This is a genomic window from Achromobacter aloeverae (assembly GCF_004121055.1).
Classification (GTDB): Bacteria; Pseudomonadota; Gammaproteobacteria; order Burkholderiales; family Burkholderiaceae_B; genus Bordetella_C; species Bordetella_C aloeverae.
Window position 1 is genome coordinate 56,125 of record NZ_PYAL01000009.1, and the last position, 56,680, is coordinate 112,804.

Here is a 56,680-nt window from a genome sequence, read left to right on the forward strand (position 1 = left end):
ACGCCGAAGGAGGCCTAGACGTCCGCTGGAAAATCTCGCTGATTGAAGGTCACGATCACACTGGCACTACAGCGGATGGCCGCAGCCAGAACATGGCGGTCGTCGGGATCGGGCAGGGTCAGGCCCTCAATGAGCTCCTCATATCCGTATACCAGGCTATCTGGGATCGCGCGGTCCATCAGGTCCGAAGTGCGATCTACTTGCGCGCGTGTTAGATCGGACCTCTTGAGTAGTAGATTGTGCTTCCACTCCTTATGGATATCCTGACTCCATCGGGCACGGAATCGTCCCGACAGCCCGAGCCACATCAAAAAATCGCGCAGTGGCGCGGGATAGAGAACGCAAGCATCGAAAACGGCTGTGAAGGGAGAGTGCCTCATTCGTATCCCATGCCCGATTCCTGAGCTTGGCGGGCGAGTTCGGCCATGGCCTCTTCGCTAGCATGGCCGCGAGCATCCTTGTACTGCATCAAATCGGCGAACCTTATCCGTCGATGCTTTCCCGTTCGATGAAACGGCAGCACGCCCTCCTCCAATAGCTTGACGAGGTGAGGACGGGAGACGTTGAGCATGTCGGCAGCTTCTTGGGTCGTCAACTCTGCATGGATGGGGACGACTTTTACGGCATTGCCATCGGCTAACTCGGCCAGGATATCGACGAGCAGACGCAGCGCGGAGGTAGGCAACTCCACCTGATGGGCTTGGTTTCGGTCATCGAAGATCTGGATGTGTTGCGTTTCGAAGCGCGTTGCCAAGTAGGCCGCCAATGCGCGTTGACCTTGCACGGCTGCCTGAACTTCCCGTTCGGCAGGTAGCGCCATCTTGGTTTGGGCAGTGGCGGTCATGGCAGGTTCCTAAGCGGTGAAGCAATCTTAAGAACCGGAATATTCGAAATAAACGAAAAACGCAATAAACGAAAAAATGCCCGATGCTCCTAGCCGAGCGAGTGGAATGAAAAAGGGGATCTCTTGTGAAGATCCCCTTTTTTCCACGCCGGCGTCACCGGCGTTGGAGACATCGGCCGCGCCGGCGTCGGCGATGCACCCGTGATGCTTCGACGCAGGCCTAGCGCTTGAGCTTGGCGAACGCATCCGCCATGGCGCTATTCATCAGGCCACCCCCACCGCCGCCGCGGCTGTCCTGGTTGCCGCGGCCGCCACCCGGGCGTCCCGCGCCCCGGCTGCCGCCTTCTGCGCCCGCCGAACGCCGCGCGGGCTGCGCGGTGTCGTTCAGGCGCATGGTCAGCGCCACGCGCTTGCGCTGCACGTCGACTTCCAGCACCTTGACCTGCACCGTCTGGCCCACGCGCACCACGTCGCGCGGGTCCTTGACGAATTTCTCGGACAGGGCGGAGATGTGCACCAGGCCGTCCTGGTGCACGCCGATGTCCACGAAAGCGCCGAAGTTGGCGACGTTGGTCACCACGCCTTCGAGAATCATGCCTTCGTGCAGGTCGTTCAGCGTTTCCACGCCCTCCTTGAACGTCGCGGTCTTGAATTCCGGGCGCGGGTCGCGGCCCGGCTTTTCCAGTTCGGCGAAGATGTCGCGCACGGTCGGCAGGCCGAATCGCTCATCGGTGAAGTCCGACGGCGACACGCCCTTGAGCGCCTCGCGCTGCCCCATGACCTGCCGCATCTCGGCCTTGATGCGGGCGAGGATGCGTTCGACCACGGGATAGGCTTCCGGGTGCACGGAGGACGCATCCAGCGGGTTCTCGCCGCCCTGGATGCGCAGGAAGCCGGCGGCCTGCTCGAAGGCCTTGTCGCCGAAGCGCGGCACCTTGCGCAAGGCATCGCGCGAAGGGAAGGCGCCGTTCTCGTCGCGCCAGGCGACGATGTTCTTGGCGAGCAGGGAGTTCAGGCCCGAGACCCGCGTCAGCAGCGGCGCCGACGCCGTGTTCACGTCCACGCCCACCGCGTTCACGCAATCCTCGATGACCGCGTCCAGCGAACGCGCCAGCTCGCGCTGGTTGACGTCGTGCTGGTACTGGCCCACGCCGATGGCCTTGGGCTCGATCTTCACCAGTTCCGCCAGCGGATCCTGCAGGCGGCGCGCGATGGAGACCGCGCCACGCAGGCTGACGTCCAGGTCGGGAAATTCCAGGGCCGCGAGCTCCGACGCCGAATACACCGATGCGCCGGCCTCGGACACGACCACGCGGGTCAGGGCCAGGTCGGGGTAGGCGGCCGACAGGTCCGCCACCAGCTTCTCGGTTTCGCGCGAGGCAGTGCCGTTGCCGATGGCGACCAGTTCGATCTTGTGCTTGGCGGCGAGGGCGGCCAGCACCTTGATCGAGCCTTCACGGTCGCGGCGCGGCTCGAAGGGATAGACCGTGGCGGTGTCCACCACCTTGCCGGTGGGGTCGATGACCGCCACCTTCACGCCCGTGCGGATGCCGGGGTCCAGGCCCAGCACCGTCTTGGGCCCGGCCGGCGCGGCCAGCAGCAAGTCCTTCAGGTTGGCCGAGAACACGCGGATGGCCTCCGCTTCCGCCTCTTCGCGCAGGCGGCCGACCAGTTCGCTTTCGAAGGTGGTGAGCAGCTTGACGCGCCACGTCCAGCGGCACACCTCGCCCAGCCAGCGGTTGCGCGGCGTGGCGTCCAGGCCGAACAGGTTGTTGCCCAGCTTCAAATGGGCGGCGACGCGCGCCACGCACGGGTGCGGCGTCTGCGCTTCCAGCTCGGCTTCCAGGCCCAGGCGCAGTTCCAGTACGCCTTGCTGGCGGCCGCGCAGCAGCGCCAGCACGCGGTGCGAGGGCAGGGTGCGCAGCGGCTCGTTGAAGTCGAACCAGTCGCGGAAATTGGCGCCTTCGGCTTCCTTGCCATCCGCCATCTTGGAGTACAGCAGGCCCGTATTCCAGAGATGGTCGCGCAGGTCGGCCAGCAGGTTCGCGTCCTCGGCGTAGCGTTCGGCGAGGATGTCGCGCGCGCCGTCCAACGCCGCCTTGGCGTCGTTGATGGAGGCTTCGGGATTGAGGTATTGCGCGGCCAGCACGGCGGGATCGCAGGCCGCATCGGCCAGGATGGCGTCGGCCAGCGGCTCCAGGCCCGCTTCGCGGGCGATCTGGGCGCGGGTGCGGCGCTTGGGCTTGTAGGGCGCGTAAAGGTCTTCCAGGCGCTGCTTGGTGTCGGCGGCGCGGATTTCCGTTTCCAGTTCGGGCGTGAGCTTGCCTTGCTGGCCCACCGATTCCAGGATGGCGGCGCGGCGCTCTTCCAGCTCGCGCAGGTAGCCCAGGCGGACTTCCAGGTTGCGCAGGACGGTATCGTCCAGGCCGCCGGTGGCTTCCTTGCGGTAACGCGCGATGAAAGGCACGGTTGCGCCATCGTCGAGCAATTCAACGGCGGCGGCGATCTGCGCGGCGCGCGCACCGAGTTCTTCAGCCAGCTGAGCAATGATGCGGGCCTGGTCGACGCCGGCTTGGCCGGCGCTCGTGGTAGCGGAAGTTTCGGACATCTCGATACAACGACAAAATGGAAAAAGAAAACCGTCCCGGGCGGGCTTGCCACCCGGGACGCCCCGTGGGCAAGAGGCGGATTGTGCCATACGGCCACCGGGGGACGCCTCCCGCCGAGGCGGATTTCGTCCCTTTTTACCGCGAGATACACGCCGGAACGTTATCATTACGGTTGGCGGCCACGGATACGCGTGGCCGTTTCCATTCCTACCTTGCCTTCCTATGCTGGACCTGGACATCACCGATTTCTTCGCCGCCGACGGCCCGCTGGCGCGCGCCCTGCCGGGCTATCGCATGCGCGAGTCGCAGGTGTCGCTGGCGCAGGCCATCGAGCGCGCCATCGCCGGCCGCGACACCCTCGTGGCGGAGGCGGGCACCGGCATCGGAAAAACGTGGGCCTACCTGGTGCCGGCCTTCCTGGGCGGCGGCAAGGTGCTGGTTTCCACCGGCACGCGCACCCTGCAGGACCAGTTGTTCTCCCGCGACCTGCCGCGCGTGCGCGCCGCGCTGTCCGTGCCCATCACGGCCGCCTTGCTCAAGGGGCGCGGCAACTACCTGTGCCACTACCACCTGGACCGCCTGTCCGGCGACGAGCGCGCCCTGAAGTCGCGCGCCGAGGTCAGCCAGCTGCGCCATATCCAGAAGTTCGCGGTGCACACCAAGACCGGCGACCGCGCCGACCTGGCGCAGGTGCCGGAAGATGCCGATATCTGGTCGCGCGTGACGTCGACCCGCGAAAACTGCCTGGGCCAGGAGTGCCCGCGCATACGCGACTGCTTCGTGGTCAAGGCAAGGCGCCAGGCCCAGGAGGCCGACGTGGTGGTGGTCAACCACGCCCTCTTCATGGCCGACCTGGTGTTGCGCGAAGAGGGGGTGACGGACCTGCTGCCCGAAGCCGATACGGTGATCTTCGACGAGGCGCACCAACTGCCCGACACCGCCACCCGGTTTCTCGGCAGCAGCGTGTCCACCCATCAGTTCCTCGATTTCGGCCGCGCCGCCGAGGCCGCCGGCCTGGCCTATGCGCGCGAAGCCACCAATTGGAGCGAGGCCGGCCGCCAGGTCGAGCACGCCGCGCGCGAGCTGCGCCTGGCCTGCGCCGCCATCGAACGCATGCCCGGACGCAAGGCCACGTTCGAGGCCATGCCCGATGCCGAGGACTTCGATGCCGCGCTGGCGGTCCTGTCGAACACCATCAAGTCCGTGACGCAGGGCTTGACGCAGGTCGCGGAAAAGCATCCGGACCTGATGGCCGCGGCGCGCCTGGGCGCGGACTTGCTGGTGCGCCTGAAACGCTGGTCGACGCCCGCGCGTCCCGGCAGCGCGGGTTTGGCTGACGGCGACGACGCGGAGGTGCTGGCGGCCTGGGCCGCCTCGCAGGACGCGGTGGCGGCGCTGGACGGCGTCATTGAAATGTCCCAGGGCGCCGAGGAGGCGTTGGCGGCGGAGTTGCTGGAGGGCTCCTCCAGGTCGACGTCCGCCGCCCGCGGCGACGCGTCCGCGCCGCCGCCGGCCCCGGCCAAGCTGGAATGGACCGGCCCGGCGGTGCGCTGGGTCGAGCACGGCCTGCACCATGTGCGGCTGCATTCCGCTCCGCTGTCGGTGGCGCAGGCATTTTCGCGTTTCCGCAAGCCGGGCCAGGCCTGGATCCTGACGTCCGCCACGCTGTCGGTGCATGGCGATTTCGGCCATTTCACGCGGCAACTGGGTCTCAGGGACGCGCAGACGGGGCATTGGGAGTCGCCTTTCGACTACGGCACGCAAGGGCTGCTGTTCGTGCCCAAGGGGCTGCCCGAGCCGCAGGCGCCCAACTATGCCGAGCGCTTCGTCGAGACCTTGATGCCTTTGCTGCACGCCAGCCCGGGCGGCGCGCTGGTGTTGTGCACGACGCTGCGCGCGGTGGATCGCTTCGCCGGCCTGCTGGCGGACGAGTTCGACCGCGCCGGCGTGGAGTGGCCGCTGCTGCGCCAGGGCGAGGGCACGCGGCGGGACCTGCTGGAACGCTTCCGCACGCTGACCCACCCGGTGCTGGTGGGCAGCGCCAGTTTCTGGGAAGGCATCGACCTGCCGGGCGATATCCTGACGCTGGTCGCCATCGACAAGCTGCCATTCGCACCGCCCGACGATCCGGTGATCGAGGCGCGCTTGCGCGAATGCCGCGAGCGCGGCGGCAATCCTTTCGCCGAGTACCAATTGCCTGAAGCCGCGATTGCCCTGAAGCAGGGCGCGGGGCGCCTGATACGCACGATGTCGGACTGGGGCGTGCTGATGGTGGGCGACGTACGCCTGGTCGAGAAAAGCTACGGCAAGCGGCTGTGGCGCGGCCTGCCGCCCTTTGCCCGCACGCGCGAGCTGGACGAGGCGCTGGGCTTCCTGGCGCGCAAGACCGACGCGGCGTCCGACGCGGCGTCCGATGGCGCGGACGCCTAGGCCCCCTGGCTACGGACCCAAGGGAAAAGACGGGGGCCGCAACCGCGGCCCCCGTCTTTTCCTCGAATTCTCCTAGATCGAAGTGGCTTCGATCAGACAGATATCAGAACCAGCTCCAGGGATCCCACCACGACTGGTCCACCTTGAAGCCTTCCTTGGGGAACTTGCTGTTCGGATAGTTCTTGTCCATCACCCGCTGGGCATCGTTCTTCAGGTCCGGCATGTTCAACTTGTCGTAGGACAGGACCATGACGTACAGCGCTTCCTCGGTCGCCGGGGCGCCTTCGAAATCGGTGATCACGGTCTGCGCCCGGTTGGCCGCCGCGACGTAGGCGCCACGCTCGTAGTAGTAGCGCGCCACGTGCACTTCGTTCATGGCGATGGCGTTGACCAGCCACGCCATGCGCTGCTTGGCGTCGGGGGTGTACTTGCTGTCCGGGAAGCGGTTGACCAGCTCCGTGAAGGCGTCATACGACGCACGCAGGCCCTTGGGGTCGCGCTCGCTGGGGTCCTGGCCGGTGATGTTGGTCATGAACGCGCTGGCCGGCGTGAAATTGATCAGCCCCTTCAGGTAGAGCACGTAATCCGTGCCCGGGTGGTTGGGGTAGAGCTGCTGGAAGCGGTCGATGGCAGCGAGCGCCTGCTCGTTCTCGCCGTCCTTCCAGTTGATGTAGGCGACATCGATCAGGGCTTGCTGGGCGTAGACGCCGAAGGGATAGCGGCTTTCCACCGCGGTCATACGTTCACGCGCATCCTTCCAGTTGCCCGCCGACATTTCCTGCTTGCCGTCGGCATACAGTTGCTCGGCGCTCCAGCCGGCGGTTTTGTCGAGTTTTGCGGTGGTCGTGCCGCAAGCGGCAAGGACCAGCGTGAAGAGCAAGACGAAGAAGGTACGCGCGACCGACCCGAATCGGGAGGCGTGGGTTGGATGGGCGGGAACGCGGAGAATCACGACGGTTGTTTCCTTGGTGTTAGCATGGCTGCGGTCGATTATATGATTTGTCTCCATGTCCGATATAGCCGCGAGCGCGGAATTCCCGTCCGATGACGAACCGCACACCTTGCGCCTCCCCCTGAACGCCCCCACCGACCGTCTCGATAAAGTCCTGGCCGGCCTGTTGACGGACCATTCACGCAGCCGCCTGCAGGGCTGGATCGAGGGCGGCCACGTGCTGGTCAATGGCGCGCCGGCCAAGGTGCGCCAGGCCGTCGGGCCGGGCGATATCCTGACGATCTGGGAGCAGCCAGCCCCTGAAAGCCTTGCTTACACCCCTGAACCGGTCGATTTCGGGGTGGTCGAGGCCAGCCCGGACTGGATCGTCGTGGACAAGCCGGCCGGCCTGGTCACCCACCCGGGCGCCGGCAACTGGACCGGCACGCTGCTCAACGGGCTGCTGTACCGTTATCCCGAGCTGGCCACGGTGGCGCGCGCCGGCATCGTGCACCGCCTGGACAAGGACACCTCGGGCCTGATGGTGGTGGCCCGGACGGAGCGGGCCCAGACCCATCTGGTGCGCCAGCTTCAGGCGCGCAGCATGGGGCGGGAATACCTGGCCCTGGCGCACGGGCAACTGGACGCCGGCGGGACGGTGGACCGGGAAATCGGCCGTGACCCCCGCGTACCGGTCAGGATGACCGTGGACCGTCCCGTGGCGCCCAAGCAGGCCATTACCCATTACGAGCCGCGCCGGTGGGGGCTGGCCGACGGCGCCCCCGCCACCCTGGTGACCTGTCGCCTGGAAACCGGGCGCACCCACCAGATTCGCGTCCACCTGGCCAGCCTGGGACACCCCCTGTTGGGCGACGTGCTCTATGGCGGCCGCTGCGTGGCCGGCGCCGCGCGGCAGATGCTGCATGCCCGCGCCCTGCATTTCGACGACCCGGGCGGCGGCGGGGAGCGCGCCTTCGAGGCCCAGCCGCCGGCGGACATGCAGGCCGTCCTCGATGCCGTGCAATGGCGGTGAGCGGGGCGACCCGCGCAACATCTTGACGTCCCTCACAGGTAGCTTCCATGCCACAGCAAGTCTCCGTTTCCGATACGCCCGTCCTGCCCGTGGTCTCCGGCCCATCCTGGCCCGGTCTGCGCTATTTCTGCACGACGCGCGGCGGCGGCGTGGGGCGCGCGCCGCACGATACGCTGAACCTGGGGCTGCGCGCGGGCGATGACCCGGAGTCGGTGCGGGAGAACCGTCGCCGCCTGCGCGCCATGCTGCCCGCCGAGCCCTTGTGGCTGCGGCAGGTCCATGGCAGCGAGGTCATCGACGCGGATACCCACCGTCCCGACGCCGCCGGCGACGATCCCGCCGCCGACAGCGCCGTCACCGCGCAAGCCGGCCGGGTGCTGGCCGTGATGGCGGCGGATTGCCTGCCGGTCATGCTGGTGGACAGGGATGCCACCGTGCTGGGCGCCGCGCACGCGGGCTGGCGCGGCCTGTCTGGCGGCGTGCTGGAAAACGTGCTGGCGGCCCTGCGGCGCAAGAATCCCGCGGCGACGCAATGGCGGGCCTGGGTGGGGCCCGGCATCGGCCCGGCGGCTTTCGAAGTGGGCGAGGACGTGCTGCGCGCATTCACCGCCGGCGACGATGGGCAGGCCGCCGCGCTGTTTCGCCCGTATCCGGGCCGTCCCGGCAAATGGCTGGCCGACCTGGCCGGCCTGGCGGCCCTGCGCCTGCGCCGCGCCGGCGTGCAGGACGTACATGTCAGCGGCCTGTGCACCTACACCGACCGCGACCGCTTCTTTTCCTATCGCCGCGACGGCGCCACCGGCCGCATGGCCATGCTGGCATGGCTGCAACCCGGCATTGCGGCGCAATACCCCTGAGGTTACCCGCATTGACAGGTCCCGTGACCGCAATGCACCATCCCCGCGAAAGCCATTCATAACAAGGTGTCGAGGTGACAGCCCATCCATCCGCAGCATGGCCCATCCCCGTGGGCGTGGCGCCGGACGTTCTGGCCCAGATCCAGGCGGAATTCGCGCGCGATTGGCAGCGCCTGATGGACGATGCCCGCCAAGGCCAGCTTGCCGCGCCCACCGATCGCCGTTTCGCCGGCGACGCCTGGCGTGCCAGCGCGCAGCATTTGCTGATGGCGCATGCCTACCTGTTGTCGGCCAAGGCCATGGAACGCATGGTCGACGCCGCGGACGTCAGCGACGCGCTGCGCGCGCGGTTGCGCTTTTCCGTGATGCAGTGGGTGGACGCCATCGCGCCGTCCAACTTCCTGGCGCTCAATCCGGAGGCCCAGCAGTCCATCGTGGCGTCGGCCGGCAAGGCGCTGGACGTGGGAATGTCCAACCTGATCAGCGACTTGCGCAAGGGCCGCATTTCGCAGACCGACGAAAGCCAGTTCGAGATCGGCGTCAACGTGGCCACCTCGCCCGGGCAGGTCGTGTACGAGAACAAGCTGTTCCAGCTGATCCAGTACGCGCCCGGCACCGCCAAGGTTCATGAGCGCCCGCTGGTCATCGTCCCGCCCAACATCAACAAGTTCTACATCCTGGACCTGCAGCCGGCAAATTCCTTCGTCCGCCACGCGGTGGATGCCGGCCTTACCGTGTTCATGGTGTCGTGGCGCAATCCGATGGCCGGCGACGAGGACGGCACGGACCAGGCCACGTGGTCGGATTACCTGGACGAGGCCGTGCTGAAGGCCCTGGCGGTCGCCAGCGAGATCACCGGGCAGGACCAGGTCAATGCGCTGGGCTTCTGTGTCGGCGGCACCATGCTGGCCTCGGCGCTGGCGCTGGCCGAGGCGCGCGGCGAGAAGCCCGTGGCGGCCTTGACGCTGCTCACGGCGCTGCTGGATTTCCGCGACACCGGCGTGCTGGATGTCTTCGTCGACGAGACCCATGCCCTGCTGCGCGACCGGCAACTGGGCGGCGGCGGCCTGATGTCCGGCCGTGAACTGGCCACCACGTTCAGCTTCCTGCGTCCGAACGAGCTGGTCTGGAACTACGTGGTGGGCAATTACCTGAAAGGCCAGACGCCGCCGGCCTTCGACCTGCTGTTCTGGAACGCCGACGGCACCAATCTGCCCGGTCCGTTCTTTAGCTGGTATTTCCGCAATACCTATCTGGAAAACAATTTGAAGGTGCCTGGCCGCTGCACGGCGGCCGGGCAGCCGCTGGACCTGACCCGCCTGTCGATGCCGGCCTATATCTACGGGTCGCGCGAGGACCATATCGTGCCCTGGCCGTCCGCCTATGCCTCCACGCAATTGCTGCGCGGCCAGCGGCGTTTCGTGCTGGGCGCCTCGGGCCACATCGCCGGTGTCATCAATCCGCCCGCCAAGCAGCGGCGCAGCTATTGGGCGGTGGGCGAGGAAGCAGGGGGGGATGATTATCTGCCTGGCGATCCGGCGGCATGGTTCGAGCGTGCCACCGAACACGCCGGCAGTTGGTGGCCGGATTGGCTGGCCTGGCTGGCGCCGCATGGCGGCCACCTGGTCAAGGCGCCAGCCAGGCAAGGCAGCAAGGCCTACCCGCCGTTGGAGCCGGCGCCGGGCCGATATGTGAAAGTGCGGGCCATGTAGCATGGCCCTGATTCGATAACCGTAGCTGCACATCCGGAACGTATGTCCCCGGATTGAAGTACCCCCGCGACAGAAACAGGAGAATTCGATGAGCGATAAATTGGCATATGTGACGGGCGGCATGGGCGGCATCGGTACCGCGATTTGCCAGCGCCTGGCCAAGGACGGGTTTCGCGTGGTTGCGGGTTGCGGGCCTAGCCGCAATTACCAGCAGTGGCTGGACGAACAGGCGGCCCAGGGCTACACCTTCTATGCATCCGTCGGCAATGTGTCGGACTGGGATTCGACCCAGGCGGCGTTCGACAAGGTGCGGCAGGATCACGGCCATGTGGACGTGCTGGTGAACAACGCCGGCATCACGCGTGACGGCTTGTTCCGCAAGATGTCGCTGGACGACTGGCGCGCGGTGATCGACACCAATCTCAACAGCCTGTTCAATGTGACGAAGCAGGTGCTGGACCCCATGGTCGACCGCCAATGGGGGCGCATCATCAACATCAGCTCGGTCAACGGCCAGAAAGGGCAGTTCGGGCAGACCAACTACTCCACCGCCAAGGCGGGCATCCATGGCTTCACCATGGCCCTGGCGCAGGAAGTGGCCAGCAAGGGCGTGACCGTCAACACGATTTCGCCGGGCTATATCGGCACGGACATGGTGCGAGCCATTCGTCCCGACATGCTGGAGAAGATCGTCGCCACGATACCCGTGCGGCGGCTGGGCACGCCGGAGGAAATCGCCTCCATCGTGTCCTGGCTGGCTTCGGACCAATCGGGCTTCGCCACGGGCGCCGATTTCTCGCTGAACGGCGGCCTGCACATGCATTGAGCGGATGGGACGTCTTCCCCGCGGCGCCAGGCCAGGCGTCGCGCGGGACGATGACTTCGGACAACCTCTTTTCTCATAAGTACAACGCGATCGACCCAAGCTGGGGACAACCATGACGCAAACGCAAACAGGCGCGGCGACCCGCCTGATCAAGAAATATCCGAATCGCCGTTTATACGACACGCAGACCAGCACCTACATCACACTGGCCGATGTCAAGCAGCTGGTGCTGGCTTCCGAGAACTTCCAGGTGGTCGACGCCAAGAGCGGCGAAGACCTGACCCGCAGCATCCTGCTGCAGATCATCCTGGAGGAAGAGGGCGGCGGCGTGCCCATGTTCTCGTCGAACATGCTGGCGCAGATCATCCGCTTCTACGGCAACGCGATGCAAGGCATCATGGGGTCCTACCTGGAAAAGAACATCCAGGCCTTCATGGAAATCCAGGAGCGCATGGCCGAACAGTCCAAGGGCCTATACGGCAGCCAGTTCGGGCCCGAGGCCTGGACCCAGTTCATGAACGGCCAGACGCCGATGATGCAGAACATGATGAACAGCTATATCGAGCAGAGCAAGAACCTGTTCGTGCAGATGCAGGACAAGATGCAGGACCAGACCCGCTCGATGTTCTCGAATTTTCCATTCCCGGGAAATACGCCGAATAATCGCAAGTAAGCCTGTCCGGGCCGGCTGCGCGCCGGCGGCGCGAACGGCCGGCCATGTCCGGCCGTTTATGTTTTCTTGACACGCGCCTTGCTAAGGTTGCAGGCGCGACGGATGTATTACCATCCCGTGTCGCGTCACTAAACCCTGCTCCCGACCCCGGCTTATGCGGCCCTTTTTAAGGCTATGGTAAGCTTCGTGCGTTAGTCTTATGCGAACGGTTCTTGTTTGCATTATTCTTGTGGTTTCGGAATGATGAATGGGAACGGTGTGCAAGACTGATGGTCTATTGGTCGGTGCATAACCAGAAGGAAGATCTCTCATGATGAAGAAGGCCTTGGCCCTGGCTGCCGGGATTGTGTTCTCGAGCGCGGCGCTCGCCGCGGAATATCCGATAGGCAAGCCGGTGGAGAAGGGCGGCATGGAAATCGGTGCGGTGTATCTGCAGCCGATCGAAATGGACCCGCCGGGCGTGATGCGCCCCGCCAAGGACTCGGACGTGCACCTGGAAGCCGACATCCATGCGCTGGCCAACAATCCCACCGGTTTTCCGGAAGGCGAGTGGATGCCCTACCTGGTGGTGAAGTATGAACTGCGGAAGCAGGGCAGCCAGAACGTGATCAAGGGCATGCTCATGCCCATGGTGGCGAACGACGGCCCGCACTATGGCGACAACGTCAAGCTGGACGGCCCGGGCAAGTACCACCTGAAGTACTACATCGCGCCGCCGACGGCGGACAGCATGAGCCATTTCGGCCGCCACATCGACAAGGAAACCGGCGTGGGTCCGTTCTTCCAGCCTTTCGAGCTGGAATATGACTTCGTCTATGCCGGCACGGGCAAGAAGGGCGGCTACTGATGAAGGCACGCCGATCGCTCCTGGCATCGGCGGCCCTGCTGCTGGCCCTGGCCAGCGCGGGCGCGCCGGCGCTGGCTGATGAACTGCCCACGTTCCAGTTGACCTTCAAGGCCGATGGAACGTTCGAACCGCAGCGGCTGGAAGTACCGGCGGGCCGCTTCAAGATAGAGTTGAGCAACGAGAGCAAGGAGCCGGTCGAGTTCGAGAGTATTCCCTTGCGCAAGGAAAAAGTGCTGGGACCCGGCGTGAAGTCCTTTGTCGTCATTACGATTTCGCGGCCCGGCGAATACCCCTTCTTTGATGATTTTCATCAGGACGTGAAGGGCACGCTGGTCGTCAAACCCAAGGAATGAAGCGGTCCGCCGCGCGCGGACCGGTAGTGCCATGGAACAGGTTTCTTTTATCGTCTGGCGCGAAAGCGTCGAAGCCCTGCTGGTCGTAGGCATTCTGTACACCTGGCTGCGCGCCTCTCCCGAGGGGCGTCGTGGCCTGCCTTATCTGTGGGGCGGCGTGGCCGCGGGCCTGGCCCTGGCGTGCGCGCTGGCGTTGGTGCTGCTGGGCGTGTCGTCGTGGTTGTCGGACGAAGGCCAGGAGTGGTTCCAGGCCGGCATGGCACTGGTGGCCTGCGCGCTGGTGGTGCAGATGGTGTTGTGGATGAAGAAGCACGGCCGCACGCTCAAGCGCGAGCTGGAGACCGGTGCGCGCGATACCGTGCAGAACGATAACTGGTGGGGCCTGCTGCTGCTGGTCGCCATCGCCGTGGCGCGCGAAGGCAGCGAGACCGTGGTGTTCCTGTATGGCACGGTCTCGGCCGGGGAGGCGTCCGGCGGCAAGGCGGCGCTGGCGCTGGCGGGCCTGGGCGGCTTCGTCGCGGCGCTGCTGACGTTCTGGCTGCTGCAACTGGGCGGCCGGCTCATCACATGGCGGCGCTTCTTCGCCCTTACGGAATTCCTCTTGCTGTTGCTGGCGGGCGCCCTGTTGATCGGCGGCCTGGACCACCTGATTTCGTTGGGCGTCGTGCCGCCGCTGGTCGATCCCATCTGGGACAGCAGCTGGTTGCTGAGCGACAGCAGCGGCATAGGCAAGATATTGGCGGACTTCGCCGGATACCGCGCCTATCCCGCGCTGGTCTCGGTGCTGGCGCTGGCGGTGTACTGGGTCGGTATCTGGCTGACCCTGCGCGTGATCGACGCCAAGGCGGCGCGGGCGCGGATACAGGCCGACGCGGCGAAACAGGCCGGCTGAACGAAGGGGGGTGATATCACCCCACGCCCGGCCGGGGCGCGAGCGCCCGGCCAGGACCTGGCTGTTAAAGTCTGGGACTTTGGTAATACGACGCGCACCGGACGCGGGGCGCAAGGCAGGTTAGTACGATGGCTGTTGTGGCAGCGGGGCGACTTGCGCGGGCTAGCTCGCGGGTCGCCGATTTCCTGCGCGATCATGCCCCCTTGCTGCGCAAGCTGCAGTGGGGCATCGTCGCGCTTTATGCATTTCTGTTGATCGTGCCGGCGGCGATGCCCCTGCCCGATAACACCGCGTCCGTCTTCAACAACCTGACCATCGTCGCCCAGTTCGCCTTCTGGGGCGTATGGTGGCCCTTCGTGCTGGTGTCCATGCCGGTGATGGGCCGTGCCTGGTGCGGTCTGTTCTGCCCGGAAGGCATGCTGACCGAATGGGCCAGCGAGCACGGGCAAGGGCGCTCCATCCCGCGCTGGATGCGTTGGGGCGGTTGGCCTTTCGTCGCCTTCGCATTGACGACCGTGTATGGCCAGATGGTCAGCGTGTACCAGTATCCGCTGGCGGTGCTGGCTGTGCTGGGCGGGTCCACCGCCGCGGCCATGGTCGTGGGCTGGCGCTATGGCCGCAGCAAGCGGGTCTGGTGCAAGTACCTGTGCCCGGTCAATGGCGTGTTCAATCTGCTGGCCAAGCTGGCGCCCTGGCATTTCAAGGTCGACGAGCAGGCCTGGCGCCATCCCGTCATCCGCATCGAGCCGATCAACTGCGCGCCGCTGGTGCCCCTGCGCCAGATGAAGACCGCCGGGGATTGCCATATGTGCGGCCGTTGCAGCGGCTATCGCGGCGCCATCACGCTGGCCCCGCGTTCGAGCGAGCACGAGGTCGTCGAGACTTCGGACGGCGACAAATGGCAGACCGCGCTGATGGTCTTCGGCATGATGGGCATTGCCATGGGGGCCTTCCTGTGGACGTCCAGTCCGTGGTTCGTGACGATGAAGCAATGGCTGGCCACCTGGCTGATCGAGCGTGACATCACCTGGCCCCTGCTGGACAACGCGCCCTGGTTCATTCTGACCCACTATCCCGAAGTCAACGACAGCTTCTCCTGGCTGGACGGCGCCTGCCTGTTGATATTCGTGGCGGCCACGACCGCCGTCATCGGCGGCGCGATGTATTTCGCGCTGTGGCTGGCCGACCGCATCCTGCCGGCGCTGGCGCCGCGTACCTGGATAGGCGGCGCGGGCGTGCACAAGCTGGCGCAAGCCTTGATTCCTTCCGCCGGCATCGGCGTGTTCCTGGGGCTGTCGGCCACCACCATCACGCTGTTGAAGCACGAGGGCGTGCAGGCCCACTGGGCCAATCCCGTGCGCTTCACGCTGTTGACGCTGGCCCTTGCCTGGACCCTGCGCCTGGCCTGGCGCGTGATGGGCCGACGGCAGGGCGCCGGCCTGGGCCGCCGCCTTGCCGCCTGGCTGGTCTTCGCCGCCGGCCTGGCGCCGTTTTGCGCGGCCTGGCTGTTGTTCTTCGTGATCTGGTGACATGTGACTACCCGCCCCGCGTGGGCAGTGGTCGGGAGCGCGGGCTGACGCGCGATCGGCGCGCTGGCTGGAGCAGGGTCCATAAGCCGGAACAAAAAAGCCGGAGCAAAAAAGCCGGAAAAAAAAGGGGCAAAAAAACCCCCGCGTCCCGGCCTGCGGGAACGCGGGGATCGCCCGCGGGAGCGGGGGGGCGGCTTACTTGTGCGCCTTCGAGGGATCGACCTTGAGGTTGTTCTTCACCTGGGTCACGCCCTTGACGCCGCGCGTCACGCGGGTAGCTTCGTCGCTTTGGGCCGCGCTCGCGACCGAGCCGGTCAGGGTGACGACGCCATTGTTGGTTTCCACGGCAATGTCCAACGCGCTGAGCGCCGGGCTGCCGACGATTTCCGACTTCACTTTGGTCGTCACGACGGCATCCGAAGTGTATTCGCCGACGGATTGCTTGGGTTTGCCATCGTCGGCCGCATAAGCGATCGAGGTCACGGCGGCGCCCAGGCCAAGCGTGGCGGCGGCGATCAGTTTACGGGCTTGCATCATGGGGATACCTCCTTATGGGTGTGCGGGGATCGGGAAGCGGGCCTGCGGTTCGCTATCTGCGGAACACGCCGCTCAGGATGGACAGCAGGGCCAGCACGAGGAATACGAAGAAGAGGATCTTCGCGATGCCGGCCGCGCCCGCGGCGATACCGCCAAAGCCAAGCACTGCCGCGATGATGGCGATGATGAAGAAGACGACGGCGTAGTACAGCATGGGGAACCTCCTAGTTGAACGGCGCCGGGCATCGGGGGATGGCCGCGCTTGTGGCCAGGAGGATCGCAATCGGCGTTCCCGGGGTGGGAATGCTTGCGGATAGGGGCCTGATGGGGAGGGCCCAGGGTTGCCCGGTCAACTTAGAGCGTTGGGGAATGTAACCGGGTGGGGATGGGCGACGGGCGTCTTTAAGACACTGTCCGGCTTGTTACAGATGAGCAATGTTTCGGGGCGGGGATCGCCTCGCTCGCGCGCTGGCGCGCGCGTAGCGTCGGCTTGTAGAAAAGGGATATACAACGGGGCGCCCCAAGGGGCGCCCCGTTGATTGCCCGGTGGGCGGGGGTGGTCTGCCCTGGCCGGCGAGACCAAGCCACAGCCGGCGAGACCATGCCTTGGCGGGCAAGACCATGCCTTGGCGGGCAAGACCTTGCCTTGGCAGGCAAGACCTTGCCTTGGCGGGCGAGACCTTGCTTCGGCCCGTGGGAGCTTGCCTCAGCCTGTGGCGGGGGCCAGCTCAGGCCCGTCCGCCGCTTTCCGTGATGCGTTGCGCGATATGCGCCAGGGCTTCCTCCACCTGGTCCACCAGGATCAGGCAGAGGTCGCCCGGCGCCAGGCGGGCCAGCGCCGCGTCGATGGCGACGAACTCGCCGTCGATCTCGTCCGAGTACGTGGTGCGTCCGGCATTGCGCAGGCCTTCGCGCAGCAGGGCGATGACCTCGCCGTCCGCGCGGCCGCGCTGGCACTGGTCCTGGTACAGCAGCACGTCGTCGAAGGCCTCGCCCAGCAGTTCGGTCTGGCGCCGGATGTCCTCGTCGCGGCGGTCGCCCGCGCCGCTGATCAACGCCACGCGGCGCTTGGCCGGCATGGCGTCGACGGCCTGGATCAGCGCGATCATGGCGTCCGGGTTGTGGCCATAGTCGGCGATCACGGTGGCGCCGCGATAGTCGAATACGTTGAAGCGTCCCGGCGCCGAGGCCGCATCGTTGACGAAGCTGCCCAGGCCGCGCTCGATCTGCGACCAGTCCACGCCCAGGGCCCAGGCCGCGGCGATGGAGGCCATGGCGTTCTCCACCTGGAAGGGGATGCTGCCATTGCGGGTCAGCGGAATGGCGGACAACGCGATGGCGTGCTCGTCGGCCCCCTGCGCCGCGATGATGCTTTCGCCGTCGCGATAGACCACGCGCAGGCCCTGCGCGCGATGCGTGATCATGCGGGGATGGTTCTTGTCCTGCGCGAAGTAGGTGACGCTGCCAGGGCAGGCCAGGGCCATCTCCGCGACGATGGGATCGGCCGCGTTCAGCACTGCCGTGCCCTTGGCGCTGACGTATTGCACGATGACGCGCTTGACCACCGCCAGGTCCTCGACCGTGCTGATGTAGCCCAGGCCCAGGTGATCGCCCATGCCGATGTTGGTCACGATGGCGACATCGCAGCGATCGAACGCCAGCCCTTCGCGCAGGATGCCGCCACGCGCGGTTTCCAGCACGGCGGCGTCGACGTCGGGGTGCAGCAGCACGCTGCGCGCGCTGCGCGGGCCGCTGCAATCGCCGGTGTCGACGCGGCGGTCGCCGATGTAGACGCCGTCCGAATTGGTCATGCCCACGGTCTTGCCATCCTGGCCCAGGATGTGCGCCGTCAGCCGCACCGTGGTGGTCTTGCCGTTGGTGCCGGCCACGGCGACCACGGGAATGCGGCCGTCCTCGCCTTCCTTGTACATGTTGGCGATGATGGCCTCGCCTACCGCGCGGCCCTTGCCGAACGACGGGTTCAGGTGCATGCGCAGCCCGGGCGCGGCATTGATTTCCACGATGCCGCCGCGCTGCTCCTCCAGCGGCTGGTGCACCGTTTCCGCCACCACGTCCACGCCGCACAGGTCCAGGCCTATCATGCGCGCGGCCGTGACCACGCGCGCGGCCAGCTCGGGGTGGACTTCGTCGGTGACGTCGGTGGCCGACCCGCCGGTGCTGAGATTGGCGTTGTTGCGCAGGACCACGCGCTCGCCGGCCGCCGGCACGGAGTCGGCGGTATGGCCCTGCTTGGCCAGCACGCCCAGCGCAATGTCGTCGATGCGGATCTTGGTCAGCGTGGTGGCGTGGCCGTCGCCGCGCAGCGGGTCGGTGTTGACCTTGGCCACCAGTTCGCGAATGGTGCTCGTGCCGTCGCCGGAGACCTGCGGCGGATCGCGGCGCGCGGCGGCCACCAGCGTGTCGCCGACCACCAGCATGCGGAAATCGTGGCCCGGGATATAGCGCTCGACGATGACGTCGTCGCTGATGGCCTCGGCGGCGGCGTAGGCTGCCTCGATCTGTTCGCGGGTTTCGATGTTGACCGCGACGCCGCGCCCCTGGCTGCCGTCGCGCGGCTTGACGACCACCGGCCCTTGCAGCGCCTGCGCGGCGGCCCAGGCATCCTCGACGCTGTCGACCGTGCGGCCCAGCGGCACCGGCACGCCGGCGGCATCCAGCAGCATCTTGGTCAGGTCCTTGTCCTGCGCGATCGATTCGGAAATCGCGCTGGTCAGGTCGGTCTCGGCGGCCTGGATGCGACGCTGGCGCGAACCCCAGCCGAATTGCACCATGCTGCCCTGGGTCAGGCGGCGGTAGGGGATGCCGCGCGCCACGGCGGCGTTGACGATGGAGCCGGTGCTGGGGCCCAGGCGCAAGTCCTCGTCCATCTCCCGCAGGCGGGCCAGCGCCTCGGGCAGGTCGAAGGCCTGGTCATTCATGGCGGCCAGGCACAGCTGTTCGGCCAGTTCGAGCGCCAGGCGGCCGACGGCCTCCTCGCTGTATTCGAACACCACCTGGTAGATGCCGGGTTCGACGGTGGCCTGGGTACGGCAGAAGGTGACCGGGCAGCCCGCGTGGGCTTGCAGCGACAGCGCGACATGCGCCAGCGTGTGCGCCAGCGAAACGTCTTCCAGATGGCCTTCGGGACGCAGCAGTCCCAGTTGCGGGAAACGCTTGCGCAGCTGGGCTTCGAACTGCGGCAGTCGGTCGATCGAGCACTCGGCGTCGGTGCAGGCCACGATGGCCTCGATGCCGGTGTTGCGGCTCCACAGGTTGGGGCCGCGCAACGCGCGTATGCGTGAGACTTCCATGCGGATGATTCCTGTCGTCAGCTTTGCTGGATCCAGCGGCGGACCAGGTTGATGGTGGGTTCGGAGGCGCCTTCGTCGGTTTGCAGCAGCAGGAAGTCGCCGGGACGCAGGCGGGCCAGCGCATCGCTGGTGGCATGGGCGTGGTCGGGTTCGTCGACGATCTCCGTCACGCGGCCGCCGGCCCGGGCCTGTTCCAGGCCGGCGCGCAACAGCGCGCGGGCCTGGCCGGCCGGCCGCTTGCTGGGCACGGTGGCGTCGTCGTAGAGCACCACGCGATCGAAGACGGCGCCCAGCGCCAGGCCCTGGGTCACGAGGTCTTCGTCACGGCGGTCCAGGCCCGCGCCGTAGACGATGGTGCGGTGGCTGGCGGGGAAATGCTGGATCGCGTCGGCCAGCGCGTTCAGCGCCGAGACGTTGTGCGCGCCGTCGACCACCACGGTGGCGCCATCGCGTTCGTAGGGGGTGAATTGCCAGGGCGCGTCTGCCTGGTCGATATCGAAGGTCTCGATGCCGACGCGGATCAGGTCGGCGGGCACGCCCAGCGCCCAGGCGGCGCCGACGGCAGCCAGCACGTTCTCCAGCTGGAAGCCGACGCGGCCGCCCTGGGTCAGGGGCAGCGTGACCGCGGCCGACAGGGCCTCTTCTTGCGCGCCGGTGGCCATGATGACCTGGCCGTCGCGGACCAGGACCGCGCGCTTGCCCTGCGCCAGGTGCGCGGCGATGACGGGGTTGGCGGGATCGAGCCCGAAATAGAGCACCTCGCCGTCGCACAGCTCGGCCATTTCCACCACGCGCGGATCGCGCGCGTTCAGCACCGCCGTGCCGGTGGGCAGCACCACGTCCACCTGGGTGCGCAGCACGTTGAACATGCGATCCGCGTCGCCCACGTCGAAGTCGCCCAGGTGGTCGGCGGCGTCGATGTTGGTGACCACGCCCACCTGGCAGCGGTCATAGGCCAGGCCCTGGCCCAGCACGACGGCGCTGCTGTTCTCGATGACGGCGGCGTCGACGGAGCGGTTCATCAGCACGCGGCGGCCCGCGGCCCAGTTGGCGCAATCGCCCTTCTGCACCTGGCGGCGGTCGAAATAGAGGCCTTCGCTACAGGCCACGCCCACATGCCTGCCCCACAGCGACAGCAGGCGGCCGATCAGGCGCGACACCACGGTCTTGCCGTTGGTGCCGGTCACGCCCACCACCGGGATGCGGCCGTCTTCCCCTTCCGGGAACAGATGGTCGACGATGGCGCGCCCCACCGGGCGAGGCTGGCCTTCGGCCGGCTTCAAGTGCATCAGCAGGCCGGGGCCGGCGTTGACTTCGACGATGGCGCCGCGCTGTTCCTCAAGCGGACGGGAGATGTCCTCGGCCACCAGGTCGACGCCGGCCACGTCCAGGCCGACGATGCGCGCCGCCAGCACCACGGCCCGCGCGACCTCGGGGTGGACCGCGTCCGTGCAGTCGAAGGCGACGTTGCCGTTGCGCTGGATCAGCACGCGGCGGCCGGCTTCCGGCACCGCCTCGGGCGTCAGGTCCTGGCGGGCGACTTCCAGGCGCGCCGCGGAATCCAGGCGCACCGGGTTCAGGGGGCAGTCCTCGCCGCGGCCACGGCGGGGGTCGGAGTTGATCTGGCTTTCGATCAGTTCGTCGATGGTGGACACGCCGTCGCCAACGACCCACGCCGGCTCGCCGCGGGCGGCGGCCACCATGCGGTCGCCCACCACGAGCAGGCGGTGCTCGTTGCCGACCACGAAACGTTCGACCATCACGCCGCTGCCTTCCTCCTCCGCCACGGCATAGGCCGAGGCGACTTCCTCGTAGGAGGTCAGGTTGGTGAAGACGCCGCGCCCATGGTTGCCGTCATAGGGCTTGATCACCACGGGCAGCCCGATGTCCTGCGCGGCTTCCCAGGCTTCGGCGGCGCTTTCGACCAGCCGGCCTTCGGGCACCGGCACGCCGCATTCGGAAAGCAGCGACTTGGTCAGGTCCTTGTCGCGCGAAATGCCTTCGGCGATGGCGCTGGTCTTGTCGGTTTCGGCGGTCCAGATCCGGCGCTGGCGGGCGCCGTAGCCGAATTGCACCAGGTTGCCCTCGAACAGCCGGATATATGGGATATCGCGGTCGTCCGCGGCGTCGACGATGCAGGCCGTGCTCGGTCCCAGGCAGTGGCGGTCGACCAGGCGGCGCAGCCGCGCGACCGTGGCGTCGACGTCGAAGGGGCGGTCTTCCATGGCAGCCATGACCAGGTCGCGGCCTTCGGCCAGCGCGGCGCGCGTGACCTGTTCCTGCCAGGCGCGCACCACCACCTTGTAGACGCCGCGCTTGGAGGTCTCGCGAGCCTTGCCGAAGCCGCCGGGCAGGCCGGCCAGGTTCTGCAGCTCCAGCGTGACGTGTTCCAGGATATGGCCGGGCCAGGTGCCCTCGCGCAGGCGTTGCAGGAAACCGCCCCGCACGCCGGGGCTGCAGCGATGCTCGATCAGCGAGGGCAGCCAGGTGGACAGGCGCTCGTAGAAGCCGGGGATGGTATTGGAGGGAAAGTCTTCCAGCTCGCCTATGTCCACCCAGGCTTCCAGCACCGGCCGGTAGGTCCAAATGTTCGGGCCGCGCAAAGCCACGACATCGAGAAATTCAATGTCTTTCTTTTTCATGTTTTAATTTGAGGAGATATCCGATGGCGGACGGAAGGGCATCCAGGCATTTGCGGCAGGGCCGCGAGAGGACCGAGGCGCGTTTTTAGCGCTTTTTGTGTGTCTGCGCGATTCTGGCAGATGTTGTCGATTATAGAAAATGAGGCCCTTTTTGTCGGGCATTGCCCCTCGGTCATGGCGCTTGCTCTGTTGTAAGGAAGGAACACGTTTTCAGCCCCCCGGCCGAAACCGCGAACTTGCCTTGGTCCGGCCGCGGCTTTGAACGTTTTCGATGAAGAATCATTCGTCTGTTTCCACCACATACGACGGTCAGTTATTGCCCAGCGCCTGGCGTGCCGACATTCTGGCCCAATTGGACCAGAATGAAACGGTGCTGGCATGGCTGGAACTAGACCTCGATACGGCGCTTAAGTTCCGGCCAGGCCTGTTACTGGTGACCGATCGCGCCATCCTGGCGCGCGATGCCGACCATGCCGAATGGCGCCGCTGGGCCCTGGCCGATACCCGCACGCTGACCTTGTCCGACCATGCGGGGGCAGGTGCGCTGGAGCTCTACGACGACCATGCGCGGCTGGCGGTCTGGCGCTATACGCTGGGCCACAATCCCGCGGCTTTGCGCCTGCTCGACGCCTACACGCGGCGGCATTCGACCCTGAGCGCGCGGGGAGACGCGGCCGTCGAGCCGCCTGCTCTTCAGGAAAACCGGGTTTGCCCCAGCTGCCAGGCGCCGCTGCCGGCGGGCCAGGAAGAGTGCCCCTCCTGCGGCGCGGAGACCCAGGCGCCGCCGTCGACCTGGGCGCTGCTGCGCCTGTGGCGCTTCGCGCGGCCCTATCGCGCGCCGCTCATCACCGGTTTCGTATTGACCTTGCTGGCGACCGCCGCCACCCTGGTCGCGCCCTATCTGACCATGCCGCTGATGGACGACGTGCTGATCCCGTTCCAGAGCGGGGCGGCGATCGACTACGACCACGTCCGCTGGCTGCTGCTGGGCCTGCTGGGATCGGCCTTGCTGGCCTGGGTGCTGGGGTGGGCCCGGACCTATATCCTGGCCTGGGTCAGCGAGCGCATCGGCGCGGACATGCGCACGGCGACCTATGCCCATCTGCAGAACCTGTCGCTGGAGTATTTCGGCGGCAAGCGCACGGGCGACCTGATTGCGCGCATCGGCAGCGAAACCGACCGTATCTGCGTCTTTCTTTCGCTGCACCTGCTGGATTTCGCCACCGACGTGCTGATGATCGTGATGACCGCGGCCATCCTGATCTCCATCAATCACTGGCTGGCGCTGGTGACGCTGGTGCCGCTGCCCTTCATCGCCTGGATGATCCACGTGGTGCGCGACCACCTGCGCCATGGCTTCGAGAAGGTCGACCGGGTCTGGTCGGAGATCACCAACGTGCTGGCCGATACCATTCCGGGCATCCGGGTGGTGAAGGCCTTCGCCCAGGAAAAACGCGAGGTGCAGCGCTTTCGCGACGCCAATAACCGCAACCTGGAAGTCAACGACCGCGTGAATACCGTGTGGGCGCTGTTTTCGCCCACGGTGACGCTGCTGACGGAAATCGGCCTGCTGGTGGTGTGGATCTACGGCATCTGGCAGGTGTCGCGCCACCAGATCACGGTGGGCGTGCTGGCCGCCTTCCTGGCCTATATCGGCCGGTTCTACACGCGCCTGGATTCGATGAGCCGCATCGTGTCCGTGACGCAGAAGGCGGCGGCGGGAGCCAAGCGCATCTTCGATATCCTGGACCACGTATCCAGCGTGCCGGAGCCCGTCCGGCCGGTGCCGGTGCCGCATGTCGAAGGCCGCATCGAGTTGCGCGGCGTCGGTTTCCGCTACGGCAACCGGTCGGTGATCCGCGGCCTGGACCTCAACATCGCGCCGGGCAAGATGATCGGCCTGGTCGGGCACAGCGGTTCGGGCAAGAGCACGCTCATCAACCTGATCTGCCGCTTCTACGATGTCTCGGAAGGCGCGATCCTGGTGGACGGCGTCGATATCCGCGCGATGTCGGTGGCGCAGTACCGCGGCAATATCGGCCTGGTGCTGCAGGAGCCTTTCCTGTTCTTCGGCACCATCGCCGAGAACATCGCCTACGGCAAGCCGGACGCCTCGCGCGAGGACATCATGGCTGCCGCGCGCGCGGCGCACGCCCACGAGTTCATCCTGCGCCTGCCGCATGGCTACGATTCGCTGGTGGGTGAGCGGGGCCAGGCGCTGTCGGGCGGCGAGCGGCAGCGGATTTCCATCGCCCGCGCGCTGTTGATCGATCCGCGCATCCTGATCCTCGACGAGGCGACGTCCTCGGTCGATACCGCCACCGAAAAGGAAATCCAGATCGCGCTGGACAACCTGGTGCGCGGCCGCACGACGATCGCCATCGCCCATCGCTTGAGCACGCTGCGCAAGGCCGACCAATTGGTCGTGCTGGATCGCGGGCAGATCGTCGAACAGGGCGGCCATGACGAACTCATGGCGCGCGAGGGCGCCTACTATCGGCTGTACCAGGCCCAGGCGCGGGCGGCCGAAGCCGAGGCGCAGACCGAGGACGACGACGACCTGGTGCTATCTTGAGGATGAGGAATTCGCTCGGATGAGTTCAATAGCCTTCGGCCTGCATCGCAATGCCCTCGGCCGCCTGGTCCATACCGGCGCCGACGGCGTGGCCCGCGAAGGGGTGCTGCCGGTGCGTGCCTTTCCCATCAGCGATCCGGATCGCGGCTTGTCGCTGGTCGACGCGGAGGGGCACGAAGTGGCCTGGATCGAATCGCTGGATGACCTGCCCGCGGACGTCGCCGCGTTGTTGCGCGAAGAGCTGGCCAGCCGCGAGTTCATGCCGGAAATCCAGCGCATCGTGGCCGTGCAGGGGTATGCCACCCCCAGCAGCTGGGATGTGATCACGGACCGGGGGCCCACGACTTTCGTGCTGCGCGGCGAGGAAGACATACGCCGCCTGGGCGCGCATACGCTGCTGATCGCGGACAGCCACGGCATCCATTACCTGGTGCGGGACCTGTCCAGGATGGACAAGGCCAGCCGCAAGCTGCTGGATCGCTTCCTCTGATTCCGCTGACGCGCTTGCGCCCTGACGCCTACTGCGTCATGACGCGATTGCGGCCATGGCGCTTGGCTTCGTACAGGCCGCGATCGGCGGCGTCGATGAGCAGGGTGTAGGAGTCCAGGCGTTCGGGCATCAGCGTGGCCATGCCGATGCTGACGGTAAGCCATTCCGCGGTCGCCGAATCGCGATGGGGAATGCGCAGGGCCTCGATGGAGCGGCGGATCTTTTCGGCGATCAGCCGCACGCCGCCGGCCGGCGTGCCAGGCAGGACGACGGCGAACTCCTCGCCGCCGAAACGCGCCGCCAGGTCGGCCGAGCGGTCGCAGCAGCCGGCGATGGTCGATGCCACCTTCTTCAGCACCTCGTCGCCGGCCATGTGGCCATAGGCGTCGTTGTAGCTCTTGAAGTGGTCGACATCTATCATCAACAGGCTGAGTTCCAGCCTTTCGCGCAGCGCGCGCTTCCATTCGGCGCCCAGGTAGCCGTCGAAGTAGCGGCGGTTCGCCAGGCCGGTCAGCCCGTCGGAATTGGTCAGGCGCCGCAGTTCCAGATTGGTCTCCAGCAACTGCTGCTGGCTCTGCCGCAGGGCCTGGTAGGCCTCGTCGCGCTGCAGCATGGCAAGATAGCTGCGCGAGTGATAGCGGATGCGCGCCACCAGTTCGATGCTGTCCGGCAGCTTTACCAGGTAGTCGTTGGCGCCCGCGCTGAAGGCGGCGCTCTTGACCACGGCGTCTTCCTTGGTGGACAGCACGATGATGGGGATGTCGCGCGTGGCGGGGTTGGCGCGATAGGCGCGCACCAGCGTCAGGCCGTCGACGCCGGGCAGCACCAGGTCCTGAAGGATGACCGTGGGGCGGGTCTGCGTGGCAACGTTCAGGGCGTCGTGCGGATCGGGGCAGAAATGGAAGTCTATATTCGGCTCGTCGGCCAGGGCGCGCCGTATCGCTTCGCCAACCATGATCTGGTCGTCCACCAGCAATACCATCGCGTTCTGGGGGCGTTGGCCCAATCCGCCGGTGTAGTCCATGACGGGTTCCATAGCTCTTCCTTTGTTATGTTCTCTGTGCGGCGGCCGTCGCGCCCAGGGTGGCGACCAGACGGGAGGCGATCAGGTCCAGCGGCAGTATTTCCACGGCGGCATCAAGTTCGGCGGCGGCCTTGGGCATGCCGTAGACCGCGCTGGTGGCGCGGTCCTGGGCAATGGTCAACATGCCGCGTTGGCGCATGGTCCGCAGCCCTCGGGCGCCGTCGCGGCCCATGCCGGTCAGCAGGATGCCGATGGCGGGCGCCCGGGCATGCCTGGCCATGCTGTCGAAGAACACGTCGATGGACGGCCGGTACAGCCCTTCGGCGGGTTCCCGCGTGTATCTTAGAGTGCCGTCGGCATGCAGGACCAGATGGTCGTCCGTTCCGGCCAGCAGCACCGTTCCCGGCTGGGGGCGTTCTCCGTGGACGGCCAGGCGCACGGGCAGGGCGACCTGCTCGTCCAGCCAGCTCGCCATGCCGGTCGCGAAACTGGCATCCACATGCTGCACCAGCACAATGGCGGCCGGGAAATCGGCCGGCAAGCCGCCCAGCAGGGTCGCCAGCGAAGGCGGGCCGCCCGCGCTGGCGCCTATGCCGATCAGGTAGGGGGCCGGGGCGGCGGCCCGCGGCTGGAGCGCTGGCGCGGCCTGCGCGGGGCGGCCACGGTCGTAGGCGCCGATCAGCCAGCCGACATTGCGGATCTTGCGCAGGAGGGGGGCGGCGGCGGCCTGGGGATCGGCGCCGCCCAGCCGGGGCGTATCGATGACGTCCAGGGCGCCATGGCCCATGGCTTCGAAGACGCGCGTCGTATTGCGATCCATGTCGCTGGTGACGATGATGATGGCGCAGGGCGTGTGCGCCATGATGCGGCGCGTGGCTTCCACGCCGTCGATCACCGGCATCAGCAGGTCCATCAGTATGATGTCCGGACGCTGGGCGGCGCAGGCTTGCAAGGCCTGCGCGCCGTCGCTGGCCACCCATGCCACGCGCAGCTCGGGATCGAACGCCAGCGCCTGTTGCAGGGCCTCTACCGCCAGCGGCATATCGTTGACGATGCCTATTTTCATCGTGCGCGTCCGATCAGGTCTTCGACGGCCTGCAGCAGGGCGTCGTCGTGGAAGCTGCTCTTGCCCAGATAGTAGTCCGCGCCGGCGTCCAGGCCGCGTTGCCGGTCTTCGGGCCGGTCCTTATAGGACACTACCATGACATGCAGGGACTGCAAGCGGGTATCGTGGCGTATGCGCGTCACGAGCTCGATGCCATCCATGCGGGGCATGTCGACGTCGGTGACGACCAGGTCGTAGGTGCCGGCCCGCAGCATGTTCCAGCCGTCCATGCCGTCGACCGCCACCGCCACCTCGTAGCCGCGATTCTGCAACAGCTTGCGTTCCAGCTCCCGCACCGTCAGCGAGTCGTCGACGACCAGGATGCGCTTGCGGCGCTGGTCATCGGCTTGCGGGCCGTCACCCACCCGCAGCAGGTCGCCGCTGGCCACCCGCTTTTCGATCGACCGCAGCAGGTCCTCGACGTCCACGATCAGCACCGGGGTGCCGTCGTCCATCAGGGCGCCCGCCAGGATGTCCTGCAGCTTGCCCAGGCGCGGATCCAGCGGCTGCACCACCAGCGTCCGTTCGGCGACGTAGCGGTCGACCGCGACGCCGAAGGTCTGGGAGGCGTCGCCCAGCAGGATGACCGGGACGTCGCCCGCCGGCGGCGTGCCGGCAGGATATTGCAGCAGCAGGCGGCCGGCTACCAGGCCGACCTGCCGGCCTTCATGGGTGAAGTGCTGGCGCCCCTCCAACTGGGCGATGGCGTCGCGCCGGACCGTCAGGGCCCGCTGGACATAGGCCAGCGGGAAGGCGTAGCGCTCCTCGCCGATGTCGACGATCAGGCAGCGCGCCACCGACAGCGACAGCGGCATCTCCAGCGTGAACCGGGTGCCGGCGCCCGTGCGTTGATGGATACGGGCGGTGCCGCGCAGCTGGCGCATCATGTCCTGCACGACATCCAGCCCGACGCCGCGGCCGGAGACCTCCGTCACGGCGTCGCGCGTGGTGAAGCCCGGCAGGAAGAGAAAGCTGAGCAGCTCGCCTTCGCTGAGGGCGGCGACCACTTCCGCGCTGGCCAATTGACGCCGCACGACTTCGTCGCGCAGTTCGTCCAGGTCGATGCCGGCGCCGTCATCGGCGACTTCGACCAGCAGCATGCCCGCGCTATGGCGCGCCTCCAGCGTCACGGTGCCCATGGCCGGCTTGCCTTGCGCCAGGCGCCGCGCCGGCGTCTCGATGCCGTGGTCCACGGCATTGCGCAGCAGGTGGTTCAGCGGCGCGTCCAGGCGTTCGAGCACATCGCGGTCGACCCGGGTCGCTTCGCCCAGTACGACCAGGCGGACCTGCTTGCCGAGATCGCGGGCCAGGTCGCGCAGCATGCGCGGCAGGCCGCCGGTGGTATCTCCGAAGGGGCGCATGCGGCACGCCAGCGAGGCATCGTAGAGCCGTTGCGCCAGGTCGCCGATGCGCCAGCCGAACTGGTCGGCCTGGGCCATGCGATCGCCCAGCGTCTGCTGGCATGCGTCGGCCAGTTGGCGCGCCTGCGCCAGGGTTTCCCGCAAGGTATCCGCATCGGATGCGCCGTGTTCGGCGTTGGCCAGCGTGCGGGACAGCTGTTCCTGCATGCGCTTGAGCTGCAGCAGGGAAGCGGCGAAAGGCCCCAGCCGGTGCGATTCGACCAGGGTTTCGCTGCTCAGGCCCAGCAGGCGGTCCAGCGTCTCGGCATGGACGCGCAGGTCCCGCTCGGTCTCGGTGGCGCGGCGCGGCGCGGTGGGCGCTACGGTTTCCTGCGCGTGGACCGGTGACGGCGATATCGACGGCGTCGCCGCCTGCACGGGGTCCTGGTCGCCGTCGGCAGGGCGCAACCAGGCCGTCGGAGGGCTGTCCGCAAGGCGGCCTTGCGGCAGGCCGGCGCCGGTGTCGGCGCGAGCACTACCCAGGTGCTCCGACAAGGCCGCGACGTAGGCGTCGGCTTGCACGATACCGTCCGCGGCGCCCATGTCGGGCAACTTCAGCAAGAGGTCGGCGCCACGCAACAGCAGGTCGATGTCGGCCGCGGCCAGCACGCGCCGGCCGGCCTGGGCGTCGACCAGCAGGTCTTCCATCACATGCGCGACGCGCACCCCGCCTTCCAGGCCGACGATGCGTGCCGCGCCCTTCATGGAATGGGCCGCGCGCATGCAGGCTTCCAGCTGGTCGGCGGCCGTGGCATCGCGCTCCAGGGCCAATAGGCCGCTGCTGAGAACCTGCACCTGGGTGCGTGCCTCCAGCAGGAACAGGTCCAGCAGGGAGGCGTCGCGGATGTCGTCGCCGGGATTCATGCCAGGCTCCGGTCGATGGCGCGCAGCACGCGCTCGGCATCCAGCACGCCGATGGCGCGGTCGCCGTGGCGCGCGACGGCGCTGGCGTAGCGGTCGGCGCCCAGCGTCGACGGCACGGGGCCCAGCGCGTCCGCGGCATAGGCGCGGATTCCTTCGACTTCATCCACCGGCGCGACGACGGCGCGCGGCGCGCTATTGAGGATCAGCAGGCGCGGGAGCGCCTTGGCCGGGGCGGCCAAGGCGGCTGGCCCGGCGGCGGGCACGGCGGACGGGGCCAGGCCCAGCAAGGCCGGCAGGGAAATGCAGGTGAGCAGACGGCCGCGGATGTTGCATACCCCGGTCACGACGCCGCTGCGGCGCGGCAGCGTGTGGATGGCGCGCATGGTCGACACCTCCGCCAGCGCCGGCGTCGGCAGCGCCAGCCATTCGGCGCCCAGCCGGAAGACCAGGACGGACAGCGAGGAGGCGTGGCCGGACTCGGCATGGCCGCCGGCGGCGGCGCGGTCCCCGCTGTCCGCCGTGACATCGTTCGCCGCCGTGGACGCCAGGGCCTGGCGGTCCAGCAGCCGCCTGGCCGCGGCCGCGTAGGTGGGGCAGTTGCGGCAATGGATGTGCTCCCGCAGCAGCGGGCAGGACTGGTCTCCGCGTATGCCGACGCGGTTCCAGCAATCATCGATGCGGGCGGCGTCGCGTTCAGCCATGGCGAACTCCCGCGCGGGCGGCGCGCTGGCGCAACTGGCGCGCCGCGCTGGCGTCGCCGCGCGCCTCCAGCAGCGACGCCAGGTGCAGCAGGGCTTCCTGGTGGTCCGGCGCCAGGTAGAGCGCCTTCCGATAGGCGGCTTCGGCCGGCGCGCTGGCGCCGGAGGCGTCGTGGAGCAGGCCGATCAGGTAATAGGCCGGCGCGGACGCGCCATGGATTTCCAGGTGCCGCGCGGCCGCGTCCAGCGCGGCGGCGATGCGCCCCGCGTCCGCGAGCGCCTGTATCGCCGCCAGGGAATCGGACGGCGCGGCGACGCCAGGGCGCAGCGATGTGGCCGATTGTCCTTGCCGTCCTTGCCGTCCTTGCTGTCCTTGTTGTCCTTGTTGTCCTTGCTGTCCTTGCTGTCCTCGCTGCCCTGGCTCTCCCGCCAGGCCGGCGCGGTGCGGCGCGCTCGCGGGACGGGCACGCGTCGCCTGCAAGGCCGAGGGGCTTCCCGCCGTGCCGGCATCGGCGCGCGCGTGCGGGGCCCCGGCGCCGGCATGGGTCCGCGCGGCGGCAAGGACACCGACGCCGAAGCCCGTGTTCCGAGACGTTCTTGTACCGGCGCGGGCGTGTTGCGGGGCGCGGCCGGTGGCATGGGATGGCACCGCGGCGGGCGCCGCGCGCTGAAAGGCGAATGCGCCGGCCGCCTCGATCTGCCGCAAGCCCATGCGCGTCAGGAGACTGGCCTCGGCGGGGCCGACGAAGAGATAGCCGTCCGGCCGTGCCAGGCCGAGCAGGACCTTCACGGCGTCGCGCTGGGTGGCTTCGTCGAAATAGATCAGCAGGTTGCGGCAGAACACGAAATCGAAACCGGCCGGCGCCAGGTCCAGCATGGGGTCCAGCAGGTTGCCCGTCTGGAACGACACCTGCGCCCGCACGCGCGGCAGGATGGAATAGCCGGCGGCCGTGTCGTTGAAGTTGCGCGCGCGAAAACCCAGTTCATCGCCACGGAAGGAATTGCGGCCATACACGCCATGGCGCGCATGCCGGATCAGCCGCGCGCTGATGTCCACGCCCACCACGGAAAAGCGGCCGCCATCGATGCCGGCATCCAGCAGCGCCATGGCGAGCGTATAGGCTTCCTCGCCGCTTGAGCAGGGCAGGCTGAGCAGGCGCAGGGCGCCGCCGTCCGCCAGGCGCCGGCGGGCCAGCGACGCCAGGACAGTCATCGATTCCCCATGGCGGAAGAACGAGGTTTCCGGCACCACCACGGCCTCGATCAACTGCTGCTGTTCCTCCCGCGAGGCGGACAGCAGCCGCCAGTAGGCAGCGGCGTCCCCGTCGCTACAGGCCTGCGCGCGCTGGCGGACGGCACGGTCGATGGCCGCCTGGCCGATGGCGTCGGCGTCCAGGCCCATGCGCTGCTTGAGCAGATCGTTGAAGGCGGCGCTGGTGACGGGCGCCGGAGACGGCCGCTCGCTGATCATGTTGCCGCCTCCCCGGCCACGCCGAACAGGCGTTCGCGGATCCCCGCCGGCACCAACTCTTCGACGCGCACCCATTGCAGCAGCACGCCGCCGCTGTCCAGCACCGGACCCAGGTAAGGCGCATCGCGGTGGTCCAGGCCGGATGGCATGAACGCCGAGGGATCGTAGTGCGCCGTCTCGGTGGCTTGCTCCAGGATCAAGCCCAGCGGCGCACGGGCGCCGCCGGGCGCGGGACTGTCGGCCACCACCACGCGGGTGCTCGTCAGCCGCGCGGCGGCCCGTCCCGTGGCCAGGGCCGTGACGTCGATGACCGGCAGCGTTCGCCCACGGTACATCCCCAGTCCCGCCACCCAGGCAGGCATGCCCGGAACCCGCTTGCAGGGCGCGAGCGGCAGCACTTGCAGGATTTCTCGCGTGTCCAGCACGTAGACGTCCGCGCCGATGGCGAAGCGCAGGAACAAGCGCCGCTGCGAGGCCGCGCTGGCGGCGGATGGGGATGTGCCGGGGGCGGAGTTCATCGCGCGGGGTTCATCACGGGATTCATCACAGCTTGAAGCGCGTGACGCCGCCTCGCAGATCCCCGGCCACGGTGTTCAGGTCTTCGATCGCCACGCTGGACTGGCGCAGCGATTCGACGGTCTGCTGCGTGGCGTCCGCCAGCTGCGTCAGCGCCTGGTTGATCTGCTCCGCGCCGGTGGCTTGCGCCTGCATGCCCTCGTTGACCACCTGCACGCGCGGCGCCAGGGTCTGCACATGCTGGATGATCTGCGACAGCTGCTCGCCCACCTGCTGCATGTCATGCATGCCGCGACGCACCTCTTCGGAGAACTTGTCCATGCCCATCACGCCGGCCGCCACCGAGGATTGGATTTCCCGCACGATCTGCTCGATATCGTAAGTGGCGACCGCCGTCTGGTCGGCCAGGCGGCGGATCTCGGTGGCGACGACGACGAAACCGCGCCCGTATTCGCCTGCCTTCTCGGCTTCGATGGCGGCGTTCAACGACAGCAGGTTGGTCTGGTCGGCAACCTTGTTGATCGTCGTCACCACCTGGTTGATGTTGCCCGCTTTTTCGTTGAGCACGCCCAGCTTGCCGTTGACCGAGCCGGCGGCTTCCACCACGCTGCGCATGGTCTGCTCCATGCGCGTCAGGTCGTGGTGGCCGCCATCGGCCAATGCCGCCGTCTGGTCGGCGGCGGTGGAGACTTCGTTCATGGTGCGCACCAGGTCGCGCGCGGTCGCGGCGATTTCGCGCGAGGTCGCGCCGATCTCGGTGGTGGTGGATGCCACCTCCGACGCCGTGGCCTGCTGCTGCCGCGACGTGGCCGCGATTTCCGTGACCGAGGTCGCGACCTGGATGGCCGAGCGCTGGGCCTTGCCGACCAGGTCCGCGAGTTCGTCGGCCATGCGGTTGAAGCCGGCCTCGATGGCGCCGAATTCGTCCCGTCGCGCCAGTTGCAGGCGGGCGCCCAGGTCGCCGTTGCCGAAGCGGCCCAGGCTGTCGACGATCTTGCGCATGGGGCTGTTGATGGCGCGCATCAGCAGGGCGGCGAAGGCGATGGCGGCGAGCAGGGCGAGGACCAGGCCGACGACCAGGATCCATTCGGCGTGGCGCAGCGTCTGGATGATGTGCTGGACGGAGAGTCCGGCCCGCGCGCTATTCTCCTCCACCATGTGATCCAGCTGGCCGCGGCCGCTGGTGTAGATGGGATATACGCTGTCGCGCAACTGCGCCAGCGCATGCACGGCATCGCTGTCCTGCAGCGTGGCCACGAACCGGGTGCGCGCCTCGCGATAGGCGTTCATGGTCTTCAGGAAATTCTCGTAGACCTCGCGGTCGTCGAGGATGAACACGCTTTGCGCGTAGCCGCGCAGCTGTTCGTTCAGGCTGGCATCGGTGCGCTCCAGGGCGTCGCGCAGCACCGGTAGCGGTGTCTGTCGCGTGACCGCCTGGCCCAGTATTTCATAGCCTTGCTGCCAGGCGCTGAGGATGCGGGCGCTGTATTGCAGGCCGGGCAGGGAGTCGTCGTCGATGGCTTGCGCCTCGCTGTCTATGGCCAGCAAGCGGCTGTAGTCCACCAGCGCCATCAACAGCATGATGACGAGGATGGCGGCGAAGCTGGTCAGCAGGCGTTGCCGCAGGGTGATGTTTTTCATGGCGGTCGATATCCCATCGCGTTGTCTGTTCACGCAGGCGCTTTGTCATGAATGGAATGGTCAGCGTGTCCCTGGTCCGTCGCGCGAGGGGATTTCAGAGGACGAGCAAGGATCCGACACAATACGCCGAACGGTTACATCACTTCAAGCATCACTCGAACAAAAGACGGCGTCGATAGGACGTTGCCAAAAACACACAGACCCGCCCGGCGGGGCGCCGGACGCCGGAACCGGGCTGGACCGGCGGGAGGCGCCTGGGCGGGTGGGGGTCAGGACGGCGTGCCGGGGAGGCTGGCGCCGTCCTGCCGGAAGGGCGCATGCGCTTCCAGTTCTTCGCGATAGGCCACCATGGCGTCGCCTTCGCGCTGCAGGAAATCGGCGATGGCGTCGGCGAAGCGGCGGTCGGCGATCCAGTGCGCCGAGCAGGTCGGCGTGGGCAGCAGGCCGCGGGCGATCTTGTGCTCTCCCTGGGCGCCGCCTTCGAAGCGGTCCAGTCCGTGGGCCAGGCAGTATTCGATGCCTTGCAGGTAGCAGGTCTCGAAATGCAGGCCGGGCACGAATTCCATGGCGCCCCAATGGCGGCCGTACAAGGCCTGCCCATCGGTCATGTTCAGGGCGGCGGCGACGGGCTGGCCATCGCGGCAGGCCAGGACCAGCACCAGGGCGTCAGGCAGGTCGTCGCGCAGGCGCCGGAAGAAATCCAGGGTCAGGTAGGGCGAGGACCAGTGGTTACGATAGGTCTCGACGTAGCAGGCGTGAAAGAAAGCCAGCGCCTCGTCGTCGATGGCGGCGCCCTGCAGCCAGCGGAAGGCGATGCCGGCCGCGGCGACCTTCTTGCGGTCCTGGCGGATTTTCTTGCGCTTGTCATGATTGAGCGCGGCCAGGAAGGCGTCGAAATCGCCGTAACCGGTGTTTTCCCAGTGGAATTGCACGCCCTGGCGCACCAGGTAGCCGGCTTCCTCCAGTGCCCGCTGGTCTTCGGCCTGGGGGAACAGGACGTGCAGGGAGGACAGCTTCAGGCTCTGGGTCAGCTCGATGGCGCCGCGCGCCAGGCGTACACGGTCGGCGTGGGTGCGCGCCAGCAGGCGGGGCCCGCTGACCGGGGTGAAGGGCACGGCCGCCAGCAGCTTCGGGTAGTAGGCCAGCCCGTGGCGCTCGAAGGCTTCGGCCCAGGCGTGGTCGAACACGTATTCGCCGCGCGAATGTGTCTTGACGTAAAGGGGCATGGCGCCCGCCAGGACGCCGGCGCGCCGCAGGAGCAGGTAGTAGGGCGCCCAGCCCTTCGGGGGCGCCGCGCAGCCGGTGTCGTGCAGGGCGGACAGAAAGGCGTGCGTCAGGAAAGGCTGGGGGCCGGCCAGCGCGTTCCACTGATCGGGATCGACGGTATCCAGCGTGCGCGTGACCGTGAGGCGGGCGTCGTCCGGGTCGGCGGGGCGGGGGTCTCGCTGGGGGTCGGTCATGGAGGCGGGCAGCGTTCGAGGCAGGCAGGATGGCCTGGTGATTATAAGAACGCGGCCGCGGCTACCCAGGCGGGATTTGTTAACCTGCCGCGATGGAAGACATATACGTAGCCACGGCCATGGAGCTGCGCCAGGGGGCGCTGGACGCCCTGGTCCTCGATGACAGCGCGCGCAAGCTGCGGGCGGTCCAGGCGCTGGACGATGCGCTGCCGGTGGATTGCGCCGCGATCCTGGCCGAGCCCGCGCACCTGCCCGGCCGCCCCGCGCAGCCGGTGCTGGTGGCGCCCGCGAAGCTGAGGTCGCGCCCGCCTCGCACCCCGGAGGGCCGCGCCGCGCTGCTGCATGCCTTGGCCCATATCGAGTTCAATGCCATCAACCTGGCCCTGGACATCGTCTGGCGCTTTCCCGGCATGCCGGAAGCCTACTATCGCGACTGGATCGTCGTGGCGCGCGAGGAGGCCAGCCATTTCCGGCTTCTGGAGGAGCACCTGGCGACCTTGGGCCACGCCTATGGCGACTTTCCCGCGCATAACGGGCTGTGGGAAATGGCGGAAAAGACGCGCGGCGACGTGGCCGCCCGGCTGGCCCTGGTGCCGCGCATCCTGGAGGCCCGCGGGCTGGACGCTTCCCCGCTGATCCGGGACAAGCTGGCCGGGGCGGGCGACGCCCGCGGCGCGGCCATCCTGGATGTCATCCTGCGCGACGAAATCGGCCATGTGGCCATCGGGAACCGCTGGTACCGCTGGCTATGCGAACAGGGGGGCCACGATCCCGTGGCCTGGCATGCCGAACTGGCGCTGCGCTACGCGGCGCCGCGCCAGCGTGGACCGTTCAACCTGGACGCCCGCCGGGCCGCCGGCTTCGACGAGCGCGAGCTGGCGGTGTTGATGGAAGGCGGGATGGACAGCGGCGCCGGCGCCTGACCCGCGGCTGGTTAGGCGCGGCGCCGGCCGGGAAAGGCGGCGCCGGCGCCTTGGCCGCCGCTATTTGCGCACGGAGCCGGCCAGGAAGTCGATGATCTCCGGCACCGGGGCCTGGTCGATGCCGGCGTCGCTGGCGGCCGCGTACGTGTCGCGGATGGCCAGGGCGGCGGCATGCGGCGCCCCGGTTTCCTCCGCCATGGCGGTGTAGTAGCCCATGTCCTTCAGCGCATTCGCGATGGAAAAGCGGAACGCGTTGGTGTCGCCGTGCTCGATGTAGGGGCGCAGGCGCCCCAGCACCACGCCGTCGCCACCGCCCTTGGCCAGGATATCCATGAGCACGGCACGGTCCACCTGGGCCCGTTCCGCGCAGGCGGCGGCCTCGGCCAGCACGGCGGAGAAGCCCAGTGACACATAGTTGTGCAGCAGCTTCAGCCGATGGCCGGCGCCGACGGGCCCGGCATGCGTAATGTTTTCCGCGTAGCTGCGCAACAGGGGCAGGCAGTATTCGAAGAGAGCGCGGTCGCCGCCCACGATCAGGTTCAGGCGGCCCTCGGCGGCCTCCTTGGGCGTGCGGGTCATGGGCGCATCCAGGAAACGGCCGCCGGCCTGCGTCACCGCTTGCGCCACTTTCAAGGTGGACGATGGAATGGCCGTGGAGCAATCGATGACGATGCCTTGCGGCCGCAGGCCGGCAAGCACGCCGTCGGCTTGCAGCAGCACCTGCTCGACCTGGGGCGTGCCGGTGACGCACAGCACCACGATGTCGGCCTGGCGCGCGACATCGGCCGGCGTCGGGGCCTTGTGCGCGCCGTGGGCCAGCAGGTCGTCGACCGGCTGGTTGCCGGGATGGTCCAGCAGCACCAGCCGATAGCCGGCCTTCAGGATATTGCTGGCGATGCCATGGCCCATCTGGCCTACGCCGATGATGCCGATGCGAGGCTTGTCGCCGTCCGTCTTGTTTGTCTCCATGCCTGTTCCTTCCTTGTGGCTGCCTGGTGGTTGCCTGGTGGCTGATATCCGATATCGCCACATCTTACGCCCGGCAGCCGAGGCGGGCCCGGCGGCATCGCGTGCGCTGCACCCGCGGGGCCAGGGCCGGCCTCCGGGCGCTCGTCATTGCCGCCAGGCCGGCCTACAGGCGACGTCGCCGCCGCCTTGGCCCTGCGGGTCAGGCCGTGCCAGCCTTGCCGGCGGCCAGCTTGCGGATGTCCGCCAACAGGGCGTCGGGGATGTCCACGCCGCGCGTGCGCGCGCCGTCGGCCAGGGCCTCGCGGCGCTGGCCCGGCAGGCGTACGTTGCTGTCTTCCAGCATGGCGGCGACCAGGGTTTCGACGCGTTCGAGGTAAGCCGCCTGCCCCGCCAGGGCGCCCGGATCGATGACGAGGAAAGCCTGGCCGATGCGTGCCCGGTTGCCGGCTTCGGTGAAGAAGGAGTCGGCCTCGAAACCGAAGTGCGCCCCGGTGAGGGCACAAGCCAGCAATTCCACGATCAGGGCCAGCATGGCGCCCTTGGCGCCTCCCATGGGCAGCATGCTGCCTTCCAGGCCCGCGCGGGGGTCGGTGGTCGGCTGGCCCTGCGCGTCCAGGGCCCAGCCCAGGGGGATCTCGCGGCCCTCGCGGGCCGCCACCATGAGCTTGCCGCGCGCGACCTCCGACAGCGACAGGTCGATGACCAGCGGCGGCGCGTCGCGCCGGGGAAACGCCGCGGCGATGGGATTGGTGCCGAACAGCGGCCGCTTGCCGCCGTGCGCGGGCATGGCCGCCGGCGAGTTGCCCATGGCCAGGCCCACCATGCCGCGACGGGCGACGGCGTCGAGATGATAGGCGGCCACCCCGAAATGGTGGCTGTTGCAGACGCCTGCGTAGGACACCCCGTGCTCGCCGGCACGGCGGATGGCTTGCTCGATGGCCAGCGCGCAGGCCGGGAAGGCCAGGCCGTCGTGGGCGTCGACCAGCACGGCGCCGCCGCGCTCGCGCGCGATGCTGGCGACCGCGCTGCCGTCGGCGCGGCCGTTGCGCAGGTGCGTGGCGTAGAAGGGGACGCGCGACGCGCCGTGCGAGGCGATGCCGCGCGCTTCCGCGTAGACCAGCGCGGCGGCGGTGTCGCGCGCCATCGCGGGCGTGGCGCCGGCGCCTTCCAGCGCGGCGCGGCAGAGGTTTTCAAGGGTGTCCAGGTCCAGCGTGGTCATCTCGGCAACTCCGTGGGTTCGATGATTCCGGTTCGGCTTGTCGCGGCGTGTGGTCATGGGCGCCATGCGCCCATGACGCTTGTATTCGTCCCGCATGTCGTGGCGGGTCGATCCGCGTCCAACGGCATTTTCGCTGCATGGTACGCCAGCGCGGCGGGGTCCGGCGCCGGCCCCGGCCCCGGCCTTCCCGTCGCGCCGGTCGGGCCGCCGTGGTCAAGGACGGCATCGACGCCGCCCTCACCGCGCCCGCAGCGCCTGCGCGACCCGTTGCGCCGTCATGTCCGACACGCGCGTGTTCGCTTCCTCGGTGAGCCCGGCGATATGCGGCGTCATGATCAGGTTGGGCACGCCGGCCAGCGGGCTGCCGGCGGGCAGGGGCTCCTGCTCGAAGACATCGATGGCAGCGCCGCCCAGCTTGCCCGCGCGCAGCGCTTCGGCCAGCGCGGCTTCGTCGATGATGCCGCCGCGCGCGGTGTTGATGAGGATGGCGCCGTCCTTCATGTCCGCGAGGCGCCGCGCGTTCAGCAGGCCGCGTGTCTGGGCCGAGAGCGGGATATGCAGCGTGACCGCGTCCGCAGTGCGCAGCAGGTCGTCCAGTTCCGCCCGTTGCGCCAGGCCTTCGCGCCAGGCGGGATCGTCCGCGGGCAGCATGGGGTCGGCGGCGATGACGTGCATGTCCAGGCCGCGCGCCAACCGCGCCACCAGGCGGCCGATGCCGCCGTAGCCGACGATGCCCAGCACGCGCTGGTTGGCTTCGCGGCCATGGGACAGCGCGTTGCGCGGCCAGTCGCCCGCGGCGACCTGGGCGGTCGCGCCATAGGCGCCCCGCAGCAGGAGCAGCACGGTGGCGATGACGTATTCGGCGACCGAGCGCGCATTGGCGCCGACGGCCGGCAGCACCGCGATGCCGCGCGCCTCGCACGCAGGCACGTCGATGTTGTCCAGGCCGACGCCCAGGCGGCCCACGGCCCGCAGCCGCGGCGCGGCGGCAAGGAGGCCGGCGTCGACGCGGGTGCGGTTGCGCACGATCAGCGCATCGGCGGTTGCCACCGCGCGCAACAGGTCGTCGCGCTGGTCGACCAGGTCGGGTTCGTAGCGGACATCGAAGTCGCGTCGCAGCGCGTCGACGGCGGGGGCATCCATGAATTCGGAGATGACGATATGCATGAGCAGGCGCCTGGGGGTGGGAAGGGGCCGTCCTTCGACGGCCCCGGTTGCGGTGGTGTCCAGCGGCAGGCGTATCAACCGACCTGGATGTTGGCGTCGTGGATGATCTTGGCCCAGCGTTCGACCTCGCCCTTCAGATACGGGCCGAACTCCGCCGCCTCCATGGGCTGCGCGCCGAAGCCCAGGGTCACCAGGCTACGGGTCATCTCCGGCTGCTTGATCTGCTTGACGATGGCCTTGCTGATGCGGTCCACCAAGGGCTTGGGCGTGCCGGCCGGCGCCATCACGCCGGTGAAATTGGCCACCACCAGTCCCGGCAGGCCCGCCTCTTCGACGGTGGGCACATCGGGCAGTTCCGCGCTGCGCTTCTTGCTGCTGACCGCCAGCGCGCGCAAGGTGCCGCTTTTCACGTAGGCGAGCGATTCGGGGTAGTTGGAGAAGATCACGTCCACCTGGCCGCCGATCAGGTCCGTCAACGACGGCGCGCCGCCCTTGTAGGGGACATGCAGCAGCTTGGCGCCGGTCAGGCGCTGATAGAGCGCCAGCGTCAGGTGCGGCGGCGTGCCGTTGCCGCTGGACCCCGCCGACAGCGAACGCGACTTGGCGGCCTGCAGCAGGTCGTCCATGGTCTTGATGGGACTCTTGGGATTGACCACCACCATCATGGAGGACGACGCCATGCAGGCCACCGGCACGAGGTCCTTCAACAGGTCATAGCCAGCCTTGCCCTGGAACAGCGTGGCGTTGGCGGCGTGGGACAGCGTCATCGCCAGCCAGGTATAGCCGTCGGGCTGGGCGCGCGCGACATAGGCCGCGCCGATATTCGCGCTGCCGCCGGGCTTGTTTTCCACCACCACGTTCCAGTGTTCCGCCGTGCCCAGCGCCTTGGCGGCCTGTCGCGCCGCCACGTCCGTCAGCCCTCCGGGCGGGAAGGGCACCACGTAGTTGATGGGCTTGTCGGGCCACTTGTCGTCGGCGGCGTGCGCCGGCAGCCAAGGGGCCAGCGTCGCCAGGGCGCCCGCGCCCAGCATCCCCAGCGTGGAGCGGCGCTGTGCCGATGCGGGCGCATCGTGCCGCGCCGGCGCCTGGGGATCGGTGGTTGGGTTGACATCGTTCTTCTTCTGCATGGTCGGTCTCCTCCGGTGGGCCCGTCGAGGCGACGGGCGAAAAGGCGCCCGGCCGTCTTCGGGCCGGTGCGCCTGATGAGCCTGCATGGAAGCCGCCGGCGGTGGGCTGGCGGCGGATGAACCGGTGCTTGCGTGCTTGCGGTGTTGCGCTTGCGTGGGCGCCTGGTGGTGGCGGTAGTGGTAATGGACAACGGAATGGACAACGGAATCGACAACGTCTGGCGGGACGGACCTGCGCGAGCGCACCGCGCGCGGGTCCGTCCCGCGGGGGCCTGCGCGTATGCGCTTATGTGCTCATGCGCTTTCGTACAGGCGGGTCAGTACGAACTCCCGATGGCCCAGTGCCTCGGCGGCCGTCCAGCGGCCGTTGGCCGTGGCCAGCATGCATTCGAGCAGCTTGTCGCCGGCCTGGTCAAGGTCTATCTCGCGCTGCAACAGGCCCGAGGTGTCGACATCGATATGCTCGGACATGGTGCGCACGGTGCGCGGATTGGCGCAGATCTTGATCACGGGCAGGATGGGATTGCCGATGACGTTGCCCTGGCCTGTCGGGAAGAAATGCACGGCATAGCCCGACGCCGCGCACAAGGTCACCATCTCGGCGGCCGCCGAGGACGAATCCATGAACCACAGGCCCGGGCCGGTGGGGATCTCGGCCTTGTCGATGACGCCGTCGACGCGGCACTTCTTGCCTATCTTCTGGATGTTGCCCAGCGCCTTTTCCTCGATGGTGGTGAGGCCGCCGGCGATATTGCCCTTGGTGGGCTGGGATTCGGACAGGTCGCTGGTTTTCCAGCGATCGATCATGTCCTGGTAGCGATTGAACATGGTCATGAACTGGTCGCGCACCTTGTCGTTGGCGCAACGGGCGGCGACGATGTGCTCGCCGCCGGTCAATTCCGAGGTTTCGCCGAACACCAGCGTGGTGCCCAGGGTATAGAGCTTGTCGAAGGCGTTGCCGACGGTGGGGTTGGCGCCACAGCCCGAGGTCGTGTCGGACTCGCCGCATTTGGTCGAGACCCACAGGTCCTCGATGGGGCACTCCGTGCGGTACAGCGACGTGGCGTAGTGCACGAATTCCTTGGCCTGCTTGGAGGCGCGCATGATGGTGTCATGGTCGCCATGCAGTTCGATGCTGAAGCCGGCCACCGGTTTGCCGGTGCTGGCGATGCCGTCGACCACGCGCTTGGTCCAGCCTTCCTCGATGCCGATGACGATCACGGCGGCGACGTTGGGATTGCAGCCGGTGCCGATCAGCGTGCGGAAGTGCAGCTCCAGGTCCTCGCCGAATTGCAGGCGGCCGTAAGGGTGGGGCAGGGCCATGGTGCCCTTGATGTTGTTGGCGACCGCTTCGGCGGCGGCGTTGGAAATATCGTCGACCGGCAGCACGATCACGTGATTGCGCACGCCGACGCGGCCGTTGTCGCGGCGATAGCCGCGGAAAGTGGTGGAGGCGGAAACGACAGCCATGGGGAATCCTCGCAGCAGGGAATGGGGTGGACTGGCCAGGTGGACCGGCGGGGTGGATTACCAGCGCTTGGTCTTGATGTTGTGGACGTGGGCGTGCTGGCCGACCTGGATGGGCGCGACTACCTTGCCGATGTCGACGCCGTACTTGTAGATGGTGTCGCCGGCATTCATGTCCTTCAGGGCCACCTTGTGACCGATGGGGATGTCCTGCTTGGCCGTGACGTGGATGATCTTGTCTTCATCCATGATCCAGGCGTTGAGTTCGGTGCCGGCGGTGATTCCTTCCACCACCGCAACGGCCACCGTGTCCTTGGCGTCGTGCAGTACTGCGTGAATCATGTCTTCCTCCTGGGTTTTGCGGCGCCTGTCCGGCAGGCGCCGGCGGGCCGTTCATCGATAGGCCAGGCCATCTTATTTTCAAATTTCATTTGAGTCAACCAAATCATATATATGAATTAAAGGCGTCTATCGTTATTGTGGGTGCTGCCGTTGTGGGTACGCTCAAAAGGAAAGGCCCCCGGCGCGTGGGCGCCGGGGGCCTTCATCCTGCTGGTGCGGGCGTCGCGCCGATCAGCCGCGGCCGAGCTTCTCCCGGCGCTGGCGCACGGCCTGGGCCAATTGGGCCAGCACGGGTTCGGTCTGCGACCAGCCCAGGCACGCGTCGGTGATGGATACGCCGCGCTTGAGCGGTACGCCGGGCGTGAGATCCTGGCGGCCTTCTTCCAGATGGCTTTCGATCATGACGCCGCAAATGCGCCTTTCGCCGCCGGCCAGCTGCGCGGCGATGTCGGCGCCCACTTCCACCTGGCGCGCGTGCGACTTGTTGGAGTTGGCGTGCGAGCAGTCGATCATCACCTGTTCGCGCAGGCCGGCCTTGCGCAGGCTCTGGCAGGCTTCCTCGACGCCGGCCGCGTCGTAGTTGGGCCCCTTCTTGCCGCCGCGCAGGATGACGTGCGTGTCGTCGTTGCCGCGGGTTTCGAAGATCGCCGCCATGCCCATCTTGGTCATGCCCATGAACGCGTGCTTGGCGCGCGCCGCCACGATGGCGTCGGAGGCCACCTGGACGCTGCCGTCGGTGCCGTTCTTGAAGCCCAGCGGGCAGCTCAGGCCTGACGACAGCTGGCGGTGGCTCTGGCTTTCGGTGGTGCGCGCGCCGATGGCGCCCCAGGAAATCAGGTCGGCGATGAATTGCGGGCTGAGCAGGTCCAGGAATTCGGTGCCCACGGGCAGGCCCAGCGCGCCGATATCCAGCAGCAGTTCGCGGGCGCGGCGCAGGCCTTCGTTGATGCGGTAGCTGCCGTCCAGGCGCGGATCGTTGATATAGCCCTTCCAGCCCACGGTGGTGCGCGGCTTCTCGAAGTACACGCGCATGACGACCAGCAATTCCTTGCTCAGGTCATCGGCCGCCGTTTTCAGCAGGCGGGCGTACTCCATCGCCTGGTCATGGTCATGGATCGAACAGGGACCCACCACCACCACCAGGCGATCGTCGCGACCGTGCAGCACGTCGGCGATCTCGCCCCGGCTGCGTTCGACCAGGTCCTGGAGGGCAGGCGTGATCGGCAGCTCGTCCAGCAGCAGGGCGGGCGAAATGAGCGGGCGCACGGCACCGATGCGCACGTCGTCGATGCGGGTGGTGTCGTGGGTGGAGTCCGCGTTGCCGACTTCGCGGTCGCGGCTGGGGTCATCGATGCGGGTCAAGATCTTCTCTCCGAGGGAAGCGGGGATTATCGCATTTGGCGCCGACCGGACGGAGGGGGCGGGCCTTTCCGCCAGGAAGGGGCGGTCCTATACTGGCCCGGCATGGCAGAGCAGCCTCATGCAGTGCAGGGCTCGAGCGACTCTTTTTGTCACGGTTTGTTGTCTTGTGGGGTGCGCGCCGTCTTCCTAGGATGGCGAACGTAATTCTTTCCTGACGGAGACCTTCATGGCCAAGCGACTTTTCGCGGAGTTTTTCGGTACCTTCTGGTTGGTGTTGGGGGGATGTGGATCGGCCGTGCTGGCGGCCGCATTCCCGCAGTTGGGCATCGGTTTCGCCGGCGTGGCGTTGGCGTTCGGATTGACGGTGGTGACCATGGCGTACGCGGTCGGCCATATTTCGGGTGGCCATTTCAATCCGGCGGTCACGCTGGGGCTGTACGCCAGCGGCCGTACGCCCGCGTCCGACGTGATTCCGTATATCGTCGCCCAGGTGATAGGCGGCGTCGTCGCGGGCGCGGTGCTGTTCCTCATCGCCAGCGGCAAGGCCGGCTTCGATGCCACCGCCAGCGGTTTCGCCAGCAATGGGTATGGCGACCACTCTCCCGGCGGCTACAGCATGGTCGCCGCCCTGATCGCCGAAGTCGTGTTGAGCGCCATGTTCCTCATCGTGATCAACGGGTCCACGGACGAGCGCGCGCCCAAGGGCTTCGCGCCGCTGGCCATCGGCCTGGCGCTGACGCTGATACACCTGATCAGCATCCCGGTGACCAATACGTCGGTGAATCCCGCGCGCAGCACGGGCGTGGCCTTGTTCCAGGGGACCTGGGCCTTGCAGCAGCTGTGGCTGTTCTGGGCGGCGCCGCTGGTCGGCGGCGTGGCGGGCGGGGTGATCTACCGCTTCCTGCTGGCCGCGCCGGACGCGGCGCGCACGGCCACGACGCCCGCCGTTCCCGGCGCGCCGGCGTGATCGCATAGAGGCAAACACATCAGCCAGGGCCGTCGCTCGCCGCCGCCAGCAGTGGCGCCAGGGCATCGCTGATGGGCGTCGGAATGCCGTGCGCCCGGCCGCGACGAGCGATCACCCCGTTGCGGATATCCCATTCAAGGGGGCGGCCAGCTTCGCGATCGGTCAGGATGGACGTGCCCATGTCGGCTGGGGATGCCTGGAACTTGTCGAGAATTGCCTGTGGCACCTCGTCGCCCAGTTCAGCCCCCTCGGCGCGCGCCACGGCCAGGCACTCGCGCAGATAGTCCAGCGTCAGCCTGGAAATGTCGGGCCGGCCGAACATGCCCGAGCGACGATGCGTCAGCGCCATGAGCCCCGCCACCGCGTTCTGCAGTAGCTTGCGCCAAGCCAGTGATTTGAAATTCGAGGCCAGATCCACCGAGCAGCGGGTGTCTTGCAGTGCCTTCGCCACCACGCGGGAGGCCGCTACGTCTGGCAGGCTGATGCGCGCGTCGCCGCGCAAATGCACCGAACCATCGGATTGCGCCTGGGCAGGGAACCACACGACAGCGGGAACGATGCGGCCACGGGGGCAATGCGGGGTGACGCTCTCCAACTGCTCCACTCCGTTCTGTAGCACGCACACGACGGTTTCCGGACCGCTCAGCGCCGCAAGCCACTGCGCGGCCGCCGCGGTTTGAGTCGCCTTGACGGCGAGAAAGACGAGGTCGACCGGGCGAGCGATCCGTGCGGGATCCGTCCGAATCGGACCCGGGACAACGATAAGACGATCGCCATCCCGCAGCGTCAGGCTGTCGCGGGGCGTACGGCCGCACAGCAGGGGCGTGCGACCGACTTCGTGCAGCGCCGCGGCGACCGTGGTGCCGATCGCGCCCGGACCCAGGACAGCAACGTCTGCATTGGTTTTTTCATTCATTGAAAGGGCCTCCTTCGATTTGGATGCGGCGCATCTGTTGAAACGGTGGTTGTGCGGCTAGCACAGCGTATGTAATATATTACATATGAAAAAAGGAAATGGTAATTCCGTTACCGATGGCGGCGGGCAATTGGGGCAGTTGATCGGAAGCATCCAGGCGCGTAGTGGCGATCTCGCCGCCAGCGAGGCGAAGGTGGTCGCGGTCCTGCTCGCCGATCCCCTGTTCGTCGGTGCGAGCACGACCGCCCAGGTTGCAGCCCGTGCCGGCGTATCGGCGCCTAGCGTCATCCGCGCTGCGCGTGCGATCGGGTTCGGCGGGTTCACCGAGCTCAAGATAGAGATCGCCCGCGCCCGCGGCACCACCAGGTTCTTCGCGCCGCCTGAAGCACTCGCGGCGGACGCGACGTCGGCCACGGTGCTTGAAACCGCCATCCGCGCCGGCGCCGACGCCCTTGCCGCGCTGGGCGGCGCGCTGGAACTCGCTGCGTTCGACAAGGCGGTCGATACGATCCTGTCCGCCCGACAGGTGATCGTGTTCGGTGCCGGACCGTCATCCACGGTCGCCGCCGACGCCGTCTTCCGCCTGCGGGCGGTCGGCGTGACGACCATCGGCATCCCGGACTACTTGTCGGCGATGATCGCGACGCGCCTCCTGGGGCCTGGCGATGTCGTCATCGCCGTCAGTTCGACTGGACGCACTTCGACCACGCTCGCCATCGCCGATGCAGCGTCTTCCGCGGGGGCCTCGCTGCTCGCCATCACCAACCAGTACGGCACCCCCCTGGCGACCCTCGCGGATATCGCCCTGGTCGTCGGCGGCGCGCCCCTGCCGGCGCAGATGGCCGCGGCGGGAAGCCGGCTGGCCCAACTCGTCGTCATTGACGCGCTGGTCGCGGCCCTTGCCCTGCGCGATCCAGAGCGTAGCCGCCGCGCGGAGCGGGCCGGGATCGACCTGCCCGACATCGACTGATGCGCCCCGGCACTGTCGCGCTCGTCCTCGCCGCGGCGATCGCCCATGCGGTGTGGAACATCGCCTCGAAGTACAAGCGCGAAGATACCTTTCTGTTCGTCTGGGCCTATACCTGCGTATCGGCCTTGCTATGCGTACCGGTGGGCCTTGCCCTCATGGACAAGGGACAGCAGGTGCTCGATGGGCGGCTCATGGTGGGGGCTGCCGTTTCCGCCGCCTTGCACATCGCCTACTCCCTTATCTTGCAGGCCGGTTATGAACGCGCGGAGCTTGGGGTGGTTTATTCGGTCGCCCGCGGCACGGGGCCCATGCTGACCATGTTGTTCGCGGTTCTCCTGCTGGGGGAACGGCTTACCACGGCCGCGATGCTCGGGGCCTTGCTCATCGTCGCGGGCATCCTCGTCGTCATCGGCAATCTGTTCAGAAGCGGGAGCAGCCGTTCCTTGCCGGGATTGGCCTGGGGCGCCGCGACAGGGGCCACCATCGCCGGGTACACCCTGTGGGACGGCTACTCCGTCACCTCGTGGCAGTTGGCGCCCGTAAGCTATTACGCCGGCACGCTCCTGTTTCAAAGCATGGTGCTGACCCCCGTCGCCCTGGCACGGCGCCATCGGATCCCTGCCGTCTTCCGTGCCGACGCAATACCGATCTTCATCGTGGCCGTGTTCTCCCCGCTCGCCTACATCCTGGTGCTCACCGCCATGCTGAGTGCCCCGGTGGCTCTTGTCGCGCCTCTGCGCGAGTCGTCCATCGTCATCAGCGCTTTCCTTGCGTGCTGGCTCTTCCGCGAGGGCAATCTCGCGCGCCGCGTCGCCGGCGGCGTGATCGTCTTGGCCGGGATCGTGGCGATCAGTCTGTGATGCTTCGCCCCCCCCGGGGAAACCCCGCCCGGGAAAGCCCTTAAGCTGAATATCTTGTAAATATATTTATGCAATATTAAGCTGCCTGGCATCGGGTTCGACATCGGAATCCATGTGGCGGAAAGCCGCCACCCTATCCAGGAGAAGCAGGTGACCAACGCGCGCTGGCAAGGGGTCTTCCCCGCCGTTACGTCCAAATTCAACGCCGATGAGACGCTGGACCATGCGGAAATGCGCAAGCATTTCAGCTTTCTCATCAACAATGGGGTGCATGGCCTGGTGACCGGCGGCTCGCTGGGCGAGGCCAGCACGCTGACGCTGGAAGAAAAGGTGGCCGTGGCCAAGACCGCCGTCGAGGCCAGCGCGGGACGTGTTCCCGTCCTGGCCAACGTGTCGGAAACCAGCACCCGCGAGGCCCTGCGCTACGTCAAGGCCGCGGTCGACGCCGGTGTCGACGGCTTCATGATCATGCCTTCGCTGATCTACGTCGCCGACGCGCGCGAAGCCATGCTGAACGTGCGTACCATCGCCGAGGCCGCCCGCAAGCCTTGCATGATCTACAACAACCCGGTGGCCTACCGCGTCGACTTGAAGCCGGAGCACATGGCTGAACTGGCCGACTGCGAGTGGCTGGTGGCGATCAAGGAAAGCTGCGATGACATCCGCCGCGTCACGGACCTGCGCAACGCCCTGGGCCAGCGCTATCAACTGTTCATCGGCGTGGACGACCTGTCGTTCGAAGCCCTGGCGCTGGGCGCCGACGGCCTGCTGGCCGGCCTGGTCACCGCGTTCCCGCGCGAGACCGTGGCCCTCTACGACCTGATGAAGGCCGGCAAGTGGGCCGAGGCGCTGGCCTTGTACCAGTGGTTCACGCCGCTGCTGCACCTGGACGTGTCGACCAAGCTGGTGCAGAACATCAAGCTGGCGGAGACCCTGGCCGGCGTCGGCAACGAAAACGTGCGGCGTCCGCGCCTGCCGCTGGTCGGCGCCGAGCGCGAGCGCGTCGAGCGCGTCATTCGCGCCGCGCTGGAACGCCGCCCCGCCGCCTGGCAGTCCCGCTAGGATTCTTGTCCAGGACGCGTCCCGCGTCACTTTCCCGCATCGCAGTCCGGCGGCGGCCGCAAGACCGCCGCCCGGGATGCGTTCGTCCTGATTGCCGCAAAACCAGGAGCCGCGCCGACATGCAAAGCGACATCATTCTCCAGACGCGGGGACTCACCAAGGAGTTCCGCGGCTTCGTGGCGGTGAACAATGTGGACCTGTCCGTGCGGCGCGGGGCCATCCATGCGCTGATCGGCCCGAACGGCGCGGGCAAGACCACCTTCTTCAACCTGCTGACCAAGTTCCACGCACCCACGCGCGGCGCCATCCTGTTCGATGGAATCGACATCACACAGGAGAAGCCGGCCCAGACCGCGCGCCGCGGCATCGTCCGTTCCTTCCAGATTTCCGCGGTGTTCGGGCAATTGTCGGTGCTGGAAAACGTGCGCGTGGCCTTGCAGCGACGCCTGGGCGTGGATTATTGCTTCTGGCGCGCGGAGCGTTCGCTGGAGCAGCTGCATCATCGCGTCGAGGAACTGCTCGACCAGGTCGGCTTGCGCACGCACCTGCACACGGCGGCCGGAGACCTTCCCTATGGCCGCAAGCGGACGCTCGAAATCGCCACCACCCTCGCGCTGGAGCCGGAACTGCTGCTGCTGGACGAACCGACGCAGGGCATGGGGCATGAGGACGTGGACCGCATCAAGCACCTGATCAAGGCGGTTTCGGCCGGCCGCACCATCCTCATGGTGGAACACAACATGAAAGTCGTGTCGGACATCTCGGATACCATCACCGTCCTGCAGCGTGGTGAAATCCTGGCCGAAGGGCCATATGCCGAGGTCGCCGCCGACCCGGCCGTGAGGGAAGCCTATATGGGAGCGGAAGATGAGTGAGCCCCAAGGCGAGGGCGCCGGCGCAGCCCACGCGGCGGTCCGGACGGACCGCCCGGCGCAAGCGCGGACGGATTCCAACATGCTGGAGATCCGCGGGCTGCATGCCTGGTATGGCGAATCGCACGTCCTGCACGGCATCGACCTGGATGTGCGCCCCGGCGAGTGCGTGACCCTGCTGGGCCGCAACGGCGCGGGCCGCACGTCCACGCTGAAATCCATCCTGGGCCTGGTGGGACGGCGCCAGGGCTCCATCAAGGTCGACGGCGTCGAGACGGTGGGCCTGCCTTCGCACCGCATTGCCCGGCGCGGCATCGGTTATTGCCCGGAAGAGCGCGGCATCTATGCGTCGCTGACCGCCGAGGAAAACCTCCTGCTGCTGCCCAAGGTCGGTCCCGATGGCATGTCGCTGGACGAAATCTACGCCATGTTCCCGAATTTGCGCGAGCGGGCGCAGAGCCAGGGCACGCGCCTGTCCGGCGGCGAGCAGCAGATGCTGGCGATGGCGCGCATCCTGCGATCGGGCGCGCGCCTGCTGCTGCTGGACGAAATCACGGAAGGCCTGGCGCCGGTCATCGTGCAGGCGCTGGGCCGCGTCATCCGCCAATTGAAGGAACGCGGCTACACCATGGTGCTGGTGGAGCAGAATTTCCGCTTCGCGCAACACCTGGCCGACCGCCACTATGTCATCGAGCACGGCAACGTCGTCGCGGTCATCGACCGTGGCGAGGTGCAATCGTCGCAGGACCGTTTGAATACCTTGTTGGGCATCTGAAGCATCGCCTCACCGCCATTCCCTTACCTTTTCCCATGCATACGGAGCGTTTCGAATGAAATTCAAGAAAATCGCGGCAGCGCTGTGTTTCCTTGGCTACGCCGGCGTGTCCCAGGCCGCCGGCATCAGCGACGACGTGGTCAAGATCGGCGTCCTGACCGACCTGTCCGGCGTGTACTCCGACCTGGCCGGCAACGGTTCGGTGGTGGCGGCCCGCATGGCCGCCGAGGAGATGGGCAACAAGGTGCTGGGCAAGCCCGTCGAGGTGGTGGCGGCCGATCACCAGAACAAGCCGGACGTTGCCGCCAACCTGGCGCGCGAATGGTTCGACCAGGGCAAGGTCGACATGATCACCGACTTTCCCACCGCGTCCACGGCGCTGGCGGTGATGGAGATCGCCAAGCAGAAGAATCGCGTCACCATGCCTTCGGCGGGCCTGTCCACGGCCATCCTGGGCGAAAAGTGCTCGCCGCTGAACGCGCAATGGACCACCAACACCTATGCCCTGGCCGCCGGTACGGCGCGCGCCCTGGTCAAGGAGGGCAAGAAGACCTGGTACTTCATTACCGCGGACTACACCTTCGGCCACTCGCTGGAGAAAGATGCCACGGAAGTCATCAAGGAGAACGGCGGCGAAGTGGTAGGCGTGTCGCGCCATCCCTTCCCGGGCAACGACTTCTCTTCGTTCCTGCTCAAGGCGCAATCGTCCAAGGCCGACGTGATCGCCCTGGCCAATGCGGGCAACGACACGGTCAACGCGGTCAAGCAGGCAGCCGAGTTCGGCATTTCCAAAAAGCAGACGGTCGCGCCGCTGCTGACCTATATTTCCGACGTGCACAGCATGGGCCTGCAGAAGGCGCAGGGCATGTACCTGACCGAGGCGTTCTATTGGGATTACGACGATGCTTCGCGCGCCTGGGCGCGCAAGTTCTTCGAAAAGACCAAGAAGATGCCCACCGCGTCGCAGGCCGGCGTCTACTCCGCCACGCTGAGCTACCTGAAGGCCATCGAGGCCGCCGGCACCGACGATGCGCCGGCCGTCATGGCCAAGCTGCGCGAGATGACCATCAACGACGCGGTGATCCGCAACGGCAAGCTGCGCGCCGATGGCGCCCTGGTGCATGACATGCTGCTGCTCCAGGTCAAGACGCCGGCCCAGTCCAAGGCGCCTTGGGACTACTACAACGTCAAGGCGGTGCTCAAGGGCGAGGACGTGTTCCCCAAGCCGCAGGCCGCCTGCCCGCTGGTCAAGTCCTGAGGAGGCCGTCGCATACCGCGCGGGGCGTTTCGTGCCGCCCCGCGCGCGTCGCGCCACGCCTGAATACGCCTGATATGCCCGCGCCGTCCCCGACGGTGTTCGCCCGGTGCCCCCGCCATGTTCGATATCTCCTACCAGTCACTCCTGGCCCAACTTCTGGTCGGGCTGATCAACGGCTGCTTCTACGCCATCCTGAGCATGGGGTTGGCGATCATCTTCGGCTTGCTGAACATCGTCAATTTCACCCATGGCGCCCAGTTCATGATGGCGGCGTTCCTGGCCTGGATGGGGTTCACCCAGCTGCCGCAATGGCTGGGCGAAAGCGTGCGGATCAATTTCTGGGCGGCGCTGCTGCTGGCGCCGCTGGTCGTCGGCGGCCTGGGCATCGTCATCGAGCGCACGCTGCTCAAGCGGCTCTATCACCTCGACCACCTGTATGGCTTGTTGCTGACCTTCGGTATTGCCCTGATGATGGAAGGGGGCTTCCGTTATTTCTACGGCATCTCCGGCGTGGGCTATGAGCCGCCGGAACTCTTGCAGGGCGGCTTCGACCTGGGCTTCATGTACCTGCCCGGCTACCGCGCCTTCGTGGTGGTGGCGTCCCTGGCGCTGTGCCTGTTGACCTGGTATCTCTTCGAACGGACCCGCCTGGGCGCGATGCTGCGCGCCGGCACGGAGAATCCGCGCCTGCTGCAGGCCTTCGGCGTGAACGTGCCGGTGATGATCACGCTGACCTACGGCTTCGGCGTCGCGCTGGCGGGCGTGGCCGGCGTGCTGGCCGCGCCGGTCATGCAGATCAATCCGCTCATGGGGTCCAATCTCTTGAACATCGTGTTCGCGGTGGTCGTGATCGGCGGCCTGGGCTCCATCATGGGCGCCATCGTCACCGGCCTGTCGCTGGGGCTGCTGGAAGGTCTGACCAAGGTGTTCTATCCCGAGGCCTCCACCGTGGTCGTGTTCGTCGTCATGGCGGCCGTCCTGCTGGTGCGTCCGGCCGGCCTGTTCGGCAAGGAGAAATAAGATGTCCTCGATGTCCCCGCGGTCAGGTTTCCTGGCCCGCATGGCGTGCATTCCCGTGGCCCTGCGCATCCTTGCCGTGCTGCTGGTGCCGGCCTTGCTGGTGCCGGTGTTTCCCCAGGTGGTGTACCCGGTCTTCGTCATGAAGGTGTTGTGCTTCGCGCTGTTCGCGGTGGCCTTCAACCTGCTGACCGGCTATACCGGCCTGGTCTCCTTCGGCCATGCCGCCTTCTTCGGCTGGGCCGGCTATGCCACCGGCCAGATGATGCTGCTGTTCGGGCCGGCCGGCCTGCCGCCGGAGGTGGCCATGCTGTGCGGCGTGGCCATGGCGGCGGCCGTGGGCTATGTCATCGGCGGCCTGGCCATACGGCGTACCGGCATCTATTTCGCGATGATCACGCTGGCGTTGTCGCAAGTGGCCTATTTCATGGCCGTGCAGGTGCGCTGGACCCGCGGCGAGGACGGCATGCAGGGCATTCCGCGCGGCAAGTTCCTGGGCCTGGTCGACTTGAGCGTCGACAGCCATATGTACTACTTCACCCTGGCGGTCTTCGTGCTGGGCTTCCTCTTCGTCTATCGGGTCATCCATTCGCCCTTTGGACAGATCCTCAAGGCGATACGCGACAATGCGCCGCGCGCCGTGTCGCTGGGCTATGACACCGACCGCTGCAAGCTGCTGGCGTTCGTGCTGTCGGCCGCCGTCGCCGGGCTGGCGGGTTCGCTGAAGGCCCTGGTGCTGCAATTGGTGGCGCTGAACGACGTGTCCTTGCCGACGTCCACGGAGGTCCTGCTGATGACGCTGCTGGGGGGCTTGGGCACGGTGTGGGGACCGGTGCTGGGCGCCGCCCTGGTGGTCAGCCTGCAGAACTACCTGGCGACGCTGGGCGACGTGGTGACGATCGTCATCGGCCTGATCTTCGTGGTGTGCGTGTCCTTCTTCCGGCGCGGCTTCGTGGGGGAATGGCTGGCGCTGCTGCAATGGCGCAAGGCGCGGGTCGGGGCGGCGGCCGGGGCCATCGATGCGGGCATGGCCACGGCCGCCGCGGCCGGGGGCGATGCCGGCGGCATGGGAGCCGGCGCCGGCCCGGACGCGGCCGGCATGGACGGCAAGGCGGCGGGCCATACGACATGATCCTGGCGATATGAACCAAGGCCGGCAAGCGCCGCCGCGGGCGGCGCGGCGCGCGGCCGACATCGCCCACGACCGCCTGGAAAGCCTGATCGCCACCTTGCAGCTGGCGCCCGGCAGTGCCGTGGCCGAAGCGGCGTTGAGCGAGCGCATCGGCCTGGGGCGCACGCCGGTGCGCGAGGCGCTGCTGCGCATGGTCGCCGCGGGATTGATACGGCAGGAGCCCAGGCGCGGCCTGCGCGTGGCGGCGATCGAACTGGCGGAGCACCTGAACGTGTTGCAGACGCGGCGCGTGCTGGAACAGTTGATCGCCGGCGCGGCGGCGCGGCGGGCGACGCCGGCGCAGCGCGAGGCGATACGCATGCACGCCGCGCGGATGCGCGCGGCGGCCGATGCCGGCGACCTCGATCTCTACATGGCGGCCGACCAGGCGCTGGATGCGGTGTGCCACGAGGCCTGCCGCAATATTTCCGCGGTCAATGCCGTGGCGCCGCTGGTGATCCAGTGCCGCCGCTTCTGGTACGCCTACCGGCATGAAGGCGATTTGCTGGCCGGCGCGCGCCAGCACGGCATCATGGCCGACGGCATCGCGACCGGCGATGCGGCCGTGGCGCGGCAGGGCGCGGATGCCCTGATGGATTACCTGGACGCGTTCACGCGGAAAGTGATCGATGCGTGAAGCGCGCGGCGCGTCAGTGGATGCGCGCGGAAGACAAGGGCGGCGGACAGAGCTCCCGCAGCAATGCATCGCGCTCATTGCGCAGGGATCTCAGTTCTGTTTCCAGCATCCGCAGCTGGGTCGCCGCCTCCTGGGCGTCGCGTTCCTGCTGTAGCAGGTGGTGCAGGTAACAGTGCTGGCGTTCGAGGCGATACAGGCTCTCGGCGATGCGCCGATCGGTATCGCGCAGGACGCGGTAGGGAGTGTGCGGGTCGGACATGGTGCACTCCTGCTTCGCTTCGGGGGGGAGGGGCGCGCTTCAGGCTGGTTCGATTATCGGGCACAAGGCGGTTTTTCGATGTAGAAATAGCGTATGCACCGAACCTGGAGCCCGCCAAAAGGATGAGGTGTAACGCCGCGCCTACACCGAAGGGGGCGCGGGCCCGCGCCGTGCTCTTGGTGAGCGATCCGACGGCTCCGGTAATATGCCGGGGCCATTCCGTCCTGGTCTTCAACCGTCTTATGTTCTTTTTCGCTTTCGGGTTCAATCCCGTGTTCCGGTTTCTTCGCGCTTCCCGGCCACGCCCGGCGCGCGTCCGCCCGTTTGCCGGAGGCGTATCGTGAGCGTCGTGCTTGCCTGCGACCTGGGCGGCACCAGTTTCCGCGCCGCGCTTTACGACGCCGAGGGTCGAGCCTGGGCGGAGCACGCCCTGCCCAGCCCGGCCGATGGCGCCGGCGCCGCCGGCGGCCATGCTGAAATCGACGCCGACCTGTGGTGGTCCCTGCTTGCCAGCCTGGCCGACGAACTGGCGGCCCAGGCACCGGCCCGGTTCGCCGAGATACGCGGCATCGCCATATGCGGCGTCACGCGCACGCAGGTCCTGCTGGATGACGCGGGCCGCCCCGTGCGTCCGGCGCTGACGTGGCGCGATACGCGCGCCGCGCCGGACGTCGACGCCTTGCGCGCACGGCTTCCCCGGGAGCACCCGGAGCTGGCGCTGGTCAACCCCTTCCATCCGCTGGCCCGCCTGGATTGGCTGCGCCGCAACGAGCCGGCGGTCCTGGCGCGCGCCCGTTGCGTGCTGGAGCCCAAGGACTATCTGAACTTCCGCCTGACGGGCGTACGCGCCAGCGATCCGGTGTCCATGGCCCGCTTATGCGCCGCGGCGGCGTCCGACCTGGCGTCCGCCACGCCCACCCTGCTGGCCGCGGCGGGGCTGGATGCCGGCCTGTTGCCGCCGCTGCGGTCGCCCGCCGAGGCCGTGGGCGTCGTACTGCCCGGCTTGCCGGGCGCCTTGTCGGGCCTGGCCGGCGTGCCTGTCTTCTGTTGCGCCAACGACACCTGGGCGGCGGTGGCCGGCCTCGGCGCCTTGCGCGCCGGCCACGCCTACAACATTTCCGGGACGACCGAGGTCTTTGGCGTCATCGCCCACGTGCCCGGGGGCAAGGACGCCCCCCATGCCGCCGGGTTGATGACGGTGGCCTGGGGCGACGGCCTGCACCAGGTCGGAGGACCCGGCCAGAATGGCGCCGACACCATGGCCTGGCTGCTGCAATTGCTGCGAGGCCAGGCCGACGGCCGCGAAGGCATGGCCGCGCGCGTGCAGGCCTTGCTCGACGCGCCCCGCGATCCGCAACCCTTGTTGTTCCTGCCTTATCTGCAAGGCGAGCGCGTGCCGTATTGGGACGCCGACCTGCGCGGGGCCTTCGTCGGCCTGAACCGCCGCCATGGGGCCGGCGACCTGGCCTGGGCGGTGATGGAAGGCGTCGGCTTTCTCAATCGCCTGGTGCTTGAGCGGGGCGAGGCCGCGCTGGGCGCGCCCGTCGCGGAGATCCGTTTCGGCGGCGGCGCGGCGGCCAATGCCGCGTGGTGCCAGGTCAAGGCGGATATCTGCGGCCGCCCGGTCAGCGTCGGCATGGCGCGCGAGCCGGGCGCGCTGGGCGCGGCGGTGGTGGCCTGGACCGGCCTGGGGCATTTCGCCTCGCTGGCGGCGGCCCAGGAAAGCGTGGTGCGCGAGGCCCGCCGCTACGAGCCGGACCCGGCGCGGCGGGAGCACTACGATGCCTTGTACCAGCAATACCGCGCGGCCGAGGCGGCGCTGGCGCCGGTGTCCAGGACGCTCGCGGGCATGGCCAGGTGACGGTTTCCGCGGGGCAAGCCGATCCGGGGGCAGGGCGATCCGGGCGCGGGTCAACCAGGCGCAGGTCATCCGGCCAGGGCCGGGCGCGCCGACCCGGCCGCGGCGGCCGCTGCGGGCCTGGATGGCCGCCAGGGCTTCACTTGTGCCCCGTTTTCCACGAAAATCGCGGTCTTTTACCGCTTTCCGGCCGGGCCGACATGCTCACGCCA

The 56,680-nt window shown here is 67.7% G+C and carries 48 protein-coding genes and 1 pseudogene (1 of these 49 cut by a window edge); 24 read left to right on the forward strand and 25 right to left on the reverse strand.

Translation table 11 applies throughout. From position 1 onward, the window contains the following. From C7R54_RS25785 to tex, 3 genes and pseudogenes are all read right to left on the reverse strand, one after another. Nucleotides 1-380: pseudogene (locus C7R54_RS25785) on the reverse strand (VapC50 family PIN domain-containing toxin) (it extends 196 nt beyond the left edge of the window). Then, nucleotides 377-844, reverse strand: coding sequence for a helix-turn-helix domain-containing protein (locus C7R54_RS25790; RefSeq protein ID WP_129153787.1), 468 nt, complete (start codon nt 842-844; stop codon nt 377-379). Before C7R54_RS25790 ends, C7R54_RS25785 begins: the two are co-directional and overlap by 4 nt. 220 nt (nt 845-1,064) lie before the next feature. Beyond that, a complete protein-coding gene (gene tex / locus C7R54_RS25795) occupies nt 1,065-3,452 on the reverse strand; it encodes an RNA-binding transcriptional accessory protein Tex (RefSeq protein ID WP_129153788.1) in 2,388 nt (795 codons plus the stop codon). Nucleotides 3,453-3,675: 223 nt separating this feature from the next. On the opposite strand from tex, the gene C7R54_RS25800 reads away from it, so the two are divergent. Further along, the gene (locus C7R54_RS25800) at nt 3,676-5,883 is read left to right on the forward strand and encodes an ATP-dependent DNA helicase (RefSeq protein WP_129153789.1); all 2,208 of its coding nucleotides are present in this window, start codon (nt 3,676-3,678) and stop codon (nt 5,881-5,883) included. Nucleotides 5,884-5,986: 103 nt separating this feature from the next. Here the strand turns inward: C7R54_RS25800 and C7R54_RS25805 are convergent, their stop codons facing one another. Further along, nucleotides 5,987-6,835, reverse strand: coding sequence for an outer membrane protein assembly factor BamD (locus tag C7R54_RS25805; RefSeq protein WP_377814753.1), 849 nt, complete (start codon nt 6,833-6,835; stop codon nt 5,987-5,989). Nucleotides 6,836-6,890: 55 nt separating this feature from the next. Between C7R54_RS25805 and C7R54_RS25810 the strand changes: the two genes are divergently transcribed. The 9 genes from C7R54_RS25810 to C7R54_RS25850 all read left to right on the forward strand — a co-directional run bounded on the left by C7R54_RS25810 (nt 6,891) and on the right by C7R54_RS25850 (nt 15,536). Beyond that, complete coding sequence (locus C7R54_RS25810; RefSeq protein ID WP_129153791.1) at nt 6,891-7,847, forward strand: RluA family pseudouridine synthase; 957 nt, start codon at nt 6,891-6,893, stop codon at nt 7,845-7,847. A 47-nt stretch (nt 7,848-7,894) separates the two neighbouring features. Continuing rightward, a complete protein-coding gene (gene pgeF / locus C7R54_RS25815) occupies nt 7,895-8,704 on the forward strand; it encodes a peptidoglycan editing factor PgeF (protein WP_129153792.1) in 810 nt (269 codons plus the stop codon). Between the two features lie 74 nt (nt 8,705-8,778). Continuing rightward, nucleotides 8,779-10,416 carry a class I poly(R)-hydroxyalkanoic acid synthase gene (phaC, locus tag C7R54_RS25820; protein ID WP_129153793.1) on the forward strand — a complete coding sequence of 546 codons (1,638 nt, stop codon included), beginning with the start codon at nt 8,779-8,781 and terminating at the stop codon, nt 10,414-10,416. 88 nt (nt 10,417-10,504) lie between these two features. Next, nucleotides 10,505-11,242, forward strand: a complete 738-nt coding sequence (gene phbB, locus C7R54_RS25825; protein ID WP_129153794.1) for an acetoacetyl-CoA reductase — start codon at nt 10,505-10,507, stop codon at nt 11,240-11,242. Between the two features lie 112 nt (nt 11,243-11,354). Then, a complete protein-coding gene (gene phaR, locus C7R54_RS25830; RefSeq protein WP_129153795.1) occupies nt 11,355-11,915 on the forward strand; it encodes a polyhydroxyalkanoate synthesis repressor PhaR in 561 nt (186 codons plus the stop codon). 310 nt (nt 11,916-12,225) lie between these two features. Next, nucleotides 12,226-12,762 (forward strand): iron transporter, encoded by a 537-nt coding sequence (locus tag C7R54_RS25835; protein WP_129153796.1) that lies wholly within the window; start codon nt 12,226-12,228, stop codon nt 12,760-12,762. After that, a complete protein-coding gene (locus tag C7R54_RS25840; protein WP_129153797.1) occupies nt 12,762-13,115 on the forward strand; it encodes a cupredoxin domain-containing protein in 354 nt (117 codons plus the stop codon). Before C7R54_RS25835 ends, C7R54_RS25840 begins: the two co-directional genes overlap by 1 nt. A gap of 31 nt (nt 13,116-13,146) precedes the next feature. Continuing rightward, nucleotides 13,147-14,007, forward strand: a complete 861-nt coding sequence (locus C7R54_RS25845) for an FTR1 family iron permease (RefSeq protein ID WP_129153798.1) — start codon at nt 13,147-13,149, stop codon at nt 14,005-14,007. A gap of 128 nt (nt 14,008-14,135) precedes the next feature. After that, on the forward strand, nt 14,136-15,536 hold the full coding sequence (locus C7R54_RS25850; RefSeq protein WP_129153799.1) for a 4Fe-4S binding protein: 1,401 nt from the start codon (nt 14,136-14,138) through the stop codon (nt 15,534-15,536). 195 nt (nt 15,537-15,731) lie between these two features. On the opposite strand, the gene C7R54_RS25855 is transcribed toward C7R54_RS25850, so the two are convergent. From C7R54_RS25855 to cphA (C7R54_RS25870), 4 genes are all read right to left on the reverse strand, one after another. Next, on the reverse strand, nt 15,732-16,070 hold the full coding sequence (locus C7R54_RS25855; RefSeq protein WP_129154054.1) for a BON domain-containing protein: 339 nt from the start codon (nt 16,068-16,070) through the stop codon (nt 15,732-15,734). Between the two features lie 55 nt (nt 16,071-16,125). Next, a complete protein-coding gene (locus tag C7R54_RS25860; protein WP_129153800.1) occupies nt 16,126-16,287 on the reverse strand; it encodes a DUF1328 domain-containing protein in 162 nt (53 codons plus the stop codon). Between the two features lie 514 nt (nt 16,288-16,801). Beyond that, entirely contained in the window at nt 16,802-19,384 is a 2,583-nt protein-coding gene (gene cphA / locus C7R54_RS25865; RefSeq protein ID WP_129153801.1) for a cyanophycin synthetase, read from the reverse strand. A gap of 17 nt (nt 19,385-19,401) precedes the next feature. Next, complete coding sequence (gene cphA, locus C7R54_RS25870) at nt 19,402-22,026, reverse strand: cyanophycin synthetase (protein ID WP_129153802.1); 2,625 nt, start codon at nt 22,024-22,026, stop codon at nt 19,402-19,404. A gap of 271 nt (nt 22,027-22,297) precedes the next feature. Between cphA (C7R54_RS25870) and C7R54_RS25875 the strand changes: the two genes are divergently transcribed. Further along, nucleotides 22,298-24,601, forward strand: coding sequence for a cyanophycin metabolism-associated ABC transporter (locus tag C7R54_RS25875; RefSeq protein ID WP_129153803.1), 2,304 nt, complete (start codon nt 22,298-22,300; stop codon nt 24,599-24,601). 19 nt (nt 24,602-24,620) lie between these two features. After that, the gene (locus C7R54_RS25880; protein ID WP_129153804.1) at nt 24,621-25,091 is read left to right on the forward strand and encodes a cyanophycin metabolism-associated DUF1854 family protein; all 471 of its coding nucleotides are present in this window, start codon (nt 24,621-24,623) and stop codon (nt 25,089-25,091) included. A 28-nt stretch (nt 25,092-25,119) separates the two neighbouring features. Here C7R54_RS25880 and C7R54_RS25885 read toward each other — a convergent pair whose 3' ends face one another. The 8 genes from C7R54_RS25885 to C7R54_RS25920 all read right to left on the reverse strand — a co-directional run bounded on the left by C7R54_RS25885 (nt 25,120) and on the right by C7R54_RS25920 (nt 35,270). Further along, nucleotides 25,120-26,127 carry a diguanylate cyclase gene (locus tag C7R54_RS25885; RefSeq protein WP_129153805.1) on the reverse strand — a complete coding sequence of 336 codons (1,008 nt, stop codon included), beginning with the start codon at nt 26,125-26,127 and terminating at the stop codon, nt 25,120-25,122. 13 nt (nt 26,128-26,140) lie between these two features. Further along, on the reverse strand, nt 26,141-27,181 hold the full coding sequence (cheB, locus tag C7R54_RS25890; RefSeq protein WP_129153806.1) for a chemotaxis response regulator protein-glutamate methylesterase: 1,041 nt from the start codon (nt 27,179-27,181) through the stop codon (nt 26,141-26,143). Continuing rightward, nucleotides 27,178-29,484, reverse strand: coding sequence for a hybrid sensor histidine kinase/response regulator (locus C7R54_RS25895; protein ID WP_129153807.1), 2,307 nt, complete (start codon nt 29,482-29,484; stop codon nt 27,178-27,180). Before C7R54_RS25895 ends, cheB begins: the two co-directional genes overlap by 4 nt. Beyond that, complete coding sequence (locus C7R54_RS25900; protein ID WP_129153808.1) at nt 29,481-30,185, reverse strand: chemotaxis protein CheW; 705 nt, start codon at nt 30,183-30,185, stop codon at nt 29,481-29,483. Before C7R54_RS25900 ends, C7R54_RS25895 begins: the two co-directional genes overlap by 4 nt. Next, nucleotides 30,178-31,653, reverse strand: a complete 1,476-nt coding sequence (locus tag C7R54_RS25905; RefSeq protein WP_129153809.1) for a CheR family methyltransferase — start codon at nt 31,651-31,653, stop codon at nt 30,178-30,180. Before C7R54_RS25905 ends, C7R54_RS25900 begins: the two co-directional genes overlap by 8 nt. Further along, on the reverse strand, nt 31,650-32,171 hold the full coding sequence (locus C7R54_RS25910; RefSeq protein ID WP_129153810.1) for a chemotaxis protein CheW: 522 nt from the start codon (nt 32,169-32,171) through the stop codon (nt 31,650-31,652). Before C7R54_RS25910 ends, C7R54_RS25905 begins: the two co-directional genes overlap by 4 nt. A gap of 25 nt (nt 32,172-32,196) precedes the next feature. Continuing rightward, a complete protein-coding gene (locus C7R54_RS25915) occupies nt 32,197-33,810 on the reverse strand; it encodes a methyl-accepting chemotaxis protein (protein WP_129153811.1) in 1,614 nt (537 codons plus the stop codon). Between the two features lie 269 nt (nt 33,811-34,079). Continuing rightward, nucleotides 34,080-35,270 (reverse strand): GNAT family N-acetyltransferase, encoded by a 1,191-nt coding sequence (locus C7R54_RS25920; RefSeq protein ID WP_129153812.1) that lies wholly within the window; start codon nt 35,268-35,270, stop codon nt 34,080-34,082. Between the two features lie 92 nt (nt 35,271-35,362). Between C7R54_RS25920 and C7R54_RS25925 the strand changes: the two genes are divergently transcribed. Continuing rightward, complete coding sequence (locus C7R54_RS25925; protein WP_129153813.1) at nt 35,363-36,193, forward strand: ferritin-like domain-containing protein; 831 nt, start codon at nt 35,363-35,365, stop codon at nt 36,191-36,193. Nucleotides 36,194-36,253: 60 nt separating this feature from the next. Here the strand turns inward: C7R54_RS25925 and C7R54_RS25930 are convergent, their stop codons facing one another. The 7 genes from C7R54_RS25930 to C7R54_RS25960 form a co-directional block, all read right to left on the reverse strand. Next, nucleotides 36,254-37,162 (reverse strand): NAD(P)-dependent oxidoreductase, encoded by a 909-nt coding sequence (locus tag C7R54_RS25930; protein ID WP_129153814.1) that lies wholly within the window; start codon nt 37,160-37,162, stop codon nt 36,254-36,256. Between the two features lie 199 nt (nt 37,163-37,361). Continuing rightward, nucleotides 37,362-38,381 carry an Ldh family oxidoreductase gene (locus C7R54_RS25935; RefSeq protein WP_129153815.1) on the reverse strand — a complete coding sequence of 340 codons (1,020 nt, stop codon included), beginning with the start codon at nt 38,379-38,381 and terminating at the stop codon, nt 37,362-37,364. Nucleotides 38,382-38,618: 237 nt separating this feature from the next. Next, nucleotides 38,619-39,548 carry a hydroxyacid dehydrogenase gene (locus C7R54_RS25940; protein WP_129153816.1) on the reverse strand — a complete coding sequence of 310 codons (930 nt, stop codon included), beginning with the start codon at nt 39,546-39,548 and terminating at the stop codon, nt 38,619-38,621. Nucleotides 39,549-39,622: 74 nt separating this feature from the next. Beyond that, complete coding sequence (locus tag C7R54_RS25945; RefSeq protein WP_129153817.1) at nt 39,623-40,675, reverse strand: Bug family tripartite tricarboxylate transporter substrate binding protein; 1,053 nt, start codon at nt 40,673-40,675, stop codon at nt 39,623-39,625. A gap of 294 nt (nt 40,676-40,969) precedes the next feature. Beyond that, nucleotides 40,970-42,145, reverse strand: a complete 1,176-nt coding sequence (locus C7R54_RS25950; RefSeq protein ID WP_129153818.1) for a UxaA family hydrolase — start codon at nt 42,143-42,145, stop codon at nt 40,970-40,972. Between the two features lie 57 nt (nt 42,146-42,202). After that, the gene (locus tag C7R54_RS25955) at nt 42,203-42,484 is read right to left on the reverse strand and encodes a UxaA family hydrolase (protein WP_129153819.1); all 282 of its coding nucleotides are present in this window, start codon (nt 42,482-42,484) and stop codon (nt 42,203-42,205) included. Nucleotides 42,485-42,715: 231 nt separating this feature from the next. Beyond that, on the reverse strand, nt 42,716-43,846 hold the full coding sequence (locus C7R54_RS25960) for a 3-deoxy-7-phosphoheptulonate synthase (RefSeq protein WP_129153820.1): 1,131 nt from the start codon (nt 43,844-43,846) through the stop codon (nt 42,716-42,718). A 226-nt stretch (nt 43,847-44,072) separates the two neighbouring features. Here C7R54_RS25960 and aqpZ point away from each other — a divergent pair, with 226 nt between their 5' ends. Continuing rightward, nucleotides 44,073-44,813, forward strand: a complete 741-nt coding sequence (aqpZ, locus tag C7R54_RS25965) for an aquaporin Z (RefSeq protein WP_129153821.1) — start codon at nt 44,073-44,075, stop codon at nt 44,811-44,813. 19 nt (nt 44,814-44,832) lie between these two features. Here aqpZ and C7R54_RS25970 read toward each other — a convergent pair whose 3' ends face one another. Next, nucleotides 44,833-45,729 (reverse strand): oxidoreductase, encoded by an 897-nt coding sequence (locus C7R54_RS25970; protein WP_129153822.1) that lies wholly within the window; start codon nt 45,727-45,729, stop codon nt 44,833-44,835. Nucleotides 45,730-45,814: 85 nt separating this feature from the next. Here C7R54_RS25970 and C7R54_RS25975 point away from each other — a divergent pair, with 85 nt between their 5' ends. The 9 genes from C7R54_RS25975 (at nt 45,815) to C7R54_RS26015 (ending at nt 54,351) form a co-directional block, all read left to right on the forward strand. After that, nucleotides 45,815-46,699, forward strand: a complete 885-nt coding sequence (locus C7R54_RS25975; protein ID WP_129153823.1) for a MurR/RpiR family transcriptional regulator — start codon at nt 45,815-45,817, stop codon at nt 46,697-46,699. Then, a complete protein-coding gene (locus C7R54_RS25980; RefSeq protein WP_129153824.1) occupies nt 46,699-47,559 on the forward strand; it encodes a DMT family transporter in 861 nt (286 codons plus the stop codon). Before C7R54_RS25975 ends, C7R54_RS25980 begins: the two co-directional genes overlap by 1 nt. A 150-nt stretch (nt 47,560-47,709) precedes the next feature. Continuing rightward, nucleotides 47,710-48,621, forward strand: a complete 912-nt coding sequence (locus C7R54_RS25985; RefSeq protein ID WP_129153825.1) for a dihydrodipicolinate synthase family protein — start codon at nt 47,710-47,712, stop codon at nt 48,619-48,621. Nucleotides 48,622-48,740: 119 nt separating this feature from the next. Continuing rightward, complete coding sequence (locus tag C7R54_RS25990) at nt 48,741-49,496, forward strand: ABC transporter ATP-binding protein (RefSeq protein WP_129153826.1); 756 nt, start codon at nt 48,741-48,743, stop codon at nt 49,494-49,496. Beyond that, complete coding sequence (locus C7R54_RS25995; protein ID WP_204524385.1) at nt 49,489-50,268, forward strand: ABC transporter ATP-binding protein; 780 nt, start codon at nt 49,489-49,491, stop codon at nt 50,266-50,268. Before C7R54_RS25990 ends, C7R54_RS25995 begins: the two co-directional genes overlap by 8 nt. A gap of 55 nt (nt 50,269-50,323) precedes the next feature. Continuing rightward, complete coding sequence (locus C7R54_RS26000) at nt 50,324-51,526, forward strand: ABC transporter substrate-binding protein (RefSeq protein ID WP_129153827.1); 1,203 nt, start codon at nt 50,324-50,326, stop codon at nt 51,524-51,526. Nucleotides 51,527-51,643: 117 nt separating this feature from the next. Beyond that, nucleotides 51,644-52,546 (forward strand): branched-chain amino acid ABC transporter permease, encoded by a 903-nt coding sequence (locus C7R54_RS26005; RefSeq protein WP_129153828.1) that lies wholly within the window; start codon nt 51,644-51,646, stop codon nt 52,544-52,546. Nucleotides 52,547-52,556: 10 nt separating this feature from the next. Further along, nucleotides 52,557-53,675 carry a branched-chain amino acid ABC transporter permease gene (locus C7R54_RS26010; protein ID WP_377814883.1) on the forward strand — a complete coding sequence of 373 codons (1,119 nt, stop codon included), beginning with the start codon at nt 52,557-52,559 and terminating at the stop codon, nt 53,673-53,675. A gap of 10 nt (nt 53,676-53,685) precedes the next feature. Further along, entirely contained in the window at nt 53,686-54,351 is a 666-nt protein-coding gene (locus C7R54_RS26015) for a GntR family transcriptional regulator (RefSeq protein WP_129153829.1), read from the forward strand. A gap of 13 nt (nt 54,352-54,364) precedes the next feature. On the opposite strand, the gene C7R54_RS26020 is transcribed toward C7R54_RS26015, so the two are convergent. Then, on the reverse strand, nt 54,365-54,610 hold the full coding sequence (locus C7R54_RS26020) for a hypothetical protein (protein ID WP_129153830.1): 246 nt from the start codon (nt 54,608-54,610) through the stop codon (nt 54,365-54,367). Nucleotides 54,611-54,950: 340 nt separating this feature from the next. Here C7R54_RS26020 and C7R54_RS26025 point away from each other — a divergent pair, with 340 nt between their 5' ends. Then, nucleotides 54,951-56,471 carry a xylulokinase gene (locus C7R54_RS26025; RefSeq protein ID WP_129153831.1) on the forward strand — a complete coding sequence of 507 codons (1,521 nt, stop codon included), beginning with the start codon at nt 54,951-54,953 and terminating at the stop codon, nt 56,469-56,471. Nucleotides 56,472-56,680 lie beyond the last annotated feature (209 nt).

What these genes read in the sequence shown, in the direction of transcription:
- C7R54_RS25935 (WP_129153815.1), bottom strand. Translation starts at nt 38,381, where the DNA reads ATGACCACGCTGGACCTGGACACCCTTGAAAACCTCTGCCGCGCCGCG.
- cheB (WP_129153806.1), bottom strand. Translation starts at nt 27,181, where the DNA reads ATGAAAATAGGCATCGTCAACGATATGCCGCTGGCGGTAGAGGCCCTG.
- C7R54_RS25860 (WP_129153800.1), bottom strand. Translation starts at nt 16,287, where the DNA reads ATGCTGTACTACGCCGTCGTCTTCTTCATCATCGCCATCATCGCGGCA.
- C7R54_RS25880 (WP_129153804.1), top strand. Translation starts at nt 24,621, where the DNA reads ATGAGTTCAATAGCCTTCGGCCTGCATCGCAATGCCCTCGGCCGCCTG.
- C7R54_RS25915 (WP_129153811.1), bottom strand. Translation starts at nt 33,810, where the DNA reads ATGAAAAACATCACCCTGCGGCAACGCCTGCTGACCAGCTTCGCCGCC.
- C7R54_RS25840 (WP_129153797.1), top strand. Translation starts at nt 12,762, where the DNA reads ATGAAGGCACGCCGATCGCTCCTGGCATCGGCGGCCCTGCTGCTGGCC.
- phbB (WP_129153794.1), top strand. Translation starts at nt 10,505, where the DNA reads ATGAGCGATAAATTGGCATATGTGACGGGCGGCATGGGCGGCATCGGT.
- C7R54_RS26020 (WP_129153830.1), bottom strand. Translation starts at nt 54,610, where the DNA reads ATGTCCGACCCGCACACTCCCTACCGCGTCCTGCGCGATACCGATCGG.
- cphA (WP_129153802.1), bottom strand. Translation starts at nt 22,026, where the DNA reads ATGAAAAAGAAAGACATTGAATTTCTCGATGTCGTGGCTTTGCGCGGC.
- C7R54_RS25955 (WP_129153819.1), bottom strand. Translation starts at nt 42,484, where the DNA reads ATGATTCACGCAGTACTGCACGACGCCAAGGACACGGTGGCCGTTGCG.
- pgeF (WP_129153792.1), top strand. Translation starts at nt 7,895, where the DNA reads ATGCCACAGCAAGTCTCCGTTTCCGATACGCCCGTCCTGCCCGTGGTC.
- C7R54_RS25800 (WP_129153789.1), top strand. Translation starts at nt 3,676, where the DNA reads ATGCTGGACCTGGACATCACCGATTTCTTCGCCGCCGACGGCCCGCTG.
- C7R54_RS26000 (WP_129153827.1), top strand. Translation starts at nt 50,324, where the DNA reads ATGAAATTCAAGAAAATCGCGGCAGCGCTGTGTTTCCTTGGCTACGCC.
- C7R54_RS26005 (WP_129153828.1), top strand. Translation starts at nt 51,644, where the DNA reads ATGTTCGATATCTCCTACCAGTCACTCCTGGCCCAACTTCTGGTCGGG.
- C7R54_RS25845 (WP_129153798.1), top strand. Translation starts at nt 13,147, where the DNA reads ATGGAACAGGTTTCTTTTATCGTCTGGCGCGAAAGCGTCGAAGCCCTG.
- C7R54_RS25855 (WP_129154054.1), bottom strand. Translation starts at nt 16,070, where the DNA reads ATGCAAGCCCGTAAACTGATCGCCGCCGCCACGCTTGGCCTGGGCGCC.
- C7R54_RS25980 (WP_129153824.1), top strand. Translation starts at nt 46,699, where the DNA reads ATGCGCCCCGGCACTGTCGCGCTCGTCCTCGCCGCGGCGATCGCCCAT.
- C7R54_RS25910 (WP_129153810.1), bottom strand. Translation starts at nt 32,171, where the DNA reads ATGAACTCCGCCCCCGGCACATCCCCATCCGCCGCCAGCGCGGCCTCG.
- tex (WP_129153788.1), bottom strand. Translation starts at nt 3,452, where the DNA reads ATGTCCGAAACTTCCGCTACCACGAGCGCCGGCCAAGCCGGCGTCGAC.
- C7R54_RS25920 (WP_129153812.1), bottom strand. Translation starts at nt 35,270, where the DNA reads ATGACCGACCCCCAGCGAGACCCCCGCCCCGCCGACCCGGACGACGCC.
- C7R54_RS26010 (WP_377814883.1), top strand. Translation starts at nt 52,557, where the DNA reads ATGTCCCCGCGGTCAGGTTTCCTGGCCCGCATGGCGTGCATTCCCGTG.
- C7R54_RS25900 (WP_129153808.1), bottom strand. Translation starts at nt 30,185, where the DNA reads ATGGCTGAACGCGACGCCGCCCGCATCGATGATTGCTGGAACCGCGTC.
- C7R54_RS25905 (WP_129153809.1), bottom strand. Translation starts at nt 31,653, where the DNA reads ATGATCAGCGAGCGGCCGTCTCCGGCGCCCGTCACCAGCGCCGCCTTC.
- C7R54_RS25925 (WP_129153813.1), top strand. Translation starts at nt 35,363, where the DNA reads ATGGAAGACATATACGTAGCCACGGCCATGGAGCTGCGCCAGGGGGCG.
- C7R54_RS25850 (WP_129153799.1), top strand. Translation starts at nt 14,136, where the DNA reads ATGGCTGTTGTGGCAGCGGGGCGACTTGCGCGGGCTAGCTCGCGGGTC.
- C7R54_RS25990 (WP_129153826.1), top strand. Translation starts at nt 48,741, where the DNA reads ATGCAAAGCGACATCATTCTCCAGACGCGGGGACTCACCAAGGAGTTC.
- C7R54_RS25975 (WP_129153823.1), top strand. Translation starts at nt 45,815, where the DNA reads ATGAAAAAAGGAAATGGTAATTCCGTTACCGATGGCGGCGGGCAATTG.
- C7R54_RS25790 (WP_129153787.1), bottom strand. Translation starts at nt 844, where the DNA reads ATGACCGCCACTGCCCAAACCAAGATGGCGCTACCTGCCGAACGGGAA.
- C7R54_RS25970 (WP_129153822.1), bottom strand. Translation starts at nt 45,729, where the DNA reads ATGAATGAAAAAACCAATGCAGACGTTGCTGTCCTGGGTCCGGGCGCG.
- C7R54_RS25885 (WP_129153805.1), bottom strand. Translation starts at nt 26,127, where the DNA reads ATGGAACCCGTCATGGACTACACCGGCGGATTGGGCCAACGCCCCCAG.
- aqpZ (WP_129153821.1), top strand. Translation starts at nt 44,073, where the DNA reads ATGGCCAAGCGACTTTTCGCGGAGTTTTTCGGTACCTTCTGGTTGGTG.
- C7R54_RS25940 (WP_129153816.1), bottom strand. Translation starts at nt 39,548, where the DNA reads ATGCATATCGTCATCTCCGAATTCATGGATGCCCCCGCCGTCGACGCG.
- C7R54_RS25950 (WP_129153818.1), bottom strand. Translation starts at nt 42,145, where the DNA reads ATGGCTGTCGTTTCCGCCTCCACCACTTTCCGCGGCTATCGCCGCGAC.
- phaR (WP_129153795.1), top strand. Translation starts at nt 11,355, where the DNA reads ATGACGCAAACGCAAACAGGCGCGGCGACCCGCCTGATCAAGAAATAT.
- C7R54_RS25945 (WP_129153817.1), bottom strand. Translation starts at nt 40,675, where the DNA reads ATGCAGAAGAAGAACGATGTCAACCCAACCACCGATCCCCAGGCGCCG.
- C7R54_RS25930 (WP_129153814.1), bottom strand. Translation starts at nt 37,162, where the DNA reads ATGGAGACAAACAAGACGGACGGCGACAAGCCTCGCATCGGCATCATC.
- C7R54_RS25895 (WP_129153807.1), bottom strand. Translation starts at nt 29,484, where the DNA reads ATGAATCCCGGCGACGACATCCGCGACGCCTCCCTGCTGGACCTGTTC.
- C7R54_RS25875 (WP_129153803.1), top strand. Translation starts at nt 22,298, where the DNA reads ATGAAGAATCATTCGTCTGTTTCCACCACATACGACGGTCAGTTATTG.
- C7R54_RS25810 (WP_129153791.1), top strand. Translation starts at nt 6,891, where the DNA reads ATGTCCGATATAGCCGCGAGCGCGGAATTCCCGTCCGATGACGAACCG.
- cphA (WP_129153801.1), bottom strand. Translation starts at nt 19,384, where the DNA reads ATGGAAGTCTCACGCATACGCGCGTTGCGCGGCCCCAACCTGTGGAGC.
- C7R54_RS26015 (WP_129153829.1), top strand. Translation starts at nt 53,686, where the DNA reads ATGAACCAAGGCCGGCAAGCGCCGCCGCGGGCGGCGCGGCGCGCGGCC.
- C7R54_RS25995 (WP_204524385.1), top strand. Translation starts at nt 49,489, where the DNA reads ATGAGTGAGCCCCAAGGCGAGGGCGCCGGCGCAGCCCACGCGGCGGTC.
- C7R54_RS25835 (WP_129153796.1), top strand. Translation starts at nt 12,226, where the DNA reads ATGATGAAGAAGGCCTTGGCCCTGGCTGCCGGGATTGTGTTCTCGAGC.